This is a genomic window from Sulfitobacter sp. 1A15106 (assembly GCF_043556995.1).
Lineage (GTDB): Bacteria > Pseudomonadota > Alphaproteobacteria > Rhodobacterales > Rhodobacteraceae > Sulfitobacter > Sulfitobacter faviae.
This window is the reverse complement of the sequence record NZ_JBIFFM010000003.1, coordinates 57672-111409: the sequence shown is the minus strand read 5'-3', so window position 1 is coordinate 111409 and position 53738 is coordinate 57672. Positions and strand designations below refer to the sequence as shown.

The following is a 53738-nucleotide window of genomic DNA, read 5'->3' as shown; positions in this document are numbered from 1 at the left end:
CGACGCAGAAGCCCGAAAGCCTGCTGCACCGCATCCTTGTCGGCTCGACCAACCCGGGCGATGTGATTCTTGATCCGTTCTTTGGCACCGGCACCACCGGCGCTGTCGCCAAGATGTTGGGCCGTGATTTCATCGGCATCGAGCGTGAGGAAGCCTATCGCAAGGTTGCCGAAAAGCGGATCTCGATGGTGCGCAAATTCGACAACGAAGCGCTGCAAACCACCACCTCCAAACGCGCCGAGCCGCGGGTGCCCTTCGGCCAGTTGGTCGAGCGCGGCATGCTGCGCCCGGGCGAGAACCTCTATTCCATGAATGGTCGCCACAAGGCCAAGGTCCGCGCCGATGGCACCCTGATCGGCAGCGATGTCAAAGGGTCGATCCATCAGGTGGGCGCCGCCTATGAGAAAGCCCCCAGCTGCAACGGCTGGACCTATTGGTGCTACAAGAAAGACGGCAAGAATGTCCCCATCGACATTCTGCGTCAGCAGATCAGAGCCGAAATGGCGAACTGATCCACCCCGGATAATCGAACACCGCCGGCACCCGTGGCCCCTCTGCGTGAGGGGCATGCACACGGGTGCCTACCTTGACCCCGCCCAATGGCGGGGTTTTTTTGATGCTAGGTATAGTGATGCGGGCTAATGCATGTGCCGATTGCGACCCTGAAGCTCGCGCAGCGCGGCCGCAAGGTAGCTGGCATCGAAATCGCATTTATTCACCACATAGAGCACCCCGGCAGAGGCGGCTTTCTCCCACATGACCGGAGAGGGCCAATCGCTGAGCATGATGACGGGGGTTTGGGCGTGGCGATGATCACAGGCCAGTTCCAGCGCGAAATTCGCGCCCAGCCCATCGGGCAAGTTGTTGTCGAGCAGGATCAACGCCTTGTCCCCGGCGCTGAGCGCCCGGCGTGCCGCTTCGATGCTGGGGGCGAATTCGACCTGCATCCCGCCATAGGCGCGGGCCAGAACGCGGCGCAGCCTTTCTCGGTCAAACTCACTGTCTTCGACGATCAGGCAGGTGCCATCATAGGCCGCCCGCGCGGGTGTTTGTTGGTGCTGCATCAGTACCACTCCACTGGTAACAATCGCAGCATATCTGACAGGCAAAGTTTAACTTTGCGTTGCCGTGATCAGAGACGGGGCAGGGGGTTGCTGGCCTTGTTGTAGGCTTTCCAGTCGGTGATCTCGGGGTAATACATCTCGCGCCATTTGCGGACGCGCGGGTTCATGATGCGCCGCCACAGCGGCGGCACCATCGCGGCCATTGTCATCACCGGATAGCCGTAAGGAAGCTGCGGCGCGTCGCCTGTGCCATAGGTCTGCAAGACCGGAAAACGCCGGTCGGGTTTGTAATGGTGATCGGAATGGCGTTGCAAGTTGATCAGCAGCCAGTTGCTGGCCTTATGCGCCGCGTTCCACGAATGGCGCGGTTGGACATGTTCATATTTCCCGCCGCCCAGATGTTTACGCGTCAGCCCGTAGTGTTCGATGTAATTGACCAGTTCCAATTGCCAGATCGCCACCCCGGCTTGGACAAGGAACAGGCCCAGCCCGCTCCAACCGCCCAAGATCAGCGCCAGCAGCAAAAAGGTGGCTTGCAGCGCCCAGTATTTGAAGAAAGGATTGCCCGGATCGGTCCAAGGCAGCCCCTTGCGGGCCAGCATGTTCTTTTCCGCTTGAAAGGCCGATGTCAGCGACTCGCGCAGCGCGCGGGGGTAGAAGCGATGAAACCCTTCGTTGTAGCGCGCCGTCACCGTGTCGCGCGGGGTGCCGACATGGCGGTGATGGACCAGCAGATGCTCTGACCGAAAATGCGAATAAAGCACCATGGCCAGCAGGATATCCGCCAGCCGCCGTTCGATCTTGTTCCGCTGGTGCATCAGCTCATGGCTGTAGTTGATGCCGATGGTGCCGGTGATAACGCCCACGCCGAAGAATAGAAAGATCCGCTCTGCCGTGCCCAGATGCCCGGCGCGTGTGGCGTAGTAGATCAGGCCAAAGACGGTGAGGAACTGCAGCGGGGTCCAGAGCAGGGTGACGAGGCGGTACCAATAAAGATCATCCTCCGTCGCCTCCAGATCGGCGTTGTCGAGGTTCAGCCCCAGCACCGCGTCGAGCATCGAAAACAGATACCATGTCACCAGCGGCAGCAGTGCGATGGTCCAGCCGCCCTGCGCCGCACAGAGCCACGCCAGCGGAATCAGCAGCAGGGACATCCAGAAAGGCAGGGCGCGCGACAGGCGGGCGAGGTCTTGGGCGGCGATGATGCGGTTGGCCATGGGGCTCCTCATAGTTGCGCGCCAGATATACCGCAGTTTGCCCGAGGCTCAAAGCCTGACGCGGCGCTAGCGCGCGAGGTCGAAGGCTTTGCGCATGACGGTGGGCAGATCGCTTGGGCGGAACTGGTTCTGGCCGATGAATTCACCGTTTTCGGGGCGGCTGTCATGGCCGACCCGCGCGTGCTGTACCGTCAGCATCAGATGGAAATGGGTGAAGGTGTGGCGCACCTCACCCGGCAGGGCGCGCCAATCGGCGGCCAAGGGCGGTGTGCCTTCCGGGCGCGGCTCGGATGTGTCGACCCAGTCGGAGCCGGGCCAGCCGAGCATACCGCCAAGCAGCCCCTTCTCGGGCCGCGTCTCTAGCAGCCAAGCGCCATCCTCGCGCTCTGCCAGATAGACCGTGCCGTGACGGATGGGTTTCGGTTTCTTCGGCGTCTTCTTGGGCAAGAGCGCTGCCGTGCCTTGCGCCCGCGCGGCGCAGGGATCGCGCCAAGGGCAAATGCCACAGGCGGGGGATTTCGGGGTGCAGATCGTGGCGCCGAGATCCATCACCGCTTGGGCATAGTCGCCGGGGCGAGCCGCCGGGGTCAGGGCGGCGGCGCGGGCCATCAGCTCGGGCTTGGCGGCGGGCAGGGGCGTGTGGATGTCATAGACCCGCGCCATCACCCGCTCCACATTGCCGTCGAGCACCGCATGGGGCAGATCGAAGGCGATGGAGGCAATCGCCGCCGCCGTATAGGGCCCGATCCCCGGCAGTTTCAGCAGCGCGTCGTGATCCGCAGGGAAATTGCCGCCATGCTCATCCACCACCACCCGCGCGCATTTCAGCAGGTTGCGGGCGCGCGCGTAATAGCCAAGCCCGGCCCATTCGGCCATCACATCGGCATCCTCGGCAGCGGCGAGGGCGGCGACATCCGGCCAGCGGGCGGTGAACCGCGCGAAGTAATCCTTTACCGTGGCCACGGTGGTCTGCTGCAACATGACCTCGCTCAGCCAGATACGGTAGGGGTCGGGCATGACCCCGGCGATCCGGTCCTGCGGCGGCACCCGCCATGGCAGGGCGCGGGCGTGGGTGTCGTACCACTCTAGCAGGATCGGCGGCAGCTCGCTGACGCGGGTTTTCTCACGCAATGTTTAGGCCTTTCGACGGAGCAGGGGCTGGTGACGCTGGGGCAAATGGTTATGTATGTCAGCACATTCGGGAAACAAAGCCATGCCGCCACGTCGTACGACTACAAAAGGGTTCAAACGCACCAACAGCCTGCTGTCGCAACAGATCCGCAAGGCGAGCGAGACCCGTGGCTTTGCGCAATCGCGCTTGCTGACCCATTGGGCCGAGATCGCGGGCGAGGCAACCGCCGCCATCTCGCGCCCGGTCGAGGTGAGCTATGGCCGCAAGGAGGGCATCGGTGCCACCCTGACCCTGCTGACCACCGGGGCCAATGCGCCCATGCTGGAAATGCAGAAAGAGCAACTGCGCGCGCGGGTCAACGCGGTCTACGGCTACAACGCCATCGCGCGGGTGCGGATCACCCAGACAGCGGCGACAGGCTTTGCCGAAGGGCGCGTCGCTTTCGATCACAAGCCCAAGGGCGAGAAGCCCCGCCCCGACCCCGCGTTGCAACAAAAAGCAGCCGAGGCCGCCAAGCCGGTGGCCGATGAGGGGCTGCGCGAGGCCCTTGCACGTCTGGGCGAGAACATATTGAACAAGAACCAAAGCTGACGATCTGATAGCTGGTCAAACGGAAGGAACATCCTATGAATCGCAGAAACGTAATCCTTGGCGGTCTTGCCACCCTCGGCGTCGGTGGCTGGTTCGCTGCCAGCAGCTTTGGCTCGGCCCCCCTGGGCAGCACTGCGCTGACCCCCTTCGTCGGCGCCGCGAACGCGCAAACCACCGAGGGCGAAGTCGACACCTCCGGCATCACCGAGATGGTCTTGGGCGATGAGAACGCGCCGGTGACGGTTGTCGAATACGCCTCTTTCACCTGCCCGCATTGCGCGACCTTCCACAACGAGACCTTCAAAAAGCTGAAGGCCGATTACATCGACAGCGGCAAGGTCAAGTTCATCTACCGCGAAGTCTATTTCGATCGCTACGGTCTCTGGGCCTCCATGGTGGCGCGCTGCGGCGGGCAGGAGAAGTTCTTTGGCATCGCTGACCTGATCTACAAATCGCAAAGCGAATGGACCCGCGCTGGCGAACCTGCCGCCATCGTCGATGAGCTGCGCAAGATTGGCCGTCTGGCCGGGCTCGACAACGAGACGCTGGATGAATGCCTGAAAGACGGTGAAATGGCCGAGGCGCTGGTGGCATGGTACACCGCAAACGCCAAAGAGGATGACATCTCAAGCACGCCGAGCTTTGTCATCGACGGCAAGAAACACTCCAACATGTCCTATGCCGACATGAAGGAAATCCTCGACGAAGCGCTGGCTGGCTAATGACCGCACCGCTCGCAGGACTGAAAGTCGTCGAATTGGCGCGTGTTCTGGCTGGCCCTTGGGCCGGTCAGACACTGTCGGACCTCGGATGCGAGGTGATCAAAGTGGAAAGCCCGGCGGGGGATGACACCCGCCAATGGGGGCCACCCTTCGTCACCCGGGACGAGGATGTCACCGCTTCCTATTTCCACTCGACCAACCGGGGCAAAGCCTCGGTCACCGTGGATTTCCGCACTGAGGAAGGTCAGGCGCAGGTCAAAGAGCTTTTGGCCGATGCGGATATCCTGATCGAGAATTTCAAGACCGGGGGATTGGCGAAATACGGGTTGGACTATGCCAGCCTGTCTGCCCAGTTTCCGAAGCTGATCTATTGTTCGATCACGGGGTTCGGCCACACCGGGCCTTATGCCCATCGCGCGGGTTATGATTTCATCATCCAAGGCATGTCCGGCCTGATGTCGATCACCGGAGAGCGGGACGGCCAGCCGCAGAAATCCGGCATGGCGATCACCGATATCTTTACCGGGGTCTATGCCAGCACCGCGATTCTGGCCGCCGTTCACCAGCGCCACCAAACCGGCGTCGGGCAGCATATCGATATGGCCCTGCTCGACTGCGCCGTGGCGATCACCGGCAATCAGGCGATGAACTATCTCACCACCGGCAAGGCACCGACGCGGATGGGCAACGCCCACCCCAACCTGACGCCCTATGAGGTGTTTGAGTGTTCCGACGGCCATCTCATCATCGCCACGGGCAATGACGGGCAGTACCAACGCCTGTGTCAGTTGCTGGGGCTGGATGACATGGCCACCGCGCCGGAGTACCTCAAGAACGCCGACCGGGTCGCCAACCGGCCCGAGATGATCCGCCGCCTGACCGGGGCCACCCGTCTGCGCAGCCGTGATGATCTGCTTGCCGCCTGCGAGGCGCATGGCGTGCCTGCCGGGCCGATCAACGACATGGCCGATGTCATGGCCGATCCGCAGGTCGTGGCGCGGGGCATGCAGATTGAACTGGACGGTGTGCCGGGGCTGCGGTCACCCTTTACCTTTTCGGGGGCCGAGCTTTCGCTGCACCGGCCTGCGCCGAAACTGGGCGAAGACAACAAGGCCTAAGGCGGTGGCAGCCTGTCCAGCGCTGCATGCAGCGCGTTGCCTTCGGGCAGGGACAGGCGCACCGGCAGGGTCAGCACCTTGGCGCGGAACTCAATCGGCAGGCGCACCGCGTCTTTCTCGGTTGTGACAAGCTGTGCGCCGCGCATCGCGGCCTCGGCCTCCAGCCGCAACATCAGCCGCGATGTCAGCGGCTGGTGATCCTCCAGCGCCTCGGCATGAAGGATCGTTGCCCCCAGCCCGCGCAGCGTCGCGAAAAACTTCTCAGGATGGCCGATGCCCGCAAAGGCGAGGACTTGGGAATCCGACCAATCCATCCCGGTTTGCAACGGCGCGAGTTCGGCGCGCGCATGGGGCAGGTCCGTCTTAAGCAGCCGTTTCGCAAAGCGCGCCTGCGCCGCCTCATCCCCGATAGAGAGCAAGAGATCGGCCCGCGCCAGCCCCGCCGCGACAGGCTCCCGCAACGGGCCAGCAGGCAGGCAGAGGCCGTTGCCGAACCCTTTGACCGCATCCACCACGACGATGCTCAGATCCTGTACCAACGCGGGGTTCTGAAAACCGTCATCCAGCACCACCACCGTGGCCCCCGCCGCTTCGGCGGCCTGCGCGCCCGCTGCGCGATCCCGGGCGACCCAGACATCCGCAAAGGCGGCGAGCAGCAGTGGCTCGTCCCCGACCTCCTCGGCGCTGTGCTGCAGGGGGTCGACCCGCACCGGCCCCTCTAGCGTGCCACCATAGCCGCGAGAGACGACATGCGGGCGATGGCCGCGCTCCAGCAGATATTGCAGCACAGCCATCACCGTGGGCGTCTTGCCGGTGCCGCCTGCGTTGATATTGCCGACGCAGATCACCGGCACCCCCAACCGCAGCGGCGTGCCGCCCGCCAGCCGCCGCGCGGTGGCCGTGGCATAGAGCGCGCCCAGCGGTTGCAACAGCCGTGCGCGCCAGTCGGGGCGGGGCAGATGCCAGAAATCAGGCGCGCGCATCGGATGCTCCCATTTCTTCGTCGAGCCGGTCTTGCACCATCTCAATCACCCTATCGGCCAGTTCGGCCCCTTCGCTGATCACGTCCCAGCCCGCATGGGCCATGGTGGCGGCCTGATCCGGCGCGATCAAACGCGACACCGCATTGCCAAGCGCGCCCGCGTCATTGACGATCCGCGCCGCGCCTGCCGTGGCGAGCCGCCCGTAAGAGGGCAGGAAGTTGCGCACCTTGGGGCCGTAGAGCACCGCCGAGCCAAGCGCCGCCGCCTCGAAGGGGTCGCAGCCGCCGTGGCCCGAGACCAGCGAAGACCCGAGGAAAGACACCGGCGCCACCCGAAAGAACAGCCCCCGATCGCCCGGATCGTCCGCCACCATGACCTGCGTCGTCTCGTCGGGGTAGGGGTCATCGCCCCACCGCATCGTGGTGAACCCCCGCGCGCGGGCGCGCTCATGGGCGATATCGGCGGTCGGGTAATCATGGGTGTGCAGGATAAGCAGCAGCCGATGCGAGAGGCGCAGCGCTTGGCGATGGGCAGTGAGAATGACGGGTATCTCTTCGGTCAAAACCTGCGTCGCATACCAAACCGGACGCCCGACAAGGCAGGCCGACATATCCGCCAAATCCGATTCCGCGCAGCGCAGCGCCTGACCGCCTGCCAACAGCGGCGAGGTCACCTGCCCCTTATTGCGCGGCAGGCCCAGTTGCACGAGACGGCGCAGCACGGCGGGGGAACGGGCCAGCACCTGATCGAAAGCCGCCAGCAACTGCCGCGTCACATCGGGCAGCCAGCGGTCGCGGCGGCCATCGAAACCGGCGCTGTCGGCGTCGATCATCATCATGGGGCAACCGCGCCCTGCGGTCTCCAACACGAGGTTGGGCCTCAGCCCGCCCCATGTCCACAGGCAGAAATCGGGCCGCCAATGGTCAAGGAACCGCGCCACATTGTCGGGGTGTTCGCTGGGGGCGGGGAGGATGAACAGATCGCGCGTCTCGGGCGTGGGCAGCTCTTGGGCCGCCGCGCTCTCCGACAGAGTGACCAGCACCGCGACCCGGTCGCGCATCGCCATGAACCGTTTGGCGAGGTCGAGCACGGCCAGCACGTTGCCCGCTTCGGCGGCATGCATCCAGACCAGTTCCCCCTCGGGGCGGGGGGCGTAGGGCGGCGCGTCTTCGGCCCCGCCCCGGCGCACGAGGGCGCGATAGGCTGCAAGCCCCAGCGACCGCGCCGCCATGGTGGTTTATTCCAGCTCTTCGGTGGGCGAGGCCGAGGTCTCTTCGTCGCGCAGGCGGTGCAGATGGGCGATGTAATAGCGCATATGCGCGTTATCGACGGTACGATGCGCTTCGGATTTCCATGCGTCATAGGCGCTGGCATAATTGGGGAAGATCCCGACGATGTGGATGTCGTCGACATTCTTGAACGCGTTCTTGGTCGGATCGACAAGTTCGCCACCGAAAACAAGGTGCAGGCGTTGGGTCATGGAGCTGTCCTTTGATCTGTCAAAGCTGCGGTGCTGCGCATAGTGCCTAGCAGATGGGGCCGGTCACGCAAGGGCGTCGATCAGCGCGCGCTGCACCGTTGGGCCGCCGGCGACAATGCCATCTACGCGCGGGTCGGGGTTGTTGAACCTGAGCGGTGCGCCCGTAGCGGTGGTGCAACTGCCGCCCGCTTCGGCCACGATCAACGTGCCGGCGGCGATGTCCCATTCCCACGTGCGGCGCAGGGTGATCATCGCGTCGAAAGAGGCATCGGCCACCAGCGCCATACGGTAGGCCAGCGAAGGACGGTAGCTGCGTTTGAACACCGGTGCCGCGCCGCCGTGCCAACGCTCGGCCACCAGCGCGGGCCGCGCGGCAAGCACGGTCGCCTCGGCCAGCCTGCCTACCTCGGAGGTGCGGATCGGCGCGCCGTTCAACGTGGCCCCACCGCCCCGGTGCGCGGCATAGAGCATGTCGCGCATCGGCAGATAGACCACCGCCGCCGTCACCTCGCCGCCCTCGGCCACCGCCAGCGAATGGGCCCAAGTGTCGGACCCCTCGACAAAGCTGCGGGTGCCGTCGATCGGATCGATGATGAAAACCCGCTCATGCCCCAGCCGGTCGGTATTGTCCTCCGTCTCCTCAGACAGCCAGCCATAGTCGGGCCGCGCCCTGCGCAACTCCGACAGCAGCAGATCGTTCACCGCCAGATCGGCCTCGGTCACCGGGCCTGCGTTATCGGGCTTGTCCCAACGTTTCGCTGTGGCCCCGGCAAAGCCGCGCGCCACGGCACCCGCCTTGCGGGCGGCGTCAATCAAGAGGGTGAGATCGTCCTCAGGCACCGGCAAGGGTCATTCCCGGCACCAGCAGCGAGGGCACAACGCGGCTGAGATGCATGCGGGCGTCATTGGCGGGGATCATCGCCCGCAGCATGTCGCGCAGGTTGCCCGCGATGGTGCATTCGTTGATCGCATGGGTGATCTCACCATTCTCAACCCAGAGGCCCGAGGCGCCGCGCGAATAGTCGCCTGTGTTGGGGTTGATCGTGCTGCCGATCATCGAAGTCACCAATAGCCCGGTCCCCATCTCGGCAATCAGATCGTCGCGGCTGGCCTCCCCTTGGGTCAGCGCGATGTTCCAGTTCGAGGGCTGCGGGCCGGAGCCGGGACCGCGCGCGGCGTTGCCGGTGGGGGTAAGCTCCAGCTTGCGGGCCGTGGCAAGGTCGAGCGTCCAACCTTGCAGGATGCCCTTGTCGACGATGGCCCGCCGCTGGGTCGGCAGCCCTTCGGCGTCAAAGGGGCGCGAGCCGGTGGCGCGGATGCGGGTCGGGTCTTCGATCAGGGACAGGGCTTCGGGCAGCACCTGTTCGCCCTTGGCATCGCGCAGGAAGGACGCGCCGCGCGCAATCGCCTGACCGTTGATCGCCCCCAAGAGGTGCCCGATCAGCGAGGCGGCGATGCGTTCGTCGAACAGCACCGGGTAGCTGCCGGTGGGGGGCTTGCGGGCGTCGAGCCGCGCCAGCGCGCGTTCGCCCGCGCGTGTGCCGATCTCCTGCGCGTCGCGCAGATCGGCCTGAAAGATGCGGCTGTCGCCGTCGTAGTCCCGCTCCATCCCGGTGCCGCTGCCTGCGATGGCGACACAGGACAGCCCGCGTTCGCTGCGGGCATAGCCGCCCTCGAACCCGTTTGTCGCGGCGAGGTAAATCTCTTGCGCGCCATAGCCCGCGCCCGCCGATTGCACTTGGCTGACCCCTTTGACGGCCAGCGCGGCGGCTTCGGCGCGGGCGGCGTCCTCTTGCAGGGCTTCGGGGGAGGGTTCGGGCGTGGGGTCGCAAAGCTCCAGCCCTTCGGCATCGCGGCGGGGTGAGAGTTGATCGGGATCGGCCAGCCCGGAATAAGGGTCTTCGGGCGCTTCTCGGGCCATGGCGACGGCGCGTTCGGCCATCTCTTCGATCGTGCGCGATGACGTGTCGGAGGCCGAGACATTGGCCGAACGTTGGCCGACGAAGACCCGCAGCCCGATGTCCGTCCCTTCGGAGCGTTCGGCCTGTTCCAGCGCCCCGCCGCGCACTTCGATCGAGACAGAGCTTGCCGTGATCGCCATGGCATCGGCCGCATCCGCCCCGGCCTTGGTGGCCGCATGAAGGAGGGACTTGGTCAATGCATCAAGGGCGTCTGGCATGGTCTGGCTCCTTATGGGGTTGGAAAAGGGGTAATCCCCCGCCCCGCGGGGGGCAAGGGCTGGGCTCTATTTTCCCAGATAGGGCAGGCGCGGCGCAGGGCCGCGCCGCCGGTTATTTGATCTGCTGACCGTTGGCGAGGATGCCGCCCTCTTCGGTGAACTCGATTCTGGAGGTCAGGGAATCTTCGCCCTCGCCCGGGACGGTGAAGAGGCCCATCATCATCCGCGCGCCCATCGCCTGATCCTGCGGCACGAGGCCCATCGCCACCAGTTTGTCGAGCAGAGCCACGCCGCCGACCAGCGACAGGTCCAGTGCGCCCACGGGTTTCGGCATGCCGGGCACGGTTTGCATATCGTCATTGTCAAAGGTGATCGCGCCCGAGGCGTCGAACTCGGCCCCGGCCACGTCCAGCGACACTTCGTTCACGTTCAGCGCGTGAATCTCGCCCGGGGCCTCATCGCCCATGGTGGCGGTGACTTCGGGGTCCATCAATTCGAACAGCAGTTTGGCCTTGCCCGACAGGTCCACGACCAAGGTCGCCGGGTCGCGGGGCAATTGGCCGGTGGGATCGAAGATGCCCCAGATCATGTCCGACATCTCAAAACGGTCGAGCGTAACGCCAAAGGCGAAATCCTGCGGCTCTTCGGACTTCAATACCGGCATTTTGAGGTTAAAGGCGCTTTCTGCCATGCTGAACTGGATCGGGAAGGGCATGTCGGCGGCGGTCACGCTGACTTCGATGTCCTGCTGGCCGCCGTCATAAGAAAGCCCCTCAGGCCCCATGGCCACGCCGAGTTTTGCCCCGGTCGAGCTTGAGATCAGTTGAAACTCCCCATTTTCGGGGTCGGAAACCTGCATGTCGGTGCGGCCCGCGCCAGCGGTAAAGCTGCCGTCGAAGGCAAGGCCTTCGCGCATCATCGCGGCCACGTCGGCGCCTGCGTCGATCATCGGCAAGGTGCCGCTGCCGTCAAAGACCACCTGATCGACCCCGCCCGTGACGGCAACGCGGGCCGGGTCTTCGGGGGTTTTCATCACCACGTCATATTGCAGGCTGTCGATGCGGCCCGATTGGTCATAGCGGCGCGTGTCGGTCCCGGTCATCTCGGTCCGGCTGCTGACGCCGGTGCCGATCAGGGTGAACTTGGCTTCTTCCTCGGTATAGCTTTGCTCACCCACCTTGAGCCCGGCCAGCGTGAGAGAGATGCTGTCGGCGGCATAGTCATATTGCAGCGCCTCGGCGCTGCCGCTGGCGCGCATCACCGGGGCGGTCTGGGCGTAGTTGAGCACCATCGACACCGGTTCATCCTCTGCCGTTTCGGGCGCGACGTTGATCGTCATCGGCATGACGTTCGGCATGCGGATATTGACCGCGCCGTCGCCTTCCGGCTCAAAGCTGAGCGTGCCGAGCGACATGGAGAAATCGCCGCCGTCTTCGGCCATGTCCATCTTTAGGGTCACATCGCTGACGGTCAGGTCATCGCTGTTGAAGGCTTCGCTTGCCTCGACCTCATAGCCCATGCTCTCCATATACTGGCGCCAATCGCCCCAGACGTCGGAAGGGGTCAGATCGGCCCAGAGGGGCGTCGAAGCCAGCGTGACCGGCAGGGCGAGGAACAGCGACGCGGTGGAAATGCGAGACATCGGAAAATCCTTTTCGGCAATGAGTTACGCATAGGGTCTGCCAATCCCCGCGCAGGGTCAAGCGATGCGAGGCTAGACCCGGGTTGATCGGCAGATTACCACAGCCCTCAAGCAATGTACAAAACAAGCGGAAGGATCCCCCCATGGACATGACAGGCAAGACGATCATGATTACCGGCGCCAGCCGGGGCATCGGCGCCGCCGCCGCGCGCGTGTTCGCCGAGGCGGGCGGCAATGTCGCCCTGTTGGCGCGCAGTCAGGATGCCATCGCCGGATTGGCCGGAGAGTTGGGCAAACAGGCCATCGCCATCCCCTGCGACGTGACCCGCTATAACGAGATGACCTCGGCGGTCGAGACCACGCGCCGGGCCTTTGGTGGCCTCGACGTGCTGATCAACAATGCGGGCGTGATCGACCCGATCTCGCTCATGGGAGAGGCTGATCCCGCGGATTGGGCCAAGGCGATCAACATCAACGTGACGGGTGTCTTCCACGGCATGCGCGCGGCGCTGCCCTTGATGAAGGAAAACGGCGGCGGCACGGTGCTGACGATCTCTTCGGGCGCGGCGCATAACCCGGTCGAGGCGTGGAGCCACTACTGCGCGTCAAAGGCGGCGGCGAATATGCTGACCCAGTGTTTGCACCACGAAGAGGGCGGCAACGGCATCCGCGCCATCGGCCTGTCGCCGGGCACCGTGGCCACCGACATGCAGCGCGACATCAAGGACAGCGGCGTGAACCCGGTCAGCCAGTTGGATTGGGACGTGCATATCCCCGCCGATTGGCCTGCCCGCGCGCTGCTGTGGATGTGCGGCCCGGAGGCGGATCGTTTCTTGGGCGATGAGATTTCCCTGCGCGACGAAGGCATCCGCAAGGCGGTGGGCCTGATATGATCGAGCTTGACCGCGCGGGCGACATCTGGACCGTCACGATCAACCGTCCCGACAAGGCCAATTCCCTGACCCATGCCATGCTGGTCGAATTGGCCGAGATCGTGGAAGAGGCGCAGGCCGCCCGCGCGGTGATCCTGACCGGGCGCGGCAAGGTGTTCAGCGCCGGGGCTGATCTGGACGAAGCCCGCGCGGGCCTTGCGAAATCGGATGTTTGGGAGCGTCTCTCGGGCGCGGTGGCCGCCTTGCCGGGGCTGAGCATCGCCGCGCTTAACGGCACGTTGGCGGGCGGTGCGATGGGCATGGCGCTGGCCTGTGATCTGCGCATCGCGGTGCCGGGGGCGAAGTTCTTCTATCCGGTGATGAAGCTGGGCTTTTTGCCGCAGCCCTCTGACCCGGCGCGAATGGCGGCGCTGATCGGCCCTGCGCGGACCAAGCTCTTGCTGATGGGCGGGCAAAAGATCACGGCGGAAGAGGCGCTGACTTTTGGCCTGATCGACCGCATCGTCGCGGCGGAGGAGGTGCAGGAACACGCGCAGGCGCTGGCCGCCGACACAGTGGCGGCAAGTCCGGACGTCGCGCAGGAAATCAAACGGATGTGCGGCCCCGCCTAACGTTTGCGCGTGCCTCCGGGCACTTTGGAGCGGAAGCCCGGCGGGCGTTTCGCCACCCATGCGGCGAATTTGGCAAGCCTCGGATGACTGCGCAGTGCTTCGGGCGTGTTATAGTGCCGCGCCAGTTCGGTCTCGGTCAGGGCGGCGTGCACCTCTCGGTGGCAGATGTGATGCATCAGCACCGTCGGCCCGCCCTTGCCACCGCGCAGTTTGGGGATCAGGTGATGCAGGCTCTGCGGCACGTCCTCAGGGATGGGCCGGTGGCAGAGCGGGCAATGTGGCACGGTTTCGCCTTGGGTCACGGTCCTCCCTTTCGCTTGCATTGCAGGGCCACGGCAGGCAAGAGGATGTGTCAAATCCTCCCTAAGGCAAGGACAGGCCCATGGCTTCCCCGTCAGAAAACCAGATCGAAGAGCGCGCCGCGTGACCCGCGCCTTGGTCATCGGGGGCGGCCCGGCGGGGCTGATGGCGGCAGAGGTCATGGCGCAGGCGGGGCTGTCGGTCACGCTTTGTGAGGCGAAACCTTCGGTCGGGCGCAAGTTCTTGATGGCGGGCAAATCCGGGTTGAACCTGACCAAGTCCGAGCCCTTCGCCCCCTTCCTCGCCGCCTATGAAGAAGCGCAGCAAGCCTTGCGTCCGATGCTGGAGGCCTTTGATGCCCAAGCGGTGCAGGACTGGGCCGAAGGGTTGGGGCAAGCGGTCTTTACCGGCTCCACCGGGCGGGTTTTCCCCCGGGCGATGAAAGCCTCTCCGCTGCTGCGGGCATGGCTCGCGCGGCTGGGGGACTGCGGGGTGACGATCAACACCCGCTGGCAGTGGCGGGGCTGGGAGGGGGAGGCATTCACCTTTGATACCCCCAGCGGGCGGGAAGTGGTCGAGGCTGATGTCACGGTGCTGGCGCTTGGCGGGGCGAGTTGGCGGCGGCTTGGCGCGACCGGCGAATGGGCGCCCCTGCTGGCGGCGCGCGGCGTGGCCCTGCAGGATTTCGCCCCGGCCAATGTCGGGCTGTTGGTCGATTGGTCCCCGCATATGACGCGCCATTTCGGCGCAGCGCTCAAGGGGGTGGCATGGCAGGCTGGCCCCTACCGCTCGCGCGGGGAGGCGGTGATCTCGGCCCGTGGGCTGGAGGGGGGCGGCATCTATAGCGTCTCACGCGGGCTACGCGAGGGGCAGGGGCTGACGCTTGATCTGCTGCCGGACTTGCAGACCCAGGAGGTGGCAGCGCGTTTGGCAAAGCCGCGCGGCAAGGACAGTCAGGCCAACCATCTGCGCAAACGGCTGAAGCTCAGCCCCGCCCAGATCGCGCTGCTGCAAGAGATGGCCCGCCCGCTGCCGCAGGAGGCCGAAGCGCTGGCCGCCTTGCTGAAAGGCCTGCCCATCGCCCACGCCGGGCTGCGCCCGATGGATGAGGCGATTTCGACGGCGGGGGGAATACGGCTCGACGCGCTGGATGCGGGGCTGATGCTGCGCGCGCTGTCGGGCGTCTTTGCCGCCGGGGAAATGTTGGATTGGGAAGCGCCCACGGGCGGTTATCTGATCAACGGCTGTCTGGCGACCGGCCATTGGGCGGGTCGCCATGCTGTGGAATGGGCGCGGCGTTAACCGTTTTCCTTGGCCATCGCGGCGAGGAAAGCGGGGCGTTCGCGCAGGGATTTCGCCCAGAGGTTCAGCTTGTCATCCACCCGTGGAAACTTCGCGCCGATCGACCAATTGATGCAATGCACCGCCAAAAGGTCGGGCAGGGTGATCTGATCGCCCATCAGGAAAGGCCCCTCAAGCCGGTCGGACAGGGTGCTGGCCGCACGCTCGAACTCGGCCTTCAGGCTGTCCTTGATGGCGGGCACGCGGGCCTCTTCGGGCAAGACGAAACTGTGCTTTGCCGCGGCCCAAAGCACCGCGTCGAATTCGTCGATCAGCCAAAAGGTCATCGCATCCTGCCGCGCCCGCGCGGGCGTTCCGGCGGGGGCGGTGAGCGCGCCGTGTTTGTCGGCGAGATAGGTCATGACGGCAACGGAATCGGTCAGCACCTCATCGCCATCCACCAGCGCCGGGATCTTGCCCGAAGGGTTGTATTTGCGCGCCTCGTCCGAGCGGGGTGCCGCGGGGTTCAAATCGTAGGGCTGGCCCAATTCTTCGAGCATCCACATGACGCGAAAGGCGCGGGTCTTGGTGCCGCCGATGACTGTGTACATTGAATTTCCTCTCCCAAAATCAACGTTGTGCGCCCAGCATTGCCAGACGGATAAAGGCCCGTTCGACCAGCGCCAGCGCTGGCGCGTGCTGCCCGGCGGAGCGCAGCTTGAGGTCCGTCTCGGTCAGCACCGCCAGCGCGGTTTCCAGCTTCACCGCGCCCCAGTTGCGCGCCTGTCGCATCGCACGGTCGCGGTCGCGCACGCCGTAGATCGGCGCGCCGGGGTTGGCGGCGATGCGGTAGAGGGTGCGGAAATGCCGGGTCGCCATGATGGTCAGGGTCACCGGATTCACGCCTTGGCCTTGTAGCTTGCTCATCACCGGGCCGATTTCGGCGGCGCGGGTCTCGGCCACGACATGCAGGATGTCGTCGACCTCGGCCTCGGTCGAGGTGGGGGCGCAGGCGGCGATATCATCCAGCCCGATGTTGCTGCTGTCGCCCAGTTTATAGAGCGTGATCTTCTCCAGCGTTTGCCGGAAATCGCCGGGGTCGAGGGTGCGGGCCAGATCGGTCAGGGCGGCCATGGCGTCGGCCTCAGGCGTGAGCTTCGCGTCCTTCAGCATCTGCTCGATCTCGGCGCGATCGGGCGGGTGGTCGTAGATCGCGGTGGCAAAGGCGTTGGGGTGGGTCTCGAACGCCTTCAGCACTTTGGAGGTCTTCTTGAGATCGCCCCCGGTGACCACGATCTGCGCATCGCCGGGCTGCCATTCCTTCAGCGCGTCGAGCAGGATTTTCGCGATATTGTCATTCGCCTCTTCCACCAATGCGGCCCGCGGGCCGGGGAAGAAGCCGACCGCCTTGATCGCATCCAGCAGCATCGCCGGATCGCGGCGCAGTTCTCCGGCGGGCATCCGGCTGAGGCGCATTTCCTCTTCGGCATTGGGGCCGAGCAGGTTTTTCAGAAACTCCTGCCGTTTCAACGCCACGCGCATCGCGTCGCTGCCATAGATCAACAGCCCCGTGCGCGCGGGATCGGGCCGCGCGAAATAGGGTTTCGCCTCGCGCGGGGTCAGTTTCATTGGGGCAGGTCGGCCGCATAAAGGCGGCTAATCACGAGGTCCGCGAGGATGGTCATCAGGCGTTCCTGCGCGTCCAGTTCCGCCGCGCGGGTGGCCACGGTGGTGCCGGTGGCGGAATAGCCGGTAAAGCTTTCGACGTTGCCCGAGGTCACGATCTGCCCGCTGTCGAGGTCACGCAGCGCATAGGCGGTGGTGCCGACAAGGTTGTAGCGCCGCGTGTTGCCTTCGCTGTCGATGGCCAGCCCGTCTTCGACCGTGGCGGTGGTCAGGGCCAGCCCCCAACGGGGGGTGGCGGCGCGGCCAAGGCGGCTTTCCACCTCGCGCACCAGAAAATAGCCAAAGCGGTCTTCCGGTGCGTCCACCAACACACGGTTTTGCAGCGCCGTGCCCGCGCCGCCGGGTCCATAGACCGGCTCGAACCCGCAGGCGGCAAGCGCCAGTAGGGGCAGGGCCAGCAGGAAGCGGCGGCGCATATGGGTGGTCTTAGGCAACGACATTCACAATCCGTCCGGGCACGACGATGACCTTTTTCGGCGTGGCCCCGTCCAGCGTTCGAATGACAGCTTCATGCGCCAGCGCGGTTTTTTCAACCTCTTCCTTCGGCATATCGGCGGGCACTTGGATTTCCGCCCGGCGTTTGCCGTTGATCTGGATCGGCAGGGTCACGGTGTCGTCGACCAGCATCTTCTCATCCGCTTTGGGCCATGGAGCCTTGGCGATCAGCCCTTCGCCGCCCTGATGCGCCCAAATGTCTTCCGACAGGTGCGGGGTCATCGGCGACATGAGCTGCGCCAGCGTCATGATCGCTTCGCGTTGCGCGGCATAGCCCGCCTTGGATTTCTGCAAAGTCGCCGTGAAGGCATAGAGCTTGGCAATCGCGGCGTTAAAGCCAAAGGATTCGATGCCCATGGTCACGTCATGGATCGTCTTATGCATGGCGCGCAGCAGGTCGTCGTCGCCCGAGCCCGCCGCCTCGCGGTCCATTTCGGCCACGCGGTCACATATGTTCCACACGCGCGAGAGATGTTTATAGGCGGCTTCCGCGCCGGAGGCTGTCCATTCCACGTCACGCTCGGGGGGCGAATCGCTCAGCACGAACCAGCGCGCGGTATCGGCGCCGTAGTTCGAGATGATGTGCAGCGGGTCGACGACGTTCTTCTTGGACTTCGACATTTTGGCGGAAGGGATGATCTCAACCTCGGTCCCATCGGCAAGTTTGCCATCAGTCACCTCTTCTGGCAGGTGATAGACCGGGCGGCCATTATCATCGCGGGTCTGGTAGATCTCATGGGTCACCATGCCTTGGGTGAAGAGCGCGTCAAACGGCTCCACTGCGCTTTCGGGCAGGTGGCCGGTGATCTGCATCGCACGGGCGAAGAAGCGCGAGTAGAGCAGGTGCAAAATCGCATGCTCGATGCCGCCGATATATTGATCGACGTTCATCCAGTATTGCGCGTCTTCCATAACGGTCGGCGTCTCGGCACGCGGCGCGGTGAAACGGGCGAAATACCACGAACTGTCGACGAAAGTGTCCATCGTGTCGGTCTCGCGCAGGGCGCCCTTGCCGCAGGCGGGACAGGCGCAGTTGCGCCATGTCGGATGACGGTCCAGCGGGTTGCCCGGCGTGTCGAAGCTGACGTCGTAAGGAAGCTCGATCGGCAGGTTCTCTTTCTTTTCCGGCACCACGCCGCAGTCGTCGCAATGCACAACCGGAATCGGGCAGCCCCAGTAGCGCTGGCGCGAGAGGCCCCAGTCGCGCAGGCGGTATTTGGTGACGCCGTGGCCGATGCCGTTCTCCTCGCAAAAGGCGATGGCGGCGTCGACGCCCTCTTCGCCGGTCTGCCACTGGTCGCCCGCGAAGCCCCGGTTGTAGAACACCTTTTCGGTCTTCGGCGGGACGAAAGCGGCGTCGAGCTCGGGCGCGGCGTCTTCGGACGGCAGGAAGGTCGAGATGATCGGCAGGTCGTATTTGCTGGCGAACTCGAAATCGCGCGGATCGTGGCCCGGGCAGCCAAAGATCGCACCGGTGCCATAATCCATCAAGATGAAGTTCGCGATATAGACGGGCAGTTCGTGCGCGGTGTCGAAGGGGTGCCGCACGCGGATGCCGGTGTCCATCCCGAGCTTCTCGGCGGTTTCGATGGCCTCTTCGGTAGTGCCGCCCTTGCGGCATTCGGCACAGAAGGCCGCGACGGCTTCGTCGTCACGCTCCAGCGTCTTGGCCAGTGGATGGTCGGGCGAGATGCCGACGAAGGAGGCGCCCAGCAGCGTGTCGGGGCGAGTGGTATAGACCTCGATCCGGTCGAACCCCTCGGGGGCGTCCACGGTGGAGAAGGCGAACTGCAGCCCGCGCGACTTGCCGATCCAGTTGGCCTGCATCAGTTTCACCTTGGCGGGCCAGTTGTCGAGGCTGTCGAGCGCCGAGAGCAACTCCTCGGAGTGGTCGGAGATCTTGAAGAACCACTGCGTGAGCTCGCGCCGCTCCACCGGTGCACCGGAACGCCAGCCGCAGCCGTTCTCGACCTGCTCGTTGGCAAGCACGGTCATGTCGACCGGATCCCAGTTCACCACGGCGTTCTTGCGGTAGACGAGACCCTTTTCGAGGAAATCGAGGAACAGCGCCTGCTGCTGGCCGTAGTAGCCGGGATGGCAGGTGGCGATCTCGCGGCTCCAGTCGATGCTGAGGCCCAAAGGCTTCATCTGCTTTTTCATCTCGGCGATGTTGTCATAGGTCCAGTCCGCCGGATGGCCGCCGATCGCCATGGCGGCGTTCTCGGCGGGCATGCCGAAGGCGTCCCAGCCCATCGGGTGCAGCACGTTATGGCCTGTCGCGATCTTGTAGCGCGCGATCACGTCGCCCATCGTGTAGTTGCGCACATGGCCCATGTGGATGCGCCCGGAAGGGTAGGGGAACATCTCAAGCACATAGTATTTCGGCTTATCAGCGTTGCGAACGGCCTGAAAAATGCCGTCCTTTTCCCAGGCTTGCTGCCAGCGGGCTTCGATCTCGGCGGGGGTATAGCGGGGCATGAGGGGACCTTCGTGACATGAAAAACGCCGGGCTGCTGCTTTCACAAGGCCCGGCGTTGGAAACGTGTTGCGTTCAGCGGGCTTAGAACTTGCTGTCAGCGATGCGCATCTCGCGCGCCCGGCTGAGGATCGCATCCTCCACCGCGCGAGAGGTGGCCTTGGCGACAGGGCGCCCGCCGCTGGATTGCAGCGCGACATTGAGCGAGCGTGCATCTAGTGCCGGATCGTCGATCAGCACCGTGGCGCGATACGCTTGGCCACCGCCGGGCGGCGTGCCGTAACCTGTGACGATAACGCCGGTGAAAGGATCAACCGACTGCACAGGCAAGAAGTTCAGCACCTCAAGCGAGGCCGACCATAGGTATTTGTTCACCGAAACACTGGTGTCGGCATTGCCGCGGTTAAAGATCGACCAAATCGTATTCTCGGGGTTGGTCTCGATGTTATTGGGGTTGTTGGGGTTGGTGTACTGATCCGGCCGTTCCGTGGCAGGGCTGCCAAAGCCCCCACCACAGGCGGCAAGCGCGCTGAGCGCCAGAACGGAGATCGCTATCTTGCAAGCGGTACGAAGGGCCATTGCAGCTTTCCTTTGCCTGTTTGCGCTCCGGTCTATCCAAGCAGGCCCTTATCGGCAAGGTCTATGTCGGGTCTGCGTTCCACGGCTGAACCGAGGCAAATACGGCCTAACCCGGTGTCTGGTCGGAAAAACTGTGGCATAGCTGCACCAACCATGGCGACATTGAGAGGGAAGGCTGCGTGAACCTTGCCAAGTGCAGGTCATCGGGGGCAAACACCCTTCATACCCTTACCGGATTCCCCGGTCTGGGCATATGAATTCAAACCGAGGGAAAACTCATGAAAAAAGTTCTCTTCGCTACAACAGCCCTGGTTGCGACCGCCGGTGTAGCAGCAGCAGACGTAACATTCGGCGGCTACGGCCGTTTTGGTATCCTGTATTCCAGTGCGGCAGGGCCAGATGGGCTTGCGCAAACATTTGGTGATGATGGAACGGGAGACAGCTCCACCGACCTGACGTACCGCTTCCGTCTGCAGTTGGATGCAACAGCAGAGTCCGATACCGGCGTGGTTTTTGGTGCGCGTGTTCGCATCGAACAAGAAAACGATGAAGTCGACGATGCAGCCAACTCTGGCACCGGTATCAACGCACCGCGCTTTTTCGCCCGCTCCGGTGGTTTAGAAGTCGGCGTTGGAAACATTTACGGCGCGATCGAAGCTATGCCCGGCATGTATCCCATCGACCTCGGCCTGACCGGTCTTGAGTACCAATACTCGCCCTATCAGTACGGTGCCGACTTCTACGATTCCGATGGCGCAGGTGCATCGGCTGGCAGCGCCGGTACTGGTGCGCCGTTCCAGAACGCTGTTGAAGTTATGTATTCCTTCGGCGACTTGTCGGTGCATGTTTCGGCGTCGGAGGGTGCTCGCGACCGCGTGGCGGCACATGTCGCCTATACTTGGAGCGGCTGGACATTCGCGCTGGGTGGCCAGGACTCCAACTCAGCAACGGACACCGAGTGGCTAGCGTCGGCCGGTGGTTCTCTTGGCGCAGTTGATGTGAGCCTAGCCTATGCCGATAATGGTGCGAACGGCGACCAATGGACGCTCGCCGGTCGTTACGACGTCAGCGACGCGACTAATATCGAGTTCTATGTCTCCGATGCGGAAACCTACTTCGGTAACCCCACGAGCAACAACTCTTATGGTGTTGACTTTAACCATGACTTGGGTGGCGGCACGTCCCTCCGTGGTGGCGTTGCAAAACTCTTCCAGGGTCACACCGTTGCCGACATGGGTGTTCGCTTCAACTTCTAAGTTGAACGACAGACTGTGAATATTGGGGCAGGCCTTTCGGTCTGCCCCTTTTCTTTTGCCCACTGCTGTTGTTTTCTGCGCGCCTGACATGGAGGGCCGAAAATGAGTCTGAGCGACATCCAAAACCGCATCTCGAAAGCCGAAGCTGATGCAGGCCGCGCGGCGGGGTCGGTCAAGCTGATCGCCGTCAGCAAGGTTCAGCCCGATGCGCGTGTGCGTGCGGTCTTGGAAGAGGGGCACCGCTCTTTCGGAGAGAACCGCGTGCAAGAGGCGGCGGGCAAATGGCCCGGTTTTCGCGAGGATTTTGACGGCATCGACCTGCACATCATCGGCCCATTGCAAAGCAACAAGGTCCGGCAGGCGATGGAACTGGCCGAGGCGATCCACACGGTCGACCGCCCCAAATTGGCCAAGACCATCGCGCGGCTGGCGCAGGAGATTGGCCGCTGCCCTGACCTCTTCATCCAAGTAAACACGGGCGAGGAAGAGCAGAAGGCCGGGGTGATGCCCCGCGACGCGGATGCGTTCATTGCCGAGTGTCGCGCGCTCGACCTGCCGATCAAGGGGCTGATGTGCATCCCGCCGGTGGATGAGGCGCCGTCGCTGCATTTCGCGCTGCTGGCCAAGATCGCTGCGCGCAACGATCTGACCGGCTTGTCGATGGGCATGAGCGGCGACTTCGAGCAGGCCATCGCACTGGGCGCCACCCATGTGCGTGTGGGCTCCGCCATCTTCGGCGAGCGGGTTAGCGGATAATCAACCGCGTTGCCGGACCCACATGCGCGGCGATCTTGTGAAGGTCGCTCCGTGCAAAGGCGATGCACCCTTCGGTCGGATAGCCGGGCCGCCGCCATTGATGAATAAAGATCGCAGAGCCGCAGCCCGCCGTGGCATCGGGCCAGTTCCAGTCGGTCAGGATCACCAGATCGTAAAGCGGATCGGCGCGGCGCAGGGCCTCATGGCTATGGGGGTAGGGGGCGCGGACGCGGTGGTTGTAATCGGCTTGGCCACTGGCGTCGGACCACAGATCGCCCGGACCAATCGGCTGGGCCCAAGCGCTTGGTGCCGGTATCCGGTCAGGCCGGTAAAGCATCCCCACCAGACGATGCACCCCGCGCGGCGTGGCGCCATCGCCTTCGCGTTTGTCATCGGTCAGCCCGCCCTTGCCGATGCTACAGGCATAGCGCCGCCCCTGAAACCGCAGCCCCGTCGGCGTCAGCACCATGTCGTTCGGGGTCATAGCAGATGCCCCGATTTCGCGGCTTTGGTGGCCAGATAGGCGCTGTTGTGGCGGTTCTCGCCCACGGCCAGGGGGACGCGCTCGGTCACGGCGATGCCGCTTTGCTCCATCATGCCCACCTTGCGCGGGTTGTTGGTCAGCAGGCGCACGGCTGAGAAGCCCATCGAGCGTAGGATGTCGGCCCCGAGGCGGAAGTCGCGCTCGTCATCCTCGAACCCCAGCCGATGATTGGCCTCGACCGTGTCGAAGCCCTGATCCTGCAAGGAATAGGCGCGCATCTTATTGGCAAGCCCGATGCCGCGCCCCTCTTGGTTGAGGTACAAAAGCACGCCATGCCCTTCGCCGCCCATCTGCGCCAGCGCGGCGCGCAGTTGCGGGCCGCAATCGCATTTCAGGCTGCCCATCAGGTCACCGGTGAAACAGGCCGAATGCAGGCGGCAAAGCACCGGCGTGTCGCGGGCAGGGCGGCCAATTTCGATGGCGTAATGCTCTTCGCCGCCATCCTCGGGGCGGAAGATATGCAGGCGCCCGGCCTCGGAGACCTCCATCGGCAGGCGGGCGTTCACCACCGGATGCAGTGCGCTGCGCTCGGCAAGGATCGGGGCGGCGGCGGTAAGGTCGATCAAGGTCAGACCATGCGTCCGCGCGAAATCGGCCCCCTGCGGCAGATCAAGCACCAGTGCGGCGGGCAGCATCCGGGCGGCTTTCACCAGATCAATCGCGGCGCGATGCGCCGCCGTATCACCGCCCCGCGCGGTCTGGAGTGGCCCTTTCATCGGGGCGCGCAGGTCATTCGCCGGGTCCGCGATGCTTTGCACCCAAGCAGGTGTCGCCCCCTCAGGCAGCAGCACCCGGGCGAGATTGCCATCATAGGCCCGCGCCTTGAGCGTTTCGGCCCGCCGTGCGGTGATCGCCAGCACCGGCGCACCGCCCAAGGCCAGCACATCCGCAAGGCGCTGCGCGGTCAGCGTCTCTGCTGCCAGCACGAGGGCGGCCTGCGCGCCATCCGCCAGAATCACGGGCACGCCCATGCGCAGATCGGCCCGCGCACGCGCCAGTTGTTCGGTGATGTCCGGGGCGAAACTCATGGTTTGTTGCAACTCCGCAAAGGCTTCCCCGTCTATCTAGGTTATATCGCAAGGAATTGAAACATTTCACGCTTTGTTGACACGAGGCTGTGAGACAGTGGTCACATCCCTTGTCTGGGCCCCGCCCAAGGCGCATGTATAAGACAACAGACGGAGAGACAGATGGCCCAGCTTAAGAAAATCCTGCTTGTCGATGACGACGATGACCTGCGCGAAGCGCTGAGCGAGCAGTTGATCATGACCGAGGATTTCGACGTTTTCGAAGCGGCCAATGGCACCGAGGCGATGACCAAGGCCAAGGAAGCGCTTTACGATTTGATTATCCTCGACGTAGGCCTGCCCGATACCGATGGCCGCGAGCTGTGTCGCCTGATGCGCAAACAGGGGGTGAAAAGCCCAATCCTGATGCTGACGGGCCATGACACCGATGCCGACACGATCCTCGGCCTTGATGCCGGGGCGAATGACTATGTCACCAAACCGTTCAAATTTCCCGTCCTTCTGGCCCGTATCCGCGCGCAGTTGCGCCAGCATGAGCAATCCGAAGACGCGGTGTTCCAGCTTGGGCCGTATACGTTCAAGCCCGCGATGAAGGTGCTGACTACGGAGGACGACCGCAAGGTACGTCTGACCGAGAAAGAGACCAATATCCTCAAGTTCCTTTACCGCTCCAACGACGGTGTGGTGCCGCGCGATGTGTTGCTGCATGAGGTCTGGGGTTATAACGCGGGCGTCACGACGCATACGCTTGAAACCCATATTTACCGCCTGCGGCAGAAGATCGAGCCTGACCCCTCGAATGCCCGTTTGCTGGTGACGGAATCCGGTGGCTATCGCCTGATGGCATAAAAACCGGGAACCAATTCCGGCCCCCGTGGTTGGAATACCTGAGAGGCGGGGTTTTCATGACCCGCACCTCGGTTTGAAGCCCGACTTTTGTACCCGGGCAAAGGTACATACCTCCCTGTTGGACTGGCCGGGCCTTTGTGCCCGGTCTTTTTTTTGGGGGGGGGGAGATCGTCACCCCGGACCGAAATCAAGCCGTGGACGATGGCCCTCACCGCAAGGAAGCCCCATTTCCGCATGGCACCCCCGCGCCGCCCGCGTTACTGTGCCGAACCACCCCCAGACCGGAGCCTCCCCCATGTCCTTTACCCTCGCCACTTGGAACATCAACTCCGTCCGCCTGCGCGAGCCTTTGGTGCTGAAACTGCTGGCCGAACACGGGCCGGATGTCCTCTGCTTGCAGGAATGCAAGAGCCCCGTGGACAAGATCCCGGTCGAGGCGTTCAAGGCGGCAGGCTACACCCATATGGTCGCGCGAGGGCAGAAGGGCTACAACGGGGTGGCGATCCTGTCGAAACTGCCGCTGGTGGACGCGGGCGATCAGGATTTCGCCATGCTGGGCCACGCCCGCCATGTGGCGGCCAAGCTGGAGAACGGCGCGACGATCCACAACTTCTACGTCCCCGCAGGCGGCGACAAACCCGACCGCGAGATCAATGAGAAGTTTGGCCAAAAGCTCGATTACCTCTCTGAGATGCGCGACTGGTTCCATGGCGACAAGCCCGAGAAGTCGATCCTTGTGGGGGACCTCAACATCGCCCCGCGTGAGGATGACGTCTGGGATCATAAGAAGCTGCTAAAGATCGTCAGCCACACCCCGGTCGAGGTCGAAGCGCTTGGCGCGGTGCAGGATGCGGGCAATTGGGTCGACATCACGCGGCAGGATGTGCCGGAGGGCAAACTCTATAGCTGGTGGTCCTACCGCGCCGCCGATTGGGATGCCGCCGACAAGGGCCGCAGGCTGGATCATATCTGGGCCACATCGGATATCGCGCAGGCCGGGCACTCCAGCCACATCGTCCGCGACGCGCGCGGTTGGGAGAAACCCAGCGACCACGCGCCGGTTTTTGCCAGTTTTGACCTTTGAATCGCGCCCCCGCACGTCCATATAAGGCCAAACGCGATTAGCGAGGATAACAGCATGACCGACCTGAACCTTTCCACCGCCGCCCCTGCGGATGCCGATCTGATCAAGGACACGACCGAGGCGACCTTCATGGGTGATGTGGTCGATGCCTCGCAAACGGTGCCGGTCATCGTTGATTTCTGGGCGCCGTGGTGCGGCCCTTGCAAGACGCTTGGCCCGATGCTGGAAGACGCCGTGCGCGCGGCCAAAGGCGCGGTGAAGATGGTGAAGGTCAACGTCGATCAGGCCCAGAACATCGCCGGTCAGTTGCAAATCCAATCAATCCCCACGGTCTATGCCTTCTATAAAGGTCAGCCGGTCGACGGTTTCCAAGGCGCGCTGCCGCAGTCCGAGATCAAAGCCTTCGTCGACCGTGTGGTAAAAGCGGGGGGCGGCGAAGCGCCCGGTGACACGCTGGCCGATGCCGTCGCCGCCGCCGAAGAGATGCTGGCCGAAGGGGCCGCCACCGATGCGGCGCAGACCTTTGCCGCGATTCTCGAAGAAGACCCGATGAACGCGCCTGCCTATGGCGGCATGGTTCGGTCTCACATCGCCATGGGCGGATTGGATCAGGCCGAAGCCCTGCTGAACGGCGCGCCGATCGAAATCTCCAAAGCCCCCGAACTCGAAGCTGCCCATGCCCAGTTGCAACTGGCGCATCAGGCCGCCGATGCCGGCCCCGTGGCCGAGTTGACCGATAAGGTCGAGGCCAACCCCGACGACCATCAGGCGCGCTTCGATTTGGCCCAAGCGCTCTATGCCCATGACAATGCCGAGGCTGCCGTCGACCACCTGCTAGAGCTTTTCCGCCGCGATCGTGAATGGAACGAAGGCGCTGCCAAGGCGCAACTTTTCACTATTTTCGAAGCACTTAAGCCCAATGATCCGGTGGTGCTGAATGGCCGTCGCAAACTGTCGTCAATGATATTTGCCTGAAGAGGCGGGCGCGCTAAGTCCCTTGTCATGATCAAGCCAGCAGAACTGCCCAAGACTATTGCGATCTTTCCGTTGGCAGGGGCGCTGCTGCTGCCCCGCTCGCGGTTGCCGCTGCATATCTTCGAGCCACGCTATCTTCAGATGATCGAAGACGCGCTCAAGACTGACACGCGGTTGATCGGCATGGTCCAGCCCAACGAATTGCCCGGTCGCGACGGCCATGGGCTGCACCAGATCGGCTGCGCGGGCCGCATCACTCAGTTTTCCGAGACCGAGGATGGCCGCTATATGGTGACCCTTGGCGGCGTCTCGCGCTTTCGCGTGGTGGAGGAAATCGAGGGCTTTTCCCCCTATCGCCGCTGCGATGTGAATTGGTCGGGCTTTGACCGCGATCTGGGCGAGGATGAGGTCGACGACAGCTTTGACCGGGCGCGGTTTCTTGACCTTCTGGGGCGCTATTTCGACAGCCGCGGGCTTTCCGCCGATTGGGACACGTTGAAAGATGCCGAAGATGAGTTGCTGATCAACTCCCTGTCGATGATGCTGGAGTTCGAGGCCGAGGATAAACAGGCGCTGCTGGAGGCGCCTTCGCTGGAGACCCGGCGGGAGACATTGGTAACATTGATCGAATTCGCGATGCGCGGCGGTCAGGAAGAGGGCTTGATGCAATGACGGACGTGACCGTTCAATTCGACCGCCGGATGCTGGAGGCATTGATCTGCCCGCGCACCCAGACGACGCTGACCTATGACGCGGAAAAGCAAGAGCTGGTGTCGAAAGCCGCCAGCTTGGCCTATCCGATCCGCAATGGCATTCCCGTCATGCTGCCGGACGAAGCGCGGAGGCTGTAATGCCCCGCCGCTCCGTTACAGGGGCTTGCCCCGCATCAACCGGGGCAGTTCGCCCGTCAGCCCTGCGGCTTCGCGGATAAAGGTTCGGCGCAGGCCGGGCAGGGCGTTGATCGCGGCCATGCCCATGTCGCGGGCCAGCCGCAAAAGCGCATTATCGTTCGAAAACAGTCGGTTGAAACTGTCGGTCGCCAGCGCGAGGCTGGCATTGTCGAAGCGCCGCCATTCCTGATAGCGCGCGAGGACCGCGTCGTTTCCGGGGTCCTCCCCGCGGCGAAACGCATCGGCAATCACCTCGGCCAAGGCTGCCACATCGCGCAGGCCCGCGTTCAGCCCCTGACCGGCGATGGGATGCACCCCATGGGCCGCGTCGCCCAAAAGCGCCACGCGCGGGGCGGTCATGGAATGGGCCAGCGACAGGCCCAGCGGATAGCTGTAACGCGGGCCGGTCAGCGAAAGCTCCCCCAGAAAACTGCCAAAGCGCGGGCGCAGCACCTCAAGGTATTGCGCATCCGGCAGGGCGTTGATCGCGGCGGCATTGGCGCTCGCTTCGCTCCAGACGATCAGGGAGCGGTTGCCGGTCAGCGGCAGGATCGCCAGCGGGCCGGGGGGCATGAAAAATTGATGCGCGATGCCGTGATGCGGCTTTTCATGATCCACCACGCAGACCAGCGCGGTTTGGCCATAGGACCATGCGACACGCTTGATGCCCGCGCGTTCCGCCGTGCCGCTGCCGCGGCCATCGGCCCCCACCGCCAGCCGTGCGCGTAGGGTCTTGCCGCCCTCAAGCGTCAGGGTGATGCCGGTCGGCGCCACCGATTGCCCCGTAACGCGGGTCTCGTTCATCATGGTGATCGCCGGATCGGCGGCCGCCGCTTTTAGCAGCGCGCGGCGCAAATGGCGGTCTTCGACCATCTGACCCATCGGGCCTTCTTCGATCTCGGCATGATCGAAATGCATGAACATGGGCGAGGGGCCGGTGCCGGCACGCCCATCGGTGACCTTGATCTCAAGCATCGGCTGGGCGTCATCCGCGATGTCGGGCCAGATGCCGATGCCTTCCATCAACCTGACCGAGGTCAGCGCCAGCGCATAGGCGCGCCCATCAAAGGCGGCGTTCTCAAAGGTTTGCGCGGGCTGGGCGTCAATCACGGCCACGCGCAATCCTGCGCGGCTGAGGGCCAAGGCAAGGGCGGGGCCGTTCAGTCCCCCGCCGATGATCGCGATATCGTGGTCAAAATCCATGGCCCTAGATATGACCTGCGCGCGGGGATTGTCCATGCGCCGAACGGTCGCTAGGTTCGCCAAGAACAGCGGTAAGGGGCACGACATGCAAGAATGGTTGGAAATGACGGCGGCGGATCTGGGGCGCGGGATCGCGGCGGGCGATATCGACCCGGTGGCGCTTTGCGATGCCTATCTCGATGCCATCGACGCACATCCGATGCGCGACCGCATCTATGCCCGCGTCACCCCTGACCGCGCCCGCGCCGAAGCCGCCGCCGCGGCTAAGCGGGCCCGCGACGGTCAGCGCCTGTCGCCGCTCGACGGGGTGCCGATCTCTTGGAAAGACCTCTTCGATACCGCCGGAACGGGCACCGAGGCGGGCTCTAAGCTGCTGGAAGGCCGGGTGCCTGAGCGCGACGCCGAAGTGCTCGCCAGCGCGACGGCCTTGGGGCTGGTCTGCTTGGGCAAGACGCATATGAGCGAATTGGCCTTCTCGGGCCTTGGCCATAACCCCAGCACCGCCACACCGCCCTGCGTGAACGAGCCGGACAGCGTCTCGGGCGGGTCGTCCTCAGGCGCGGCGGCTTCGGTTGCCTTTGGCTTGGCGGCGGCGGCGATCGGGTCGGATACCGGCGGGTCGGTGCGCATCCCGGCGGCGTGGAACGATCTGGTGGGGCTCAAGACCACCGCAGGCCGTGTGTCCCTTGCCGGGACTGTGCCGCTGGCGGCGAAGTTCGACACGGTTGGCCCGCTTTGCCGTTCGGTCGAAGACGCGGCGCTGCTGCTCGCGGCGTTGGAGGGGGGCAAACCCGCCGACCTGCAAGAGAGCGAGTTGGAGGGGTGCCGTTTCGCGGTGCTGACCAATGTTGTCATGGATGAGCTTTCCGATGGGCCCAAAGCCGCTTTTGAAGCGGCGGTGGCGCGGTTGCGAGAGGCCGGTGCCACGGTTGATGAAATCGCCGTGCCCGAGGTGGAAGAGGCGATGCCGCTGAGTTCCTGTCTCTACACCACCGAAGCCTATGGGCTATGGCGCGATGTGATCGAAGCCGACCCGGAAGCGATGTTCAGCGAAATTCTTGAGCGTTTCCGGCTGGGTAAGGGTTTCTCCGGCCCCGATTACGTCGCCGCTTGGGCCAAGCTCGATCTCGCGCGGGCGGGCTATGACCGGGCCGTGGCAGGCTATGACGCCGTGTTGGTGCCCACTGCACCCATGCTGCCGCCGAACATCGAACGGCTGAACAGCGATCACGACTACTACCTTGCGCAGAATCTCCTATCCCTGCGCAACACGCGAGTCGCGAATCTCATGGGGCTTTGCGCGCTTACCTTGCCGACCGATACGCCCTCTTGCGGCATTTCTCTGATGTGCGCGCCGGGGGCCGAAGAACAGCTTTTGCGCCTTGGTGCGGCGGCTGAAGCGGCCCTGCGCGAGGCCTAAGAGCGCACGACCGAAAAGCCACAAGGGCGGCAAAACTCCCCGGTTTTTCTGGACGGGAGAGGCGCCCTTGGGTACCTTCGGGCAAACGGGGCGCGAATGATCCCGATCCGAGGCAGTTTTGATGATGTATACCGAGCGGTTTTCGAACCTTCCGGCCCACGTGTGGCCGCGCCTGCGCGCATTGCTTGACGGGCATGAGGGCGGCGGCACGCCGATCCATATGACCATTGGCGAGCCGAAACATGCGTTTCCGGCTTGGGTGACCGATGAGATCACGAAACACGCCGCAGGGTTCAACAAATACCCGCCGAACGACGGTTCGCCCGAATTGCGCGCGGCCATCGCTTCATGGATCGCCCGCCGCTACGGCGTCGAGATGGATCCCGACAGCGAGGTGATGGCTCTGAACGGCACGCGTGAGGGTCTCTATAACGCCGTCATCGCGCTTTGCCCGCCCACCAAGAATGGGGAGAAATCGGCCATCCTGATGCCGAACCCCTTCTACCAAGTCTATATGATCGGCGCGATTTCCGGTGAGGCGGACCCGATCATGGTGCCCGCCACTGCCGAGACCGGGCATTTGCCAGATTTCGCCAGCCTGCCTGAAGAGGTGCTGCGCCGGACTACGGCGGCCTATCTCTGCTCCCCCGCCAATCCGCAGGGCGTTGTCGCCTCGCGCGATTACTGGGCCGATCTGATCGCGCTGGCCGAGAAGTATGATTTCCTGATCTTCGCCGATGAATGCTATTCCGAGATCTACCGCGACACGCCGCCCACCGGGGCGCTGGAGGTGGTCAAAGAATTGGGCACCGACCGCAACCGCGTGGTGATCTTTCACTCGCTGTCGAAACGCTCGAACCTGCCGGGGCTGCGGTCGGGCTTTGCCGCCAGCGGGGCCGAGACGATGCGCCAGATCAAACAGTTGCGCAACTACGCGGGCGCGCCATTGCCGCTGCCCTTGCAGCAGGCCGCCGCCGCGGTCTGGGCCGATGAGGCGCATGTGGAAGAGAACCGCGCGCTCTATCAAGAGAAATACGCCATCGCCGACCGCATCTTTGGCAATGTGCCGGGCTATGCGAGCCCCGAGGCGGGGTTCTTCCTCTGGCTTCCGGTCGAGGATGACGAGGCGGCGGCGCTGAAGCTCTGGCGCGAGACCGGCGTGCGGGTGCTGCCCGGCAGCTATCTGGCGCAGAACGTCGCCGGGGGGAACCCCGGGCAGAATTACATTCGGGTCGCCTTGGTGGCCCCAAAAGACGAAACGACGCGCGGATTGGAAGCGATCCGCGACTGTCTGTATTCGGCATAAGCGAGGGACGACATGGCATATCAGACACGGGGACGCGATCCATTGCTAGACAGCAACATGGCCGAGGCAATCGAAAAGCGCGGTCGTGAACTGCTGGGGCTGGCGCTGATCATGCTGGGCATCATGGCCGCCATGATGATCGGCAGCTACACGCCCGACGATCCCAACTGGATGGTCTCGACCGATGCGCCGGTGCAGAACTGGATGGGCCGGATCGGCGCCTCCATCGCCGCGCCGTTGTTCATGATCGTCGGCTGGGGTGCTTGGGGAATTGCCATCGTCCTGCTGTTTTGGGGCGGGCGTTTCGCGCTGCATCAGGGCGATGACCGCGCGCTTGGGCGGCTGATCTTTGCCCCCATCGCCGTGGCGCTTGGCGCGATCTATGCCGCGACACTGGCCCCCGGTCAGGAATGGCTGCTGACCCATAGCTTCGGTCTGGGCGGGCTTTTTGGCGATACCGTCATGGGCGCGCTGCTGACGGTCTTGCCCATCGGCTCGACCCTGACGGTCAAGCTGATGTCGCTTTTGATGGGCGTCGCGATCTTGGCATTGGGCGCCTTCGTCTTGGGGTTCACCAAGGCCGAATTGTTCCGCATCCTGCGTTTCCTGCTGGTCGGCCTGATCATGGCCTATGCCGGGCTGATGACCCTTCTGGGCCGTGGGGCCAATGGGGCCGTGGTCGCCGCGCAGAACCTCTCGGCCCGTCAGGCCGAACGTCGTGAGCGCCGCCGTCAGGAAGCCGAAGACGCCGAAGCCTGGGCCGCGCAGGAAGCCGAGCAGAGCTATGCCGCTGAGCACGCCCCGGTGCCCGAGCCGGAAGCCGAACCGCGCAGCCTGTTCGGTCGGATGCCCGGGCTGATCAAACGGCCCGAACCCGAAGACGACATGCCCGAGCCGGAACTGATCGAGACCTACAGCGATGCCATCGTGGATGAGACACCGGGCGAAGAGCGCATCAAAAGCAAGATCGCCGATGTGATCAAGAACCGCGTGCGCCATGCCAATGCGATCCACACGCCGACGACCGCGCCTTTGACCAAGGGCCGGGGCCGTGGGCCGGACCCGCTGGTGCTGAACACCAGCCAGCCTGCCGCCCAGCCCGCCGGGCTGCGTGCCGAACCGCCCCTGACCGCCGAACCGGCCACCCTGCGCCCCGAGCCGCTGCTGCGCAGGCCGCAGGCTCAGCCCGCGCCCGCTCCGGCGCCCGAGCCGATGGTTCAGGAACCGGCAGCGCAAGCGCCGATGGCCGCGCCCTACGAAGACACTGTGGCGTCTGAGACCCTGCCGTTGCAGCAGGCGCCCGCGCCCGAGGCGATGAAGATCCCCGTGGCGGAACCGCGCAAAGTGGTGCAGCAGCCCGCCCGCAAACCCGTCCAGCCCTCGAAACAGGCGCAGGTCGAAGCGCAGCCCACCCTGACCTTCGACGACACGCACCCCGGTTTCGAACTGCCGCCGCTGAGCCTTCTGGAAAGCCCCGAGAGCGTGCAGCGCCTGCACCTCAGCGATGAGGCGCTTGAGGAGAACGCGCGGATGCTGGAAACCGTACTCGACGACTACGGCGTGAAGGGTGAGATCGTCGCCGTGCGCCCCGGCCCCGTCGTCACCATGTACGAACTCGAACCCGCGCCCGGTCTCAAGGCCAGCCGCGTGATCGGTCTTGCGGATGACATCGCGCGCTCCATGGCCGCGCTTTCAGCGCGTGTTTCCACCGTGCCGGGCCGCTCGGTGATCGGCATCGAACTGCCCAACGAGAACCGCGAGAAGGTGATCCTGCGCGAGATTCTTTCCAGCCGCGACTTCGGCGACGGCAACCACCGCCTGCCGCTGGCGCTTGGCAAGGACATCGGCGGCGACCCGGTTGTGGCCAACCTCGCCAAGATGCCGCACCTGCTGATCGCGGGGACCACCGGCTCGGGTAAATCCGTGGCAATCAACACGATGATCCTGTCGCTGCTCTACAAGCTGACGCCGGAAGAATGCCGGATGATCATGATCGACCCCAAGATGCTGGAACTGTCGGTCTATGACGGCATCCCGCATCTGCTGAGCCCGGTCGTCACCGACCCCAAGAAGGCCGTCGTGGCGCTGAAATGGGTCGTGGGCGAGATGGAAGAGCGCTATCGCAAGATGTCCAAGATGGGCGTGCGCAACATCGAAGGCTACAACGGCCGCGTTCGCGAGGCGCTGGCCAAGGGCGAGATGTTCTCCCGCACCGTGCAGACCGGTTTCGACGAAGACACCGGCGAGCCGATCTTTGAGACTGAGGAAAACACCCCCGAGGCGCTGCCCTATATCGTCGTCATCGTCGACGAGATGGCCGACCTGATGATGGTCGCAGGCAAGGAGATCGAAGCCTGCATCCAGCGTCTGGCGCAGATGGCGCGGGCCTCCGGTATCCACCTCATCATGGCCACACAGCGCCCTTCGGTCGACGTGATTACAGGCACGATCAAAGCGAACTTCCCCACCCGGATTTCCTTCCAAGTGACGTCGAAGATCGACAGCCGCACGATTCTGGGCGAAATGGGCGCCGAGCAACTCTTGGGCATGGGCGACATGCTGTATATGGCGGGCGGGGCCAAGATCACCCGCTGCCACGGCCCCTTCGTCAGCGACGAAGAGGTCGAAGAGATCGTCAACCACCTCAAGCAATTCGGCGAGCCTGATTACGTCTCGGGCGTTGTCGAAGGGCCGTCCGAGGATAAGGAAAGCAACATCGACGCGGTGCTGGGCCTTGGCGGCAATACCGATAGCGAAGACGCGCTCTATGACACCGCCGTGCAGGTGGTGATCAAAGACCGCAAATGCTCCACCTCCTACATCCAGCGCAAACTGGCGATCGGCTATAACAAAGCCGCGCGTCTGGTCGAGCAGATGGAGGAAGAGGGGCTGGTCTCACCGGCGAACCATGTTGGAAAGCGTGAGATTCTGGTGCCGGAACAGGCATAGGTCTGCCTCTTCCCCCCCTCTTGGGGGCGACAATCAGAAACACCGCCGGGCCACCCTCCCGGCGGTGCTTTTTTTATGGGGCAGGGCGGGCGATAGCGAAAAACCGCGCCCTGATATCGAATATCACGCCCGCCCGCCCTATGTCAGAACGTGAGGCAACACAGGACGAACAACATGCGTAAACTTACTTCTGCGATTCTGGCGGTTGGACTGGCCGTATCGGCGCCCCTCGCGGCGGCGGCGCAGCAACTGTCGCTGAATGAGATTTCGGGCTATCTGAACCAGCTTCGCACCGCCAAGGGCGACTTTACCCAGATCAACGATGACGGGTCGATCAGCACGGGCACGATCTATATCAAACGCCCCGGCAAGGTACGTTTCGAATATAACGCGCCGGATTCCGGGCTGGTCGTCGCGGGGGCGAATACGGTCGTGATCTACGACAAGAAGTCGAACCAACCGGCTGAGACCTATCCGCTGGCGCGGACCCCGCTGTCGATCATCTTGGCCGATAACGTCAATCTGGGCCGCGCCAAGATGGTGACGGGGCACAGCTATGACGGCACCGCCACCACGGTCACGGCGCAGGACCCCGCCAACCCCCAGTACGGCAACATCCAGATGAAGTTTACCGGCAACCCGGTGCAGCTGCGTCAGTGGATCATCAACGATGGCAACGGCAGCGCCACGACCGTCGTGCTGGGTGACATGCAGGTGGGGGGCAATATCTCTAACAGCCTGTTCGACACCGCGGGCGCACGGGCAGGCGGCAGACGCTAAGCGGCCCTGTTGAAACAAAAACGCCCCGGCTGATCAGGCCGGGGCGTTTTGCATTGGAGTGGGCGGGTTTACCAGCGGCCCAGACGGCAACCGGCGATCTGCCGTTGATAGAGTTTGGCGCGGGAATCGACCTTGCCGGCGACCCCGACCAGCCACGCCTTGCTGTTGTAGCTCTTGCGGGCAAAACCGGTGTGGCCCTCGTGATAGGCGAGGTATTGGTTGCGGGCGTCATGGAGGGAGACGCCGTTCCGCTCCCGTGTCAGGTTCATGTACCAGCCCATGAAATCGCTCGCGTCGCGAATCCGGTCGCGTTTGGCGCGCCAGCGGCCCTCGGATTCCAGATACTCATCCCATGTCGCGTCCAAAGCCTGCGAATAGCCAAAGGCGCTGGATTGGCGGCCCATCGGAATCACACCCAGCACATATTTGAACGGCGTCCGGGCATCCGCCACGAATTTGCTCTCTTGGTGGATGGTGGCCATTTGAACGTGGATGGGGACACCCCATTTCCGCTCGGTCGCGCGGAATGCGCGCAGGTAGTCGGGGTGATCTTTCAGGATCGTGCAGGCGTTATCCAGATCACGCGGGGCCGTTTGAGGCCCGCCGCCGCAGGATGCCACCAGCAGTACGATCATCATTGCGCAAAAATGCTTGCTCATCTGCCTCTCGCCTCTCGTTTTTGTTAGGGGACGTTTTTTCCGGAGGAGTTTAACCGATTCACCCTCACCATCACATCACTAAATTGGGAAAATGCGCGGCGGTCTGCGCGGTATTGCGCTGACAGCGCATCGGCGTGCAGGCGGTATTTCGCGGGAGGCCGGTAAAGCAATTGCGCCCCCGGGCGGTGGGCTGCCGCAAACCCACTGTCGGCGCAGCGTTCACAGTCTGTTTCCCCGCGCAGAGCCGCTGTGATTGGACAAAAGCCCCTTGAAAGGGCTACCGTCGAGGGGTAGGGGCAGCATGTTATGATACGAACACGCGCAAAATATCACCTCGGGCAGATTGTCCGTCACAAGAAGCATCCCTTTCGGGGCGTGATTTTTGACGTCGACCCGGAATTCGCCAACACCGAAGAATGGTATGAGGCGATTCCCGAAGAGAACCGGCCGGTGAAAGATCAGCCGTTCTATCATCTCTTGGCTGAGAACGATCAGAGCTACTATGTGGCCTATGTGTCCGAGCAGAACCTCGTGGCTGATTATTCGGGGGAGCCTGTGGACCACCCCGATATCCCCGATCTGTTTGGCCCCTTCACCGACGGTGCCTATCCGCTGCATTTCCAGATGAACTAAGCCCTGCGGGCTGTTTCCCAGCCCGCCAGAGGTCTTCATCAATAGCCCAAGGCGCAGCCGTCCTTGCGCGGATCGCTCGCGCCTTCCAGCACGCCATCTTCGCGGATGCGGATCGCCTGTGCCCCGCCGATCGCCGTTTCGGGCACTTCGACCCTATGGCCCAGATCGCTCAAGCTTTGGCGCACGTCATCGCCAAAGCCGCGCTCGACCTTCATCACCTGCCCATCGGCAAAGGCGCGGGGTGCGTCGATGGCGCTTTGAACGTCCATGCCGAAATCGGTGAGGTTCGAGGCAAAGCGCGCATGGCCGCAGGGCTGATAGGCCCCGCCCATCACGCCAAAGGGCATGGTCACCCGGCCATTCTCGCGGATCATGCCGGGGATGATCGTATGCATCGGGCGTTTGCCGCCTTTCAGCTCATTCGGGTGGCCTTCCTCCAATGTGAAACCCGCGCCACGGTTCTGCAGCAGGATGCCGAACTTGTCTGACGCGATGCCAGAACCGAAGCCGTGGAAGATCGAATAGATGAGCGAGACCGACATGCCGTCGCCGTCGACCACGGTGATATAGATCGTGTCTTTATGCACCGCCTCGCTGATCGGGGCGGCGGCGGCCATGGCGCGTTTGGGGTCGATCAGGGCCGCAAGGGCGCGGGCGGTCTCAGGCGCCAGCATCTGCTCAAGCCGCGTGGTGTGGTCCGGGTCGGCCAGAAAGCGGTTGCGCGCGTCATAGGCCAGTTTGGTGGCCTCAGCTTCGATATGCAGCCGCTCGGCCCCCAGCGGGTCCATCCCGGCGATGTCGAAGTGATCGAGGACATTCATCAGTAACAGGGCGGTCGCCCCTTGGCCGTTGGGCGGATGTTCGACCACTTCGAGGTCTTTGTACTGGCCTGACACGGGCGTCGTGACCTCGGCGCGGGCCTTGGTGAAATCTTCGGCGCTGTGGCTGCCGCCTGCGGCTTGCAGGGTGGCGATCATGTCCTCGGCGATCTCTCCGGTGTAGAAGGCATCGCGGCCCTGCGCGGCCACGCGGCGCAGCACTTCGGCCTGTCCCGGCGCGCGGAAGATGTCGCCGGTGCGGGGCGTTTTGCCGTTGATGAGGAAGTGATCCCGCGCGCGCCCCTGAAGGGTGCCGCCATCGGTGGCCCAGTCAAAGGCCACGCGCGGGGCGACGGGCACCCCCGCCTCGGCATAGTGGATCGCGGGGGCGAGCAGGGCGTCCAACCCCAGTTTGCCGGCGCTTTCCGAGAGGTGGCAGAAGGCGTCGATGGCTGTGGGGATGGTCACGGCATCCGCCGAGCGGAGCGGCACCGTCTGCTCACCTCGGTCCCGCAGTTTCGCGGCATCCAGTGCCGCTGGCGCGCGACCGGACCCGTTGAGGGCATGGACCTTCTCGCTGCCTGCCGGAGAGTAGAGCACGAAACAGTCGCCGCCGATCCCGGTCATCTGCGGCTCGCAAATGCCGAGGAGCACCGCCCCGGCGATGGCCGCGTCCATCGCGTTGCCGCCGCGCGCAAGGATATCGACCGCCGCCCGCGCCGCCAGCGGATGCGATGTGGCGCAGATGCCGTTGGTGGCCAAGACCGGTGACCGGCCGGGAAGGTGAAAATCGCGCATGTGCTGCCCCTCGCTGAATTACGTCAGCGTGACCCTAGACGGAGATCTCGGTTCTGCCAATGCGGGGGAAAGTTCCTCGGCACCGCGTACTGGGTGGGGGCTATTAAACACGGCACCGAGGGAAGCCATATGCAGCTACAGCCCCGTTTATGACCGGCAACCAAGGCGCAATTGTGATCCCAGCGGGGCCGTTTTGCGAAATATGCGGGACGCGCTGCCGCAGATGTTAACGCGGCGGTAACCCAACCGGGAGCCGCAGGTCGATCCGGTTCTCTTGGGCCAAGCGGCGATAGGTCAGGTCTTTCGCCAGATCGCGGATCAGGAACCAGCCAAAGCCGCCTTCGGGCAGGTCGCAAACGGGGCGGTCGATCTCTTGCGGCAGGCCCAAGGGCGCTTGCAGATCGGGCATCGGCAGCCCTTCGTCCGACACGGCAAGGTGCAGGCCGTCGGGCGCGTGATGGCAGGCGATATGGATGGGGCCGGGGTGGTGCGGGTCGGGGTAGGCGTGTTCGACGATATTGTTCAGCATTTCGGCGACCACCAAACGCACCACGCAGACCTCCTCGGCCCCGAGCGAAAGGCAGCTTAGCGCGTCCAGCAAAAGCGTGAGCGCCTCCCGCGCGGCCTGCGGGCCGCTGTGAACGGTGATCTCGAACGGGCAGAGCGCGGACCGCGCGGCGGAGAGCCGCATCGCGCTATTCTCGATGCGCGGTAAGGGCGGCGTCAAGCGTGTGGAAGATGCCAAAGACCCTATCCATCCGGGTGAGGATAAAGACCTTTTCCACCGCCGGGGTCAGCCCGGCCAGCACCAGCGCGCGCTGCGGCGCCAGATGTTTCATCGCCGCCACGATCGCGCCCAAACCGCTGGAATCAATGAAATTGACCCGGTGCAAATCAAGGATCACCACCGGCGGCGCATGGGCCGCGGCGCGACGCAGCGCATCCTTGAACTCCAGCGCCGCGGCGGCGTCGATCCGGTCATGCAGCACGCTGACCACGCAAAAGCGGTCTTCTGTTTTGGCGGAAACTTCCATAGACATGCCCCGAGACTTTGAAGTTCGAGACGTGATTAACCGTAAAACTTTACCAACTGGTATGCGGTGCAACTCTAGGAGAACGTGATGCGCAATGTCGTAATAACCGGTGCAGCCAGAACCCCGATGGGCGGTTTTCAGGGGGCCTTTGAGGGGCTGACCGCCGCGGAATTGGGCGGCAGCGCGATCAAGGCGGCTTTGGGCAAGACGGATCCTGCCGAAGTGCAAGAGGTGCTGATGGGCTGCGTTCTGCCCGCAGGCCAAGGCCAAGCGCCCGCGCGTCAGGCCGGGTTCAAAGCCGGTCTGAGCGAAGAGGTGCCCGCCACGACGCTGAACAAAATGTGCGGCTCAGGCATGAAGGCGGCGATGATGGCCTTTGACCAGATCGCGCTTGGCCAGACCGATGTCATGGTCGCCGGCGGCATGGAGAGCATGACCAACGCGCCCTACGTCCTGCCCAAGATGCGCGGCGGCGCGCGGCTCGGCCACGGTCAGGTGATCGACCACATGTTCCTCGACGGGTTGGAAGACGCCTATGACAAGGGCCGCCTGATGGGCACCTTTGCCGAGGATTGCGCCGAACGCTTCCAGTTCACCCGCGAGACGCAGGACGACTATGCGCTGGCCTCTCTGTCGCGCGCCATCGAGGCGCAGGAAAGCGGCGCCTTTGAAGATGAGATCGCCCCGGTCGAGGTGAGGTCGCGCCGTGGCAGCACCACGGTCAGCGCCGACGAACAGCCCGCCAGCGCCCGGCCCGAAAAGATCCCCCAGCTAAAACCGGCCTTCCGCGAGGGCGGCACGGTGACGGCGGCGAATTCTTCGTCGATCTCCGATGGGGCGGCGGCTTTGGTTTTGGCGGATGAGGACAGCGCCAAGCGCAAGGGGCTGCACATCCGTGCACGGATCGTGGGCCACGCCAGCCATGCCCAAGCGCCGGGGCTTTTCACAACAGCACCCGTGCCCGCCGCGCAAAAGCTGCTGGAGCGGATCGGCTGGAAGAAAGAGGATGTCGATCTGTGGGAGGTCAACGAAGCCTTCGCCGTCGTGCCGCTGGCTTTCATGCATGAGATGGACCTCTCGCATGATATCGTGAACGTCAACGGCGGCGCCTGCGCGCTTGGCCACCCGATCGGTGCCTCGGGCGCGCGGATCATGGTGACCCTGCTGAACGCGCTGGAAAAACGCGGGCTGAAACGCGGTGTCGCGGCGATCTGTATTGGCGGCGGTGAGGGCACGGCCATCGCCATTGAGCGCCCCTGATCCTACGGGCCGACTAGAGTATTTATGGGGGAGGCGGTTAGCCTCCTTTTTCCCGTCTGCAATAAGAGTATCGCCATGACCGTCGACTACCAAACCCTTGCCAAAACCATCGCCGCCTTGACCGAGGGCGAAGACGATGCCGTGGCCCTGATGGCCACCATCGCCTGCGAGGTGCATCACGCGGATGACCGTTTTGACTGGACCGGCTTTTACCGGGTGACCGCGCCCGAATTGTTGAAGATCGGCCCCTATCAGGGCGGGCACGGCTGTCTGGTCATCCCCTTTTCGCGCGGGGTCTGCGGGGCCGCGGCGCGCACGGGCGAGGTGCAATTGGTCGAGGATGTCGATGCCTTTCCGGGCCATATCGCCTGCGCCTCTTCGACACGTTCGGAATTGGTGCTGCCGGTCTGGAACGGCGCGGGGGAGTTGCTGGGCGTTTTCGACATCGACAGCGACCAGCCAAACGCTTTCACCCAAGCCGATGCCGATGCGCTAAGCGCGATCCTCAAGGCGAGTTTCGCCGCCGTCAGCTGACCGCCATGCCCCGCTTGATCTGCGGGGCCGCATCTGCGAGGGGGAGTGATGGATAGCGAATATAACCCGCCGCAGGACCCGCTGGTCATTCTGCATGAAGATGCCGAAGTTCTGCTGGTCGACAAACCTTCGGGGCTGCTTAGCGTGCCGGGCAAGGGCGAACATCTGGCCGATTGCCTGATCACGCGGGTGCAGGCGGTCTTCCCTCAAGCGCTGCTGGTGCACCGGCTGGATCGCGACACCTCGGGCGTGATGATCTTTGCCCTGACGCCCCATGCGCAGCGTCACCTTGGGTTGCAGTTCGAAAAGCGCATGACCCGCAAGACCTATGTCGCGCGGGTCTGGGGGGTGCCAGCGGAGAAATCCGGCCGTGTCGATCTGCCGCTGATCGTCGATTGGCCCAACCGCCCTCGGCAGATGGTCTGCCATGAGACCGGGAAGCCCGCGCAGACCGATTGGAAGATGGTCAAGAACGATGGGGAGACTGCGCGCCTTCGGCTGTTCCCCAAGACCGGACGCAGTCATCAGCTGCGTGTGCATATGCTGGCGCTCGGGCATCCGATTTTGGGCGACCCTTTCTATGCCACAGGACCTGCACGAGATTTTCCGCGGTTGATGCTGCATAGCGAGGAATTGCGGTTCAACCATCCGCAGGGCGGCGCATCGACGAAGGTGCGGGCCAAGGCGCCTTTCTGAGCTGCGCTCCCTGCCCGGCCTTGCGCCGTGAGGTGGGGGCGGGATTGGTATTTAAGAAAGGACGAAGGGGAAGGGGCCGTGGCGCTGCGGTGAAGTTGGGCTTTGTGGCGATCGGGGGGTGAAACCGGCGGGGTTTGCGATTACCTCTGACCTATCTGTTCACAGATTGACCCGGAGGATATCATGGGCTTGCGTATCAACGACACTATTCCCGATCTTACAGTCGAAACCGATCAGGGCAGCTTTTCCCTGCATGAGTTCGTCGGTGACAATTGGGCGATCCTGTTCTCCCACCCCAAGGATTTCACCCCTGTTTGCACCACCGAGTTCGGCGCCGTGGCGCGGCTTTCCGAGGAATGGGAAAAGCGCGGCACCAAAGTGATTGGCGTCAGTGTCGACGGTGTTGAAGAGCATAAGAAGTGGAAGGGCGATATCGAGAAGGTTGCAGGGGCCGAGGCCGGTTTCCCGATCATCGCGGATGCGGGGCTGGAAGTGTCGAAAGCCTTTGATATGCTGCCTGCGGAGGCCTATCTGCCCGATGGCCGCACGCCCAATGACAGCGCCACGGTGCGGTCGGTTTTCATCATCGGGCCGGATAAGCAGTTGAAGCTGAGCATGACCTATCCGATGAACGTGGGCCGGAACTTTGCCGAGGTTCTGCGGGCTTTGGACGGGTTGCAGACGGCGGCGAAGAACGCAGTGGCGACGCCTGCGGATTGGCAGGTGGGTGAGGATGTGATCATCCCCGCGACGGTGTCGGATGAGGACGCCAAGGCGACGTTCGGGGCGTTTGAGACGGTGTTGCCCTATTTGCGCAAAGCAAAATTGAAGGCCTAAGGGGCGCGGGGAGGTTTATGCCCCCGCGCCCAGCATTCTCATATCGAGATAGGGCTGATAGATGTCGACAAGACCGCTGAATAGCCGAGCGGTCTTGTCGGGGTCGATTTCATCCAAGCTCTGCATGCAGCCAAAGTCGTAACCTTCGGCCAGCAGTTGGCTGAGCATTGTATCGACATGGCGCCCGGGTTTTGCATAGGCCACACGGGGCGGTTCGTAGGCTGTTACTGTCGTGAGATGATTGTGTAGTGAGATCGGCCAATGCTGTTCGCGCACACGGAAGCGCGGACGGACCTGTTTGGCAAACTCCTCAGGGTTCTCTTCGTAATAGCGCGCAAGCGTCGTGGTTCGCATCGGGTGGGGCCAATGCTCTTGGTGAATGAATGTGCGTTGGTTTCTTACGGCGAGAGCGCCGTTCTCCTGAGCTGTGCGGAAGGAGGCGCGACCCCAGTGATTTGGACGGAGCTTGCGCAACAGGTCGTGCTTTAGCCAGTCGATACCGCCCGTGGATCGCATACTGAGGATTCGCCCCCGGACTTTTGGATGCCCATCCTCGTCGAAAAAGTAGGACGGAGGCAGGCTCGATTTGACAAACATATCGTCGTTAAAATAGATATGCCGGTCCGCCAGCCCCGGAATGCGCCAAAGCGCGGCTTCGATTGTCAGGCTGTTAAAGGTGGGCAGAGCCTCCGGATGGTCACCCAGAATATCACGGTGATCGACAATCCGGATTTTGTCCGCCGAGCAATGCCCAGACGTTGCGAAATTATCGATGAACGGCGGTCGCTGGCCGTCGGTCACGATCCAGATGGTGCGAATGAACGGCAAGAACTTGAGGATCGAGGCCACGCAGACGTAAATCTCGCCTTGGCTGTCGAAGCGTGTAGCGGCCTGCGATGTCTTGTGCCGGACGCCGTCTTCGGCCGCATAACGGCGGCGTTTTTCCGCGTGGGCGGGGTCGTTCCCATCGACCCAGGCGATGACGGCATCAATTGGTGAAAGCGTTTTCTCGGTCATGCGCGCTAGATAGCTTCATCAGACGGCGGCGCAAGTCGATAAAGTCTCCGTAGCGCGGGAGGCACGTCATGCGGACCGGAGCAATGTGATCAGCATGCTTGCGGGATGGCTAGGTTCGAGAGGTTGAACCTTCATGCTACGAAAATGGCCCCCGCGCGGCTGCGCAGGGGCCTTCGTTAGTCAGGTCGCGGTCGGGGTTTAGCCCTCTGCCGCTTCTTTCTTCTCGGCAGTGATCTCTTCGCCGGTCTCCTGATCGACGACTTTCATCGACAGGCGCACCTTGCCGCGATCGTCGAAGCCCAGAAGCTTGACTTTCACTTCCTGACCTTCCTTCAGAACGTCCGAAGGGTGGTTCAGGCGGCGGTTTTCGATCTGGGAGACGTGGACCAGACCGTCGCGCTTGCCGAAGAAGTTCACGAAGGCGCCGAAATCGACGATTTTCACGACGGTGCCGGTGTAGATGGCACCCTCTTCGGGCTCGGCCACGATCGAATAGATCATGTCATAGGCTTTCTTGATCGCTTCGCCGTTGGGGCTGGCGATCTTGATGGTGCCTTCGTCGTTGATGTCGACCTTGGCGCCGGAAACCTCGACGATCTCGCGGATCACCTTGCCGCCGGAGCCGATCACTTCACGAATCTTGTCGGTCGGGATCTGCATGGTCTCGATACGCGGGGCGTGAACGGAGAAGTCCGCGGCGCCGGAGATCGCCTTGTTCATCTCGCCGAGGATGTGGATGCGGCCTTCTTTGGCTTGTGCCAGGGCTTTCTCCATGATCTCGGGCGTGATGCCTGCGACCTTGATGTCCATCTGCAGCGAGGTGATGCCGGCTTCGGTGCCCGCGACCTTGAAGTCCATGTCGCCAAGGTGGTCTTCGTCACCCAGGATGTCCGACAGGATCGCGTAGGAGCCGTCATCTTCGAGGATCAGACCCATGGCCACACCGGCCACGGCCGATTTCAGCGGCACGCCCGCGTCCATCATAGACAGGGAGCCACCGCAGACCGATGCCATCGACGAGGAGCCGTTGGATTCGGTGATCTCGGAGACCAGACGGATGGTGTAGGGGAAGTCGGTCGCCGCGGGCAGAACCGCCTGCAGGGCGCGCCATGCAAGCTTGCCGTGGCCGACTTCGCGGCGTCCGGGAGGGCCCACGCGACCCACTTCGCCGACCGAGTAGGGCGGGAAGTTATAGTGCAGCAGGAAGTTCGATTTGAAGTTGCCGTGCAGCGCGTCGATGAACTGCTCATCGTCGCCGGTGCCGAGCGTGGTCACCACGAGGCCCTGCGTCTCACCACGCGTGAAGAGCGCCGAGCCGTGGGTCCGCGGCAGGATGCCGGTTTCGGCCACGATGTCGCGGATCTCGTCGGTGCGACGGCCGTCGATACGCTTGCCGGTTTTCACCACGTCGCCGCGCAGGATGCTGGCCTCAAGGCCCTTCATCGCGGAGCTGAGGTTCTTGTCCTCAAGCTGCTCTTCGGTGAGCTTGCTCTTGATCGTCTCACGGGCAGCAGCAACGGCGGCGGTGCGCTCTTGCTTGTCCACGATCGCGAAAGCGGCACGCATTTCGTCTTCGCCAGCGGCTTTCACGGCAGCCGACAGATCGGAATAGTCTTCGGGCTGGAAGTCGAAAGGCTCTTTCGCGGCTTCCTCGGCCAGATCGATGATCAGGTCGACGACCGGCTGGATCTGCTCATGGGCGAATTTCACGGCGCCCAGCATTTCCTCTTCCGACAGCTCATAGGCTTCGGATTCGACCATCATCACCGCATCCTTGGTGCCCGCGACCACGAGGTCGAGGCGCTGGTCGGGGTTCAGGCGCAGGTCTTGCATGTCGTCGATGGTCGGGTTCAACACATATTCGCCACCCTCATAGCCCACACGGCAGCCCGCGATCGGACCCATGAAGGGCGCGCCCGAGAGTGTCAGCGCGGCGGAGGCGGCGATCATGGCGACCATGTCGGGGTCGTTGACCAGATCGTGGCTCAGCACGGTGCACATCACCAGAACTTCGTTTTTGAAGCCGGGGACGAAGAGCGGGCGGATCGGACGGTCGATCAGACGCGCGGTCAGGGTTTCCTTCTCGGTGGGGCGAGCCTCACGCTTGAAGAAGCCACCGGGTACTTTACCGGCGGCATAGTATTTCTCTTGGTAGTGCACGGTCAGGGGGAAGAAATCCTGCCCGGGCTTTTGCTGACGTGCATACGTCACGTTGGCCATGACGCTGGTCTCACCCAGCGTGGCAATCACCGACCCGTCCGCCTGACGGGCAACCTTACCGGTTTCCAGTGTCAGCGTCTCTTCGCCCCACTGGATCGATTTTTTCGTTACATTAAACATCTACGTTTCCTTTTTGGCCCATTGGCCATTGAATAGGGGCCGTATTGCCCCTGACTCCGGTATCTTCTTTTTCAGGCGCTGGAGTCCGGGCGCCGGATTTCAGATTGCGCGGGCATACATGTTTTCATGGCAAATGGGAAGTGTTCTGTCGCCTCGGGGCCATAAGCGGCGGGTTCTTTCCGCCGCAGCGCGCCCCGGTCTGCGCGCAACAAAAAACCTCCCGGCGGGGGCCGGGAGGTTTTGGTCGTCATGTCACCGGAACTTCCGGCGGCTTGCGCACGATTAGCGGCGCAGGCCGAGGCGTTTGATCAGGTCCTGATAGCGGGACTCGTCTTTGGCCTTAACGTAATCCAGCAGCTTGCGTCGCGTCGCGACCATTTTCAAAAGACCACGGCGGCCGTGGTTGTCTTTTTTGTGGGTCTTGAAGTGCTCGGTCAGCGTGGTGATGCGGGAGGTCAGAATGGCAACCTGAACTTCGGGCGAACCGGTGTCGCCTTCTTTGGTGCCGAATTCTTTCATGACTTTTGCTTTTTCTTCAGCAGTGATCGACATCGGGGTCTCCTTTCGAAAAGAGTTAAAATGGATGGCGCAGGCCGGGATGTCGTCCAGCGCAGGCCCATGGAGATATCACCCACTGACGGAATCAGCAGGCGATGGGGGCGTATAGGAGGAATTTCCGCCTTTGGCAAAGGGTGATTTGCGGATGGGCTCCGGCCCGCCTTAGGCCGCGAGGCCGAGGTCGAAGGCTGCAGAGAGTGGGATCAACGCGATATCGTCCAGCGTGATGCTGTCCCCCGCCACCCGCGCGACGATGATATCATCCAGCAGGACGAGGGTTCGGCCCGCATCCTCCGGGTCGGGCAGGATGGAGAGCGGCGGCTCCGCCCCGCCCGCGCTGCTGTCGTCCCAGACAAAGAGCAGCGAATCGTCCGCCGCGTGGTAGTCCGTGATCTGCGCGGCCCCGCCTTGGCCGATCCAGTCCCCCAAGGCGATCTGATCGGTGCCGTCGCCCGAGGTCACCACATCCCCGGCGCCCGCGATGATCAGGTCGTCGCCGCCGCCGCCGTTCAGGAAATCGGGGCTTTGTTGGTCATCCGCCCCGGTGAGCGTGTCGTCGCCCCAGCCGCCAAAAAGCGTATCCACGCCCGCGCCGCCGCGTAGCGCATCGTCGCCAAGCCCGCCTTGCAGGGCATCGTTTCCGGCTTCGCCCTCCAGCAGGTCGTCCCCCGCCGCGCCTTGCAGCGCATTATCGCCCGCCCCGCCATAGAGAAAGTCATCGTCATTGTGGCCAAAGAGGCTGTCGTTGCCCGCGCCGCCAAAAAGGTCGTCATCCCCGTCATTGCCATGCAGGATGTCGCCGCCCGCGCCACCTTGGAGCGTGTCATTGCCGCCGTGGCCGTGCAGGTGATCATTCCCGCCGCCGCCACGAAGCAGGTCCTCCCCGCCGTAGCCGCCAAGCTGGTCGTCGCCGGGGCCGCCCTGCACCGTCTCACCGTCATCGCTGCCTAACAGGATATCTCCGACCGTGGTGGTGCCGCCGCCCGGGCTGTCCCCCTCAGGCAACGCGTCCTCCGGCGGTGTTTCGATTTCCACGAAAGTGACGGCGCCGACCGCCATCAGACCCATTACCCCAGCCAGCCACAACATCTGCAGTTCCACCCGTTGATTGCTTGATGCCCCACACATCGTCCCAGTTTCAAAAGGGCATGTCGTGGCTGTAAAATCAAAGGAATAGCGGGGAAATGGTTAACGAATACCTGCCCGCGCCGGGGGCTCGGGCTGCCACAAAACCGGCTCTTGGGTGTAGGGCAGGTAGAGCGGATGGCGGGGGTGCCCGGCTTTGGAGAGGCCGAGGTGGTAGAGCGGTTTCGCCCCCTCAGCCAGCCGAGCCGCGACGGCCAGACCGCGGTCGAGATGGGCGCCATGCACGCCCCAAGCGGCAATGATGCGGTCGGCCCAATCGGCCCCCTCGACCAGTGTGGCGTCATTGTCGGGGCCGATGGGATCGGCCGCGGCGCGCATGTCGCGCGGGTCGGTGGCGCGGAAGGCGAAGATATTGGTCACCCGGAAGCCGCCAAAGCCCAGCACCCGCGCCCGACGCTCGCAGCGCTCGACCGTCGGGTCGTTCTGCACCTCGGTCGCGGTGGAGGGGTTGAGCATCACGAACATCACCCGCGGCGCGCCTGTCTCCCAAACCCGGGTAAGGCTGTAGCGGTATTGCTCGCAGGGCGAGTAGACCGCGGTCGAAGGTGCGTCGCCCTTGGTGTGGCTGCGGGTGATCAGGGCCATTCAGCCCTCATTCGCGTCCGACGACAGGTTGAACACCCGGCTCGGGTGCAATTCCCCCGCCTTGAAGCGGCCCACGGCGACGGGCTGCCCGTCGAGCGAGGCCCAGCACTCATCGCCATATTCCACGTCATGGGCGATGACCATGCCGGGGTTGCCGTTGCGCAGGCGGGTGGCGCCTTCGGGGGTGGCTTTGACTTCGGGCAGGTCGGCAAGCCCTTCTGCCAGCGGCAACAGATAGGTGTCGAGTTCCGGTGTCCGGGCCAGTTCGTCCACCTGCGCCAGCGTCAGGGCGTTGCCTGCCTCGAACGGGCCGGACCATGTGCGGCGCAATTCGCGGACATGGCCGAGACAGCCAAGCTTCTGCCCCAGATCGCGCGCGATGGAGCGGACATAGCCGCCCTTGCCGCAGACCATTTCAAGCGTGACATGATCGGCATCGGGGCGGTCGACCAGCAGTAGGCTTTCCACCCATAGGGGGCGGGCGGCGATCTCCATCTCTTCGCCGTCGCGGGCGCGTTTATAGGCGCGTTGGCCGTCGATCTTTACGGCGGAGAACTGCGGCGGCACCTGCTGGATGTCACCGATGAAGCCGTTCAGCGCATCCTTGATCGCGGCGTCATCGGGGCGCAGGTCAGAGGTGCCGATGGCTTCGCCTTCGGCGTCGTCGGTATTGGTGGCGATCCCCAAACGTACGGTGAACTCATAGGCTTTGAGCGCGTCGGTGATATAGGGCACGGTCTTGGTCGCTTCGCCCAAGGCGATGGCCAGAACGCCGGTCGCTTCGGGGTCGAGCGTGCCTGCATGGCCCGCCTTCTTGGCCTCCAGCGCCCAACGGACCTTGTTGACCACGGCGGTCGAGGTGGGACCAGCGGGTTTGTCCACCACCAGCCAACCAGAAATATCGCGACCCTTGCGTTTGCGTGCCATGTCTTGCCCCTTCGCTTTGTGGTGCTGCCCTCTATCGGAGCCGCGCCGCGCTGCCCAGCCCCCAAGCGGGGAAAAGCTTACTTAGCGGGCGTCACGATGCCTACGATCGGCCCCAAGGTGGTGAAGCCCGCTCCGCTGCGGCGCAGGCTGGGCGCGCGCAGGCGCGAGATATTGCCGTCGAAATACAGCGCGTTAGGCAGGTCCAACTCATCCCGGTAGAGCCGGGCGAATTCGTGAAAGGTAACCACGTCATTAGAAATCGCGAAAACCGCGCGCTTGCCATCTGCCGTGGTGCCAACCCCATTTCGGATGTAGCGCGAGGTGCTGTCGGGCAGGAATCGCGGGTGCAGCGCCCCGTCGATGACCAGCATCGGGCCGGATTGCGTGGCGAAACGGCAGTTCGGCTTGGCCGTAAGATAGCGCTTGGTCTCGATCACATCGGCGCGGCCCTCGCGCAGGCAAAAGACCCCATTGGGCAGCAGGCCGAAATTGCCGGGGCCAGCACTGTCGATCACGCCGCGCGTCTCGACCCCTTCTTCGATGTAATGCCCAACCGGAGAGCGGTCTTCGTGGTACATGCCTGCGTTCATGGCAAAACCAAGCCGCAGCCCCTGCGCTTTCAGCGCCTCGTCAAGCGAGCCGAAGAACCCATAGGGCGCGCCGGCCTCGTTGTTGAGGAAAAGCCGCAGGTCGTCCCGCTCCAGATCGACTTCGCAGATCGTGTAGGAACTGCCGTCAAAGGTAATGTTGCGGCATTCGGCAGCGTCCGCAGGCGTGCCTTTCAGCGCCAGGAGCGCGAATGCGATCAGGCCCGCGCGGATCACTGATCCGGCGCGCCATTGGCACTGTCACCGGCGCCGTCGTCATCGGGGGCATCCGCATCGCGGCGCACCACCTCTTGGTTCAGCATGCGGCGGGTGTCGTCCATCCGGTCAAAGGTCTGGTCCAACTGAAAGCGCAGATCGGGCGAGAACTTGAGCGTCAGTTTCTTGGCGACCTGACGGCGCAATTCGCTTTTGTTGCGGGCCAGCAGTTTTAGAACCTCATCCTGACCCTCCCCGCCCAAGGGCAGCACATAGGCCGTGGCGATCTTGAGGTCGGGGGAGATGCGCACCTCGCCCACGGTGATCGACATCCGATTGAGATCGGTGTCATGCACATCCCCGCGTGCGAGGACATCGGACAAGGCGCGGCGGACGGTTTCGCCCACGCGGAGTTGTCGTTGCGACGGGCCGGGGCCCTCATGAAACTTGTTCTTTGCCATGCCCCTCATCTAAGGCTTCGGTTGCACTTTGCCAAGCGCTCCGCGACGGGCTAAACCGGCCCTGCCAGTCACGGCCAGAACCGCAGGAGACCGAGTATGACACAGACCCCCGGCATTGCCGTCACCGGCGCCTCTGGCCGCATGGGCCAAATGTTGATCCGTGAGATCAACGCAAGCGACAAAATGCATCTGGCCGCGGCGCTAGAGCGTCCGGGCCATGACTGGATTGGCCGCGATCTGGGCGAGGCGATGGGCGGCACGGCCTCGGGCGTGACTGTGACAGACGATGCGGCAGAGGCGTTTGGCAAGGTGCAGGCCGTCATCGACTTCACCGCGCCGCAGGCCACCATCGCTTTTGCCGGTGAGGCCGCCAAGGCCGGGATCGTCCATGTCATCGGCACCACCGGCATGACCGAAGATGAGATCGCGCAGCTTGCCCCTGCTGCCGAACAGGGGGCCGTCATCGTCCGTGCGGGGAACATGAGCCTCGGCGTGAACCTGCTGACGCAGCTGACCCGGCAGGTCGCCGCCGCGCTGGACGTGGATTACGACATTGAGATCATCGAATCGCACCACAATCAGAAAGTCGATGCCCCCTCGGGCACTGCATTGATGCTGGGCGAAGCCGCCGCCGAAGGGCGCGGTGTCAAACTGGCGGATGTTTCGGACCGGGCCCGTGATGGGATCACCGGCGCGCGGCAAAAGGGCGATATCGGTTTCACCGCGATCCGGGGCGGCGATATCGTGGGCGAACATGACGTGATGTTCGCCGCCGCCGGAGAGCGGATCATCCTGCGCCACATCGCCTCGGACCGTGCGCTTTTCGCCCGCGGTGCGCTCAAGGCCGCGCTTTGGGGGCAGGGCAAAGCGCCGGGGGAATACGACATGTTGGACGTGCTTGGCCTGAAGGGCTGAGGCGCAGGCAAATTATCTGAAACTTTACCTTCCTTGGCTACGTGAGTGCCTCAGGCAACTCACCCCAAGGGAGGTTTCGATGAAGATTACCTTTGCACTGGCCGTGACAGCGATGCTCGCGGCTGTTGGTCTGCCCGCTGCGGCGGAATACGCCCGTATTCAGAACAAGTCAGACTTCGTTGCGGCGGTGAATGGCAAAAGGCTAACCCGCCCGCTGGTCGATCTGCGGGTCACCTCAGGCGGGGCCATTTCCGGCAAGGGCGCGGTTTGGGAGGTGACCGGCAAGTGGTCATGGCAAGACGGCTACTTCTGCCGCACGCTGGTCTGGGGCGGCAAGGATCTGGGCTATAACTGCCAAGTGGTCACCCGAGATGGCGCGAAACTCCGCTTTACCTCCGACAGGGGCGCGGGGGAGTCGGCGGTGCTGACCCTGCGCTGAAGCGCTTAAAAATCGACGGCGATGCCCTTCTTTTCCCAATCGCCATAGCGCACAGGTTCTGGCCCGTCGCGCCCGCCAAGTTCGGTGGGCATGTCGAGCGCGGCTGCCGCCTCACGCCGGGCGGCAGCCTCGGCCAAGGCGCGCTGGGCGGCGGCGGGCAGATCGGGGCCGGGGGCTGGCGTCGGGTCTTGCGGCGTGTCGGGGATCGGTTTCGGCCCCGGTTTGGGCTGCGGGGGCAGGTCCGGCGCGGGGCTGGGCGTGGGATCAGGGCCGGGTTTGCTGTCGGGAATGGGGCGTTGATCGGGCATCATGGTCCTCTTGAGCCAAGTTCTCCCTTGATATACGTCGCCCGCTGGCCCAGACAACCCGGCAACCCCTCAAGCCAGACCCAGATAGGATAGACCATGGCAGACACAGGCGTTCAGGCCCGCAGAAGCGCGGTTTATCTGCTGGATCAGATTTTGGGCGATGAGCCGCGACTGATGTCCGAGCTTCTTGCCGCGGGCGCGCTGGACAAGCTGCCCCCCGATGATCGGGCGCGGGCGCAACGCTTGGCGCAGGACACGCTGCGCGGATTGGAACGTGCGGATCGGTTGCTGCAAAAGCACCTGCAAAAGGCACCGCCGCTGACCGTGCGCAATGTGCTGCGGGTCGGCACGGTTGAGCTTTGTCAGGGCGGGGCCGCGCACGGGGTGGTGAATGCGATGGTGAACCTCGTCTCGCAACACCGCACGCTAAGCCATCTCAAGGGGCTGACCAACGCCGTGCTGCGCAAGATCGCCGCTCAGGGGCCCGAGGCATGGGATGCCCTGCGCGCGCCACGCCTGCCGAAATGGCTGCGCGGGCCGCTGGCCGAGGCTTGGGGCACCGATGCCATGGCCGCGATGGAACAGGCGCATTTCGCAGGCGCACCGCTTGATCTGACCGCCAAGGGCGACGCCGCCGCTTTGGCAGAGGCCGTGGGGGGCACGCTGCTGCCGACAGGCTCCGTCCGGGTGACGGATGCCGGGCAGGTCTCAACCATGCCGGGCTTTGCCGAGGGCGACTGGTGGGTGCAAGATGCCGCCGCCGCGATCCCGGTGCGGGTGCTGGCGCCCAAGGAGGGCGAGACGGTGTTGGACCTCTGCGCCGCGCCCGGGGGTAAGACGATGCAATTGGCTGCGGCGGGGGCGGTTGTCACCGCCGTCGACCAGTCGCACCCCCGGATGCAGCGGGTGAAGGAAAACCTCGCCCGCGTCGGGCTGAAGGCCAAGACGCTGACCAAAGATGCGCGCGACGTGCAGGGTACATTCGACGCCATTCTGCTGGACGCGCCATGCTCCGCCACCGGCACCATCCGCCGCCACCCGGACCTGCCCTATGCCAAGGACGGATCTGAATTCGGGGATCTGATCGAGTTGCAATCCGAGTTGATCGACCATGCCTGGAGCCTGCTCAAGCCCGGCGGGCGGTTGGTGTTCTGCACCTGTAGCCTGCTGCCCGACGAGGGCGAAGTGCAGGTCGACGAAGCCTTAGAGCGGCATGGCGACATGACCGTCGACACCGCCGCGCTGGAACTGCCGGGGGTCGAGGCCGATTGGCACACCGAAGAGGGCGGGCTGCGCCTGCGCCCCGATTTCTGGGCCGATCAAGGTGGGATGGACGGGTTCTACATCGCCTGTCTGCGCAAGGACTGACCCTCACGCCTCGTCGGGTGGGGAGGGCACGGCGAGATAGGCCGCTTTCGGAATGTCTATGAGGCCGCGGAGCCCTAGCGTGGCGGCATCTGCTGCCGTGAGTCCGCCAATGG

Annotated in this window: 58 protein-coding genes (2 of these 58 cut by a window edge); 26 read left to right on the top strand and 32 right to left on the bottom strand. The window is 63.8% G+C overall.

Annotated elements, in window-relative coordinates; genetic code table 11:
- A protein-coding gene (locus tag ACGYKA_RS05445; RefSeq protein ID WP_136720258.1) for a site-specific DNA-methyltransferase crosses the window boundary here: on the top strand, positions 1–512 show its final stretch. Its footprint begins 589 nt before the window's first position; only the last 512 of its 1101 coding nucleotides appear in the window; the start codon falls outside the window, past its left edge; the stop codon is at positions 510–512.
- Between the two features lie 126 nt (positions 513–638).
- Here ACGYKA_RS05445 and ACGYKA_RS05440 read toward each other — a convergent pair whose 3' ends face one another.
- From ACGYKA_RS05440 to mutY, 3 genes are all read right to left on the bottom strand, one after another.
- On the bottom strand, positions 639–1064 hold the full coding sequence (locus ACGYKA_RS05440) for a response regulator (protein WP_394408563.1): 426 nt from the start codon (positions 1062–1064) through the stop codon (positions 639–641).
- Between the two features lie 68 nt (positions 1065–1132).
- Positions 1133–2281 carry an alkane 1-monooxygenase gene (locus tag ACGYKA_RS05435; protein ID WP_394408566.1) on the bottom strand — a complete coding sequence of 383 codons (1149 nt, stop codon included), beginning with the start codon at positions 2279–2281 and terminating at the stop codon, positions 1133–1135.
- 66 nt (positions 2282–2347) lie between these two features.
- On the bottom strand, positions 2348–3412 hold the full coding sequence (gene mutY / locus ACGYKA_RS05430; RefSeq protein ID WP_394408569.1) for an A/G-specific adenine glycosylase: 1065 nt from the start codon (positions 3410–3412) through the stop codon (positions 2348–2350).
- An 82-nt stretch (positions 3413–3494) separates the two neighbouring features.
- On the opposite strand from mutY, the gene ACGYKA_RS05425 reads away from it, so the two are divergent.
- Genes ACGYKA_RS05425 through ACGYKA_RS05415 form a run of 3 tightly spaced genes read left to right on the top strand, consistent with a single transcriptional unit; the run spans position 3495 to position 5844 of the window.
- Complete coding sequence (locus ACGYKA_RS05425; RefSeq protein ID WP_394408572.1) at positions 3495–4004, top strand: DUF721 domain-containing protein; 510 nt, start codon at positions 3495–3497, stop codon at positions 4002–4004.
- 35 nt (positions 4005–4039) lie between these two features.
- Complete coding sequence (locus tag ACGYKA_RS05420; protein WP_271688828.1) at positions 4040–4726, top strand: DsbA family protein; 687 nt, start codon at positions 4040–4042, stop codon at positions 4724–4726.
- Positions 4726–5844, top strand: a complete 1119-nt coding sequence (locus ACGYKA_RS05415) for a CaiB/BaiF CoA-transferase family protein (RefSeq protein WP_271688829.1) — start codon at positions 4726–4728, stop codon at positions 5842–5844. Before ACGYKA_RS05420 ends, ACGYKA_RS05415 begins: the two co-directional genes overlap by 1 nt.
- Here ACGYKA_RS05415 and lpxK read toward each other — a convergent pair.
- The 6 genes from lpxK to ACGYKA_RS05385 form a co-directional block, all read right to left on the bottom strand.
- The gene (gene lpxK, locus ACGYKA_RS05410; RefSeq protein ID WP_394408575.1) at positions 5841–6827 is read right to left on the bottom strand and encodes a tetraacyldisaccharide 4'-kinase; all 987 of its coding nucleotides are present in this window, start codon (positions 6825–6827) and stop codon (positions 5841–5843) included. The genes ACGYKA_RS05415 and lpxK overlap by 4 nt on opposite strands.
- Positions 6814–8058, bottom strand: a complete 1245-nt coding sequence (locus tag ACGYKA_RS05405) for a 3-deoxy-D-manno-octulosonic acid transferase (RefSeq protein ID WP_394408578.1) — start codon at positions 8056–8058, stop codon at positions 6814–6816. Before ACGYKA_RS05405 ends, lpxK begins: the two co-directional genes overlap by 14 nt.
- Before the next feature lie 6 nt (positions 8059–8064).
- A complete protein-coding gene (locus tag ACGYKA_RS05400; RefSeq protein ID WP_067262181.1) occupies positions 8065–8307 on the bottom strand; it encodes a DUF4170 domain-containing protein in 243 nt (80 codons plus the stop codon).
- Positions 8308–8370: 63 nt separating this feature from the next.
- Positions 8371–9147: a 3'(2'),5'-bisphosphate nucleotidase CysQ gene (locus tag ACGYKA_RS05395; RefSeq protein WP_394408798.1), complete on the bottom strand. Its 777-nt coding sequence runs from the start codon at positions 9145–9147 to the stop codon at positions 8371–8373.
- Positions 9140–10486 (bottom strand): TldD/PmbA family protein, encoded by a 1347-nt coding sequence (locus ACGYKA_RS05390; RefSeq protein ID WP_394408581.1) that lies wholly within the window; start codon positions 10484–10486, stop codon positions 9140–9142. The genes ACGYKA_RS05395 and ACGYKA_RS05390 overlap by 8 nt, the downstream gene beginning before the upstream one ends.
- 112 nt (positions 10487–10598) lie before the next feature.
- A complete protein-coding gene (locus tag ACGYKA_RS05385) occupies positions 10599–12128 on the bottom strand; it encodes a DUF2125 domain-containing protein (protein ID WP_394408584.1) in 1530 nt (509 codons plus the stop codon).
- Positions 12129–12271: 143 nt separating this feature from the next.
- Between ACGYKA_RS05385 and ACGYKA_RS05380 the strand changes: the two genes are divergently transcribed.
- Positions 12272–13021: an SDR family oxidoreductase gene (locus ACGYKA_RS05380; protein ID WP_394408587.1), complete on the top strand. Its 750-nt coding sequence runs from the start codon at positions 12272–12274 to the stop codon at positions 13019–13021.
- Positions 13018–13632 carry an enoyl-CoA hydratase/isomerase family protein gene (locus ACGYKA_RS05375; RefSeq protein WP_394408590.1) on the top strand — a complete coding sequence of 205 codons (615 nt, stop codon included), beginning with the start codon at positions 13018–13020 and terminating at the stop codon, positions 13630–13632. Before ACGYKA_RS05380 ends, ACGYKA_RS05375 begins: the two co-directional genes overlap by 4 nt.
- On the opposite strand, the gene ACGYKA_RS05370 is transcribed toward ACGYKA_RS05375, so the two are convergent.
- Positions 13629–13934 (bottom strand): HNH endonuclease, encoded by a 306-nt coding sequence (locus ACGYKA_RS05370; RefSeq protein ID WP_231886283.1) that lies wholly within the window; start codon positions 13932–13934, stop codon positions 13629–13631. The two genes, ACGYKA_RS05375 and ACGYKA_RS05370, sit on opposite strands and share 4 nt — an antisense overlap.
- A 121-nt stretch (positions 13935–14055) precedes the next feature.
- Between ACGYKA_RS05370 and ACGYKA_RS05365 the strand changes: the two genes are divergently transcribed.
- Complete coding sequence (locus tag ACGYKA_RS05365) at positions 14056–15234, top strand: TIGR03862 family flavoprotein (protein ID WP_394408593.1); 1179 nt, start codon at positions 14056–14058, stop codon at positions 15232–15234.
- On the opposite strand, the gene ACGYKA_RS05360 is transcribed toward ACGYKA_RS05365, so the two are convergent.
- The 5 genes from ACGYKA_RS05360 to ACGYKA_RS05340 all read right to left on the bottom strand — a co-directional run bounded on the left by ACGYKA_RS05360 (position 15231) and on the right by ACGYKA_RS05340 (position 20449).
- Complete coding sequence (locus ACGYKA_RS05360; RefSeq protein WP_394408596.1) at positions 15231–15824, bottom strand: glutathione S-transferase family protein; 594 nt, start codon at positions 15822–15824, stop codon at positions 15231–15233. The genes ACGYKA_RS05365 and ACGYKA_RS05360 overlap by 4 nt on opposite strands.
- Positions 15825–15843: 19 nt before the next feature.
- Positions 15844–16842: a DNA polymerase III subunit delta gene (gene holA / locus ACGYKA_RS05355; RefSeq protein ID WP_394408599.1), complete on the bottom strand. Its 999-nt coding sequence runs from the start codon at positions 16840–16842 to the stop codon at positions 15844–15846.
- Positions 16839–17339, bottom strand: a complete 501-nt coding sequence (gene lptE / locus ACGYKA_RS05350; protein ID WP_394408602.1) for an LPS assembly lipoprotein LptE — start codon at positions 17337–17339, stop codon at positions 16839–16841. Before lptE ends, holA begins: the two co-directional genes overlap by 4 nt.
- Positions 17326–19872 carry a leucine--tRNA ligase gene (leuS, locus tag ACGYKA_RS05345; RefSeq protein ID WP_394408605.1) on the bottom strand — a complete coding sequence of 849 codons (2547 nt, stop codon included), beginning with the start codon at positions 19870–19872 and terminating at the stop codon, positions 17326–17328. The genes lptE and leuS overlap by 14 nt, the downstream gene beginning before the upstream one ends.
- Positions 19873–19954: 82 nt before the next feature.
- The gene (locus ACGYKA_RS05340) at positions 19955–20449 is read right to left on the bottom strand and encodes a DUF3576 domain-containing protein (RefSeq protein WP_394398757.1); all 495 of its coding nucleotides are present in this window, start codon (positions 20447–20449) and stop codon (positions 19955–19957) included.
- Between the two features lie 278 nt (positions 20450–20727).
- Here ACGYKA_RS05340 and ACGYKA_RS05335 point away from each other — a divergent pair, with 278 nt between their 5' ends.
- Both ACGYKA_RS05335 and ACGYKA_RS05330 read left to right on the top strand, forming a co-directional pair.
- On the top strand, positions 20728–21705 hold the full coding sequence (locus ACGYKA_RS05335; protein WP_394398759.1) for a porin: 978 nt from the start codon (positions 20728–20730) through the stop codon (positions 21703–21705).
- Between the two features lie 102 nt (positions 21706–21807).
- Positions 21808–22461: a YggS family pyridoxal phosphate-dependent enzyme gene (locus ACGYKA_RS05330; protein ID WP_394398761.1), complete on the top strand. Its 654-nt coding sequence runs from the start codon at positions 21808–21810 to the stop codon at positions 22459–22461.
- Here ACGYKA_RS05330 and ACGYKA_RS05325 read toward each other — a convergent pair.
- On the bottom strand, positions 22451–22945 hold the full coding sequence (locus tag ACGYKA_RS05325) for a L,D-transpeptidase (RefSeq protein WP_394408610.1): 495 nt from the start codon (positions 22943–22945) through the stop codon (positions 22451–22453). The genes ACGYKA_RS05330 and ACGYKA_RS05325 overlap by 11 nt on opposite strands.
- The gene (gene ribA, locus ACGYKA_RS05320; RefSeq protein WP_394408613.1) at positions 22942–24033 is read right to left on the bottom strand and encodes a GTP cyclohydrolase II; all 1092 of its coding nucleotides are present in this window, start codon (positions 24031–24033) and stop codon (positions 22942–22944) included. The genes ACGYKA_RS05325 and ribA overlap by 4 nt, the downstream gene beginning before the upstream one ends.
- Before the next feature lie 162 nt (positions 24034–24195).
- Here ribA and ACGYKA_RS05315 point away from each other — a divergent pair, with 162 nt between their 5' ends.
- The 5 genes from ACGYKA_RS05315 (at position 24196) to ACGYKA_RS05295 (ending at position 27792) form a co-directional block, all read left to right on the top strand.
- A complete protein-coding gene (locus ACGYKA_RS05315) occupies positions 24196–24882 on the top strand; it encodes a response regulator transcription factor (protein ID WP_067261731.1) in 687 nt (228 codons plus the stop codon).
- 295 nt (positions 24883–25177) lie between these two features.
- Positions 25178–25966 carry an exodeoxyribonuclease III gene (locus tag ACGYKA_RS05310; protein WP_067261733.1) on the top strand — a complete coding sequence of 263 codons (789 nt, stop codon included), beginning with the start codon at positions 25178–25180 and terminating at the stop codon, positions 25964–25966.
- A gap of 54 nt (positions 25967–26020) precedes the next feature.
- Positions 26021–26941, top strand: a complete 921-nt coding sequence (gene trxA / locus ACGYKA_RS05305; RefSeq protein ID WP_394408616.1) for a thioredoxin — start codon at positions 26021–26023, stop codon at positions 26939–26941.
- A gap of 27 nt (positions 26942–26968) precedes the next feature.
- A complete protein-coding gene (locus ACGYKA_RS05300) occupies positions 26969–27613 on the top strand; it encodes an LON peptidase substrate-binding domain-containing protein (protein ID WP_067261736.1) in 645 nt (214 codons plus the stop codon).
- Entirely contained in the window at positions 27610–27792 is a 183-nt protein-coding gene (locus ACGYKA_RS05295) for a Trm112 family protein (RefSeq protein WP_394408619.1), read from the top strand. Before ACGYKA_RS05300 ends, ACGYKA_RS05295 begins: the two co-directional genes overlap by 4 nt.
- 15 nt (positions 27793–27807) lie before the next feature.
- On the opposite strand, the gene ACGYKA_RS05290 is transcribed toward ACGYKA_RS05295, so the two are convergent.
- Positions 27808–29034 (bottom strand): FAD-dependent oxidoreductase, encoded by a 1227-nt coding sequence (locus tag ACGYKA_RS05290; RefSeq protein ID WP_394408622.1) that lies wholly within the window; start codon positions 29032–29034, stop codon positions 27808–27810.
- A gap of 85 nt (positions 29035–29119) precedes the next feature.
- On the opposite strand from ACGYKA_RS05290, the gene ACGYKA_RS05285 reads away from it, so the two are divergent.
- From ACGYKA_RS05285 to ACGYKA_RS05270, 4 genes are all read left to right on the top strand, one after another.
- Positions 29120–30454 (top strand): amidase, encoded by a 1335-nt coding sequence (locus tag ACGYKA_RS05285; protein ID WP_394408625.1) that lies wholly within the window; start codon positions 29120–29122, stop codon positions 30452–30454.
- Positions 30455–30578: 124 nt separating this feature from the next.
- On the top strand, positions 30579–31760 hold the full coding sequence (locus ACGYKA_RS05280) for an aminotransferase class I/II-fold pyridoxal phosphate-dependent enzyme (protein WP_394408801.1): 1182 nt from the start codon (positions 30579–30581) through the stop codon (positions 31758–31760).
- Between the two features lie 12 nt (positions 31761–31772).
- On the top strand, positions 31773–34709 hold the full coding sequence (locus tag ACGYKA_RS05275; RefSeq protein WP_394408628.1) for a DNA translocase FtsK: 2937 nt from the start codon (positions 31773–31775) through the stop codon (positions 34707–34709).
- Between the two features lie 174 nt (positions 34710–34883).
- A complete protein-coding gene (locus tag ACGYKA_RS05270) occupies positions 34884–35489 on the top strand; it encodes an outer membrane lipoprotein carrier protein LolA (RefSeq protein WP_271692900.1) in 606 nt (201 codons plus the stop codon).
- A 68-nt stretch (positions 35490–35557) separates the two neighbouring features.
- On the opposite strand, the gene ACGYKA_RS05265 is transcribed toward ACGYKA_RS05270, so the two are convergent.
- Positions 35558–36148: a lytic transglycosylase gene (locus tag ACGYKA_RS05265; RefSeq protein WP_322328450.1), complete on the bottom strand. Its 591-nt coding sequence runs from the start codon at positions 36146–36148 to the stop codon at positions 35558–35560.
- A 306-nt stretch (positions 36149–36454) separates the two neighbouring features.
- Here ACGYKA_RS05265 and hspQ point away from each other — a divergent pair, with 306 nt between their 5' ends.
- Positions 36455–36781, top strand: coding sequence for a heat shock protein HspQ (hspQ, locus tag ACGYKA_RS05260; protein ID WP_067261750.1), 327 nt, complete (start codon positions 36455–36457; stop codon positions 36779–36781).
- Positions 36782–36819: 38 nt separating this feature from the next.
- Here the strand turns inward: hspQ and ACGYKA_RS05255 are convergent, their stop codons facing one another.
- The 3 genes from ACGYKA_RS05255 to ACGYKA_RS05245 form a co-directional block, all read right to left on the bottom strand.
- Complete coding sequence (locus ACGYKA_RS05255; RefSeq protein ID WP_394408631.1) at positions 36820–38397, bottom strand: gamma-glutamyltransferase family protein; 1578 nt, start codon at positions 38395–38397, stop codon at positions 36820–36822.
- 226 nt (positions 38398–38623) lie between these two features.
- Positions 38624–39088, bottom strand: coding sequence for an ATP-binding protein (locus ACGYKA_RS05250; protein ID WP_394408634.1), 465 nt, complete (start codon positions 39086–39088; stop codon positions 38624–38626).
- Positions 39089–39092: 4 nt separating this feature from the next.
- Entirely contained in the window at positions 39093–39431 is a 339-nt protein-coding gene (locus tag ACGYKA_RS05245; RefSeq protein WP_394408804.1) for an STAS domain-containing protein, read from the bottom strand.
- An 87-nt stretch (positions 39432–39518) separates the two neighbouring features.
- On the opposite strand from ACGYKA_RS05245, the gene ACGYKA_RS05240 reads away from it, so the two are divergent.
- The 4 genes from ACGYKA_RS05240 to ACGYKA_RS05225 all read left to right on the top strand — a co-directional run bounded on the left by ACGYKA_RS05240 (position 39519) and on the right by ACGYKA_RS05225 (position 42758).
- The gene (locus ACGYKA_RS05240; protein ID WP_394408637.1) at positions 39519–40691 is read left to right on the top strand and encodes a thiolase family protein; all 1173 of its coding nucleotides are present in this window, start codon (positions 39519–39521) and stop codon (positions 40689–40691) included.
- A 75-nt stretch (positions 40692–40766) separates the two neighbouring features.
- A complete protein-coding gene (locus ACGYKA_RS05235) occupies positions 40767–41225 on the top strand; it encodes a GAF domain-containing protein (RefSeq protein WP_394408640.1) in 459 nt (152 codons plus the stop codon).
- Between the two features lie 48 nt (positions 41226–41273).
- Positions 41274–41921 carry a pseudouridine synthase gene (locus ACGYKA_RS05230; protein WP_394408643.1) on the top strand — a complete coding sequence of 216 codons (648 nt, stop codon included), beginning with the start codon at positions 41274–41276 and terminating at the stop codon, positions 41919–41921.
- Positions 41922–42104: 183 nt separating this feature from the next.
- Complete coding sequence (locus tag ACGYKA_RS05225) at positions 42105–42758, top strand: peroxiredoxin (RefSeq protein ID WP_394408646.1); 654 nt, start codon at positions 42105–42107, stop codon at positions 42756–42758.
- A 15-nt stretch (positions 42759–42773) separates the two neighbouring features.
- Here the strand turns inward: ACGYKA_RS05225 and ACGYKA_RS05220 are convergent, their stop codons facing one another.
- The 8 genes from ACGYKA_RS05220 to rbfA form a co-directional block, all read right to left on the bottom strand.
- Complete coding sequence (locus ACGYKA_RS05220) at positions 42774–43775, bottom strand: stealth family protein (protein ID WP_271688856.1); 1002 nt, start codon at positions 43773–43775, stop codon at positions 42774–42776.
- Between the two features lie 198 nt (positions 43776–43973).
- Complete coding sequence (pnp, locus tag ACGYKA_RS05215) at positions 43974–46115, bottom strand: polyribonucleotide nucleotidyltransferase (RefSeq protein WP_394408649.1); 2142 nt, start codon at positions 46113–46115, stop codon at positions 43974–43976.
- Positions 46116–46397: 282 nt separating this feature from the next.
- On the bottom strand, positions 46398–46667 hold the full coding sequence (rpsO, locus tag ACGYKA_RS05210) for a 30S ribosomal protein S15 (RefSeq protein ID WP_067266742.1): 270 nt from the start codon (positions 46665–46667) through the stop codon (positions 46398–46400).
- Positions 46668–46835: 168 nt separating this feature from the next.
- Positions 46836–47774 carry a calcium-binding protein gene (locus ACGYKA_RS05205; RefSeq protein ID WP_394438135.1) on the bottom strand — a complete coding sequence of 313 codons (939 nt, stop codon included), beginning with the start codon at positions 47772–47774 and terminating at the stop codon, positions 46836–46838.
- 87 nt (positions 47775–47861) lie between these two features.
- Entirely contained in the window at positions 47862–48398 is a 537-nt protein-coding gene (locus ACGYKA_RS05200; protein ID WP_394408807.1) for a DUF1643 domain-containing protein, read from the bottom strand.
- Between the two features lie 6 nt (positions 48399–48404).
- Positions 48405–49331: a tRNA pseudouridine(55) synthase TruB gene (gene truB, locus ACGYKA_RS05195; protein ID WP_271692914.1), complete on the bottom strand. Its 927-nt coding sequence runs from the start codon at positions 49329–49331 to the stop codon at positions 48405–48407.
- Positions 49332–49408: 77 nt separating this feature from the next.
- Complete coding sequence (locus tag ACGYKA_RS05190; protein WP_394408655.1) at positions 49409–50155, bottom strand: phosphodiester glycosidase family protein; 747 nt, start codon at positions 50153–50155, stop codon at positions 49409–49411.
- Positions 50152–50595: a 30S ribosome-binding factor RbfA gene (gene rbfA, locus ACGYKA_RS05185; protein ID WP_394408658.1), complete on the bottom strand. Its 444-nt coding sequence runs from the start codon at positions 50593–50595 to the stop codon at positions 50152–50154. Before rbfA ends, ACGYKA_RS05190 begins: the two co-directional genes overlap by 4 nt.
- 96 nt (positions 50596–50691) lie before the next feature.
- Here rbfA and dapB point away from each other — a divergent pair, with 96 nt between their 5' ends.
- Together dapB and ACGYKA_RS05175 are read left to right on the top strand one after the other, a co-directional pair.
- Positions 50692–51510 carry a 4-hydroxy-tetrahydrodipicolinate reductase gene (dapB, locus tag ACGYKA_RS05180; RefSeq protein WP_394408661.1) on the top strand — a complete coding sequence of 273 codons (819 nt, stop codon included), beginning with the start codon at positions 50692–50694 and terminating at the stop codon, positions 51508–51510.
- Positions 51511–51589: 79 nt separating this feature from the next.
- Positions 51590–51949 carry a dihydrodipicolinate reductase gene (locus tag ACGYKA_RS05175; RefSeq protein ID WP_394408664.1) on the top strand — a complete coding sequence of 120 codons (360 nt, stop codon included), beginning with the start codon at positions 51590–51592 and terminating at the stop codon, positions 51947–51949.
- 5 nt (positions 51950–51954) lie between these two features.
- Here the strand turns inward: ACGYKA_RS05175 and ACGYKA_RS05170 are convergent, their stop codons facing one another.
- On the bottom strand, positions 51955–52155 hold the full coding sequence (locus tag ACGYKA_RS05170) for a DUF1674 domain-containing protein (RefSeq protein WP_271689916.1): 201 nt from the start codon (positions 52153–52155) through the stop codon (positions 51955–51957).
- Between the two features lie 198 nt (positions 52156–52353).
- On the opposite strand from ACGYKA_RS05170, the gene ACGYKA_RS05165 reads away from it, so the two are divergent.
- Positions 52354–53625, top strand: coding sequence for an RsmB/NOP family class I SAM-dependent RNA methyltransferase (locus tag ACGYKA_RS05165; protein WP_394408667.1), 1272 nt, complete (start codon positions 52354–52356; stop codon positions 53623–53625).
- A 3-nt stretch (positions 53626–53628) separates the two neighbouring features.
- Here the strand turns inward: ACGYKA_RS05165 and ACGYKA_RS05160 are convergent, their stop codons facing one another.
- Positions 53629–53738: the final stretch of a phosphate/phosphite/phosphonate ABC transporter substrate-binding protein gene (locus ACGYKA_RS05160; protein WP_394408670.1), read on the bottom strand. It continues 640 nt past the right edge of the window; 110 of the gene's 750 nt are visible here — the last part of the coding sequence; its start codon lies beyond the right edge, outside the window — the gene reads right to left on this strand; it ends in the stop codon at positions 53629–53631.

Excerpts from the sequence above, each read along its gene's own strand:
- ACGYKA_RS05440 (WP_394408563.1), bottom strand. The coding sequence starts at position 1,064 with ATGCAGCACCAACAAACACCCGCGCGGGCGGCCTATGATGGCACCTGC.
- ACGYKA_RS05435 (WP_394408566.1), bottom strand. The coding sequence starts at position 2,281 with ATGGCCAACCGCATCATCGCCGCCCAAGACCTCGCCCGCCTGTCGCGC.
- ACGYKA_RS05425 (WP_394408572.1), top strand. The coding sequence starts at position 3,495 with ATGCCGCCACGTCGTACGACTACAAAAGGGTTCAAACGCACCAACAGC.
- ACGYKA_RS05420 (WP_271688828.1), top strand. The coding sequence starts at position 4,040 with ATGAATCGCAGAAACGTAATCCTTGGCGGTCTTGCCACCCTCGGCGTC.
- ACGYKA_RS05415 (WP_271688829.1), top strand. The coding sequence starts at position 4,726 with ATGACCGCACCGCTCGCAGGACTGAAAGTCGTCGAATTGGCGCGTGTT.
- lpxK (WP_394408575.1), bottom strand. The coding sequence starts at position 6,827 with ATGCGCGCGCCTGATTTCTGGCATCTGCCCCGCCCCGACTGGCGCGCA.
- ACGYKA_RS05405 (WP_394408578.1), bottom strand. The coding sequence starts at position 8,058 with ATGGCGGCGCGGTCGCTGGGGCTTGCAGCCTATCGCGCCCTCGTGCGC.
- ACGYKA_RS05400 (WP_067262181.1), bottom strand. The coding sequence starts at position 8,307 with ATGACCCAACGCCTGCACCTTGTTTTCGGTGGCGAACTTGTCGATCCG.
- ACGYKA_RS05390 (WP_394408581.1), bottom strand. The coding sequence starts at position 10,486 with ATGCCAGACGCCCTTGATGCATTGACCAAGTCCCTCCTTCATGCGGCC.
- ACGYKA_RS05385 (WP_394408584.1), bottom strand. The coding sequence starts at position 12,128 with ATGTCTCGCATTTCCACCGCGTCGCTGTTCCTCGCCCTGCCGGTCACG.
- ACGYKA_RS05380 (WP_394408587.1), top strand. The coding sequence starts at position 12,272 with ATGGACATGACAGGCAAGACGATCATGATTACCGGCGCCAGCCGGGGC.
- ACGYKA_RS05375 (WP_394408590.1), top strand. The coding sequence starts at position 13,018 with ATGATCGAGCTTGACCGCGCGGGCGACATCTGGACCGTCACGATCAAC.
- ACGYKA_RS05360 (WP_394408596.1), bottom strand. The coding sequence starts at position 15,824 with ATGTACACAGTCATCGGCGGCACCAAGACCCGCGCCTTTCGCGTCATG.
- holA (WP_394408599.1), bottom strand. The coding sequence starts at position 16,842 with ATGAAACTGACCCCGCGCGAGGCGAAACCCTATTTCGCGCGGCCCGAT.
- lptE (WP_394408602.1), bottom strand. The coding sequence starts at position 17,339 with ATGTCGTTGCCTAAGACCACCCATATGCGCCGCCGCTTCCTGCTGGCC.
- leuS (WP_394408605.1), bottom strand. The coding sequence starts at position 19,872 with ATGCCCCGCTATACCCCCGCCGAGATCGAAGCCCGCTGGCAGCAAGCC.
- ACGYKA_RS05340 (WP_394398757.1), bottom strand. The coding sequence starts at position 20,449 with ATGGCCCTTCGTACCGCTTGCAAGATAGCGATCTCCGTTCTGGCGCTC.
- ACGYKA_RS05335 (WP_394398759.1), top strand. The coding sequence starts at position 20,728 with ATGAAAAAAGTTCTCTTCGCTACAACAGCCCTGGTTGCGACCGCCGGT.
- ACGYKA_RS05330 (WP_394398761.1), top strand. The coding sequence starts at position 21,808 with ATGAGTCTGAGCGACATCCAAAACCGCATCTCGAAAGCCGAAGCTGAT.
- ACGYKA_RS05325 (WP_394408610.1), bottom strand. The coding sequence starts at position 22,945 with ATGACCCCGAACGACATGGTGCTGACGCCGACGGGGCTGCGGTTTCAG.
- ribA (WP_394408613.1), bottom strand. The coding sequence starts at position 24,033 with ATGAGTTTCGCCCCGGACATCACCGAACAACTGGCGCGTGCGCGGGCC.
- ACGYKA_RS05315 (WP_067261731.1), top strand. The coding sequence starts at position 24,196 with ATGGCCCAGCTTAAGAAAATCCTGCTTGTCGATGACGACGATGACCTG.
- ACGYKA_RS05310 (WP_067261733.1), top strand. The coding sequence starts at position 25,178 with ATGTCCTTTACCCTCGCCACTTGGAACATCAACTCCGTCCGCCTGCGC.
- trxA (WP_394408616.1), top strand. The coding sequence starts at position 26,021 with ATGACCGACCTGAACCTTTCCACCGCCGCCCCTGCGGATGCCGATCTG.
- ACGYKA_RS05300 (WP_067261736.1), top strand. The coding sequence starts at position 26,969 with ATGATCAAGCCAGCAGAACTGCCCAAGACTATTGCGATCTTTCCGTTG.
- ACGYKA_RS05295 (WP_394408619.1), top strand. The coding sequence starts at position 27,610 with ATGACGGACGTGACCGTTCAATTCGACCGCCGGATGCTGGAGGCATTG.
- ACGYKA_RS05290 (WP_394408622.1), bottom strand. The coding sequence starts at position 29,034 with ATGGATTTTGACCACGATATCGCGATCATCGGCGGGGGACTGAACGGC.
- ACGYKA_RS05285 (WP_394408625.1), top strand. The coding sequence starts at position 29,120 with ATGCAAGAATGGTTGGAAATGACGGCGGCGGATCTGGGGCGCGGGATC.
- ACGYKA_RS05280 (WP_394408801.1), top strand. The coding sequence starts at position 30,579 with ATGTATACCGAGCGGTTTTCGAACCTTCCGGCCCACGTGTGGCCGCGC.
- ACGYKA_RS05275 (WP_394408628.1), top strand. The coding sequence starts at position 31,773 with ATGGCATATCAGACACGGGGACGCGATCCATTGCTAGACAGCAACATG.
- ACGYKA_RS05270 (WP_271692900.1), top strand. The coding sequence starts at position 34,884 with ATGCGTAAACTTACTTCTGCGATTCTGGCGGTTGGACTGGCCGTATCG.
- ACGYKA_RS05265 (WP_322328450.1), bottom strand. The coding sequence starts at position 36,148 with ATGAGCAAGCATTTTTGCGCAATGATGATCGTACTGCTGGTGGCATCC.
- hspQ (WP_067261750.1), top strand. The coding sequence starts at position 36,455 with ATGATACGAACACGCGCAAAATATCACCTCGGGCAGATTGTCCGTCAC.
- ACGYKA_RS05255 (WP_394408631.1), bottom strand. The coding sequence starts at position 38,397 with ATGCGCGATTTTCACCTTCCCGGCCGGTCACCGGTCTTGGCCACCAAC.
- ACGYKA_RS05250 (WP_394408634.1), bottom strand. The coding sequence starts at position 39,088 with ATGCGGCTCTCCGCCGCGCGGTCCGCGCTCTGCCCGTTCGAGATCACC.
- ACGYKA_RS05245 (WP_394408804.1), bottom strand. The coding sequence starts at position 39,431 with ATGGAAGTTTCCGCCAAAACAGAAGACCGCTTTTGCGTGGTCAGCGTG.
- ACGYKA_RS05240 (WP_394408637.1), top strand. The coding sequence starts at position 39,519 with ATGCGCAATGTCGTAATAACCGGTGCAGCCAGAACCCCGATGGGCGGT.
- ACGYKA_RS05235 (WP_394408640.1), top strand. The coding sequence starts at position 40,767 with ATGACCGTCGACTACCAAACCCTTGCCAAAACCATCGCCGCCTTGACC.
- ACGYKA_RS05230 (WP_394408643.1), top strand. The coding sequence starts at position 41,274 with ATGGATAGCGAATATAACCCGCCGCAGGACCCGCTGGTCATTCTGCAT.
- ACGYKA_RS05225 (WP_394408646.1), top strand. The coding sequence starts at position 42,105 with ATGGGCTTGCGTATCAACGACACTATTCCCGATCTTACAGTCGAAACC.
- ACGYKA_RS05220 (WP_271688856.1), bottom strand. The coding sequence starts at position 43,775 with ATGACCGAGAAAACGCTTTCACCAATTGATGCCGTCATCGCCTGGGTC.
- pnp (WP_394408649.1), bottom strand. The coding sequence starts at position 46,115 with ATGTTTAATGTAACGAAAAAATCGATCCAGTGGGGCGAAGAGACGCTG.
- rpsO (WP_067266742.1), bottom strand. The coding sequence starts at position 46,667 with ATGTCGATCACTGCTGAAGAAAAAGCAAAAGTCATGAAAGAATTCGGC.
- truB (WP_271692914.1), bottom strand. The coding sequence starts at position 49,331 with ATGGCACGCAAACGCAAGGGTCGCGATATTTCTGGTTGGCTGGTGGTG.
- rbfA (WP_394408658.1), bottom strand. The coding sequence starts at position 50,595 with ATGGCAAAGAACAAGTTTCATGAGGGCCCCGGCCCGTCGCAACGACAA.
- dapB (WP_394408661.1), top strand. The coding sequence starts at position 50,692 with ATGACACAGACCCCCGGCATTGCCGTCACCGGCGCCTCTGGCCGCATG.
- ACGYKA_RS05175 (WP_394408664.1), top strand. The coding sequence starts at position 51,590 with ATGAAGATTACCTTTGCACTGGCCGTGACAGCGATGCTCGCGGCTGTT.
- ACGYKA_RS05165 (WP_394408667.1), top strand. The coding sequence starts at position 52,354 with ATGGCAGACACAGGCGTTCAGGCCCGCAGAAGCGCGGTTTATCTGCTG.